We start from the raw sequence: 57,152 nt of genomic DNA on the forward strand, positions 1-57,152 counted from the left end.
GCACTCTTACGCCGTTGGAACATGGAACTGAACTCGCCATGGGACATGCCGAGCATGTTCACCGTGTAGAGATCGCCGTGCGTCCACGCATTCAGCACGTTAGGCCCCGCGCGCATCGCCGGCGGATCATCCGTATCACGCTCTACATCTTCCAGCCAGTTCGGGAAAGCCGAGGTCAGGAAAAGCAGTGGGATACGCATCGCTTCGGGATGGACATCGCCCGCCTTTGTAACGAGGCCGGGGAAGTAGCGCATGCTGCCATCCATTTCGGCCAGCGCCCTGATCCGTGGATCGCGGGCCGCCGCGAACAACGATGAAATGCCACCCCAGCTCCAGCTCGCCACGGCAACGTTCGCTGTATCGGCGTCCGGTAGTGTTGCCGCAAAGTTGATCAGGAACGAGATATCGCGAGCCTGCGCATCGATGCCTTCGTTGTCGTCGGTCATGTCGCGGGTGGCGGCACCCATCGATGGGCTTGCGATCACGACGTAGCCGTGGCTGGCAAGGTACTCGCACAAGTCCGCGTTCTCCCACGCGATCGACGAATCGCTGGGCGCGTAGATGACGACCGGGTAGCGGCCCTTCGCCATGGATGCATCGCGGCGGGCCCAGAGCGGAACACCCGCCGACGCCTTTAGCTGCGTCCGCCATTTGTTGTGTCCGGGGTCAGCACTGTCGAAGCGGGTTTCTGAATCCGCCAACGCGGCGTAGTCACCCACCGTCATGGCTGCCCTCGCACTGCCCGTCGACGGGTACCAGACCAGCGTCTGCAAGGGCCGGCCTGCCGCCTTCTTCCCCGGGGATGGAAACGTGCGGGAGGCGTCGTACTGGTTGACCACCTTCAGGCCCACCGCAGACGGGCCGGGTTCCAGCAGGAACTGGAACGTGGCTGTCTCTGCGAACAGCGGTCCGGCGGCGAACGCCAGGGCCAGCGTGATGCACCATCGACGTAGCGGCTTCATGCCATGCCCCAGGGTGAGCGATAAGGTCACGCTACTTTAGATGGCAGGGGGTTTCGGGCATGTGCTGGAAGTATGTGAGGGTGGCGGAAGCTCGGGTCGCGCCCAAGGTCGCTCCTACAACAGCGGCGGGGCGTGCTACTTTTCTTCGGCCTTACCAACCCTGGGGATCCCATGCTCGCACGTACCTGCCTCGCGCTCGCCCTTGCCGCCGCCGTGGCGCTGCCCGCCCTTGCCGAGGAGGCGAAGAAGTCGCCCACACCGAAGGAGCTTCTCGCGAAGTCGACGCCGGCCGACTGGCGCACGCCCGATCCGCAGAACCTCGTGTACATGGATCTGCCGCAAGGCCGCGTCATCATTGAGCTGGCGCAGGACTGGACCCCGGAACACGCCGCCAACATCCGTACGCTGATCCGTGAGCATTATTTCGATGGCACGCAGGTGATCCGCGTGCAGGACAATTTCGTCACCCAATGGGGCGATGCCGATGGAGATGACAAGGCCAAGGCCAGGAGCATCGGCACGGCCAAGGCCACGCTTACGCCTGAGTTCACCCGCAAGGGTGGCAAGCCCTATCCGTTCACCAAACTGGCCGACGGTGACGTGTACGCGCCGGAAGTCGGTTTCTCCGAGGGTTTCCCGGTGGCTCGCGACCCGAAGGCCGGCGAAGCCTGGATCGCCCATTGCTACGGCACCGTGGGCGTCGCCCGCGACACCGGCGCTGAAACCGGCAACGGCAGCTCGCTGTACGCGATCATCGGCCAGGCCCCGCGCAACCTCGATCGCAACCTCGCCGTTGCCGGCAAGGTCATCAAGGGCATGGAGATCCTCTCGGCCTACCCGCGTGGCGGCGAGCCGATGGGCTTCTACGACAAGCCCGAGCAGCGCGTGACGATCAAGAGCGTGCGCCTCGCGGCCGATATGCCGGAAGCCCAACGCACGCCGATCCAGGTGCTGCGTACCGACACCAAACTGTTCGCCGCCGTGGTCGATGCCAAGCGCAACCGCAAGGATGATTTCTACACCCGCCCGGCGGGGAAGATCGACCTGTGCAACATCAGCGTGCCGGTGCGCGACCCGTCGAAGAAATAAGACAGACCCGATGTAGGAGCGCGCTCGCGCGCGATAAACCAACGGAGCGGTAAAGCCGTACCTTCCGGCGGCCGTGACTCGCGCGCAAGCGCGCTCCTACACAATCATTGGGCTGCCGGGGCGTCTGTAACGACGGCCTCGCGCAGCGCGCGCAGCTTGGCCTTCAGCTTTGCCTCGTTATCCGCGCCGACACGAATCATGAATTTCTGGCCGGCCGATAGCTGCTCGTACGTCGGGTTGGCGTAGACATAACCTACCTTTTCCGGGAGCAGTTGGAGGCTACCCTTAGGCTCAGGCGCGTCTAGCAGGTGATCGATGACCTCGATCAGCCGATCGTTGAAGTAACCGTTCGTGCCGAGATCGCGATAGGCCTGCTGGAACAGCGGGTAATTCCGCTTGTACCAGGCGGCCGCGGCCTTCGGGTTCACGTGATCGGCCACGTACATATAGGTGTCGTAGCGTTCCAGGTTTTTCTTCGATTCGACGAACATGCCGTCGTCGGATTGCACCTGGAACCGGCCCGTGGGCGTGCGCATCGGCAGGATGTTCATGCCGATGGTCTGCTTGGGCAGTGCGTCAATCGTGGAGACCATGCGCGAAACGATGGCATCCGGGCGCAGCAGCGACTTCAGCGCGCCGTCACTGGTGAGCGCCAACAACCCCGCGAGGATAGCGTCGTCGCTCTGGTCCAGCGGCGGCAGCGCCGCACTGGATGCGCCAGCGGGGCCGATCGGGTGCTGTGGCAGGGCCGCATCGTGTACCGGCGTGGACGGCAGCACGGCCGACGCGGAGGCGACAGGCTGAGTGGGCTGTGCCGCATCCCTGGCCTGTTTCTCGCGGTAAAGGAACACCGCACCCAAGCCCACGATGGCGACGATCAACACGCCTGCCAACCACTTCGAACCCGACGACTGACTACTCAACGCAACGCACTCCGGTGAAACCAGCCCCCATGGGACTACGAATCACGGCGTTGGTTCAAGGCTACCGGGTCAGGTCCGCTTCATCGATGACGAAGTCGTGGAAGGCCGTACCGCTGGAAAAGCCCATGTTAAAGCCGTACTGCATGCGCACGCTGACGTTAGTGACGACCTGGCAATGGTAGAGGGCGATCAATCGCATCGTGATATCTCGCGCCACTTGCTTATCAGCGACACCGGCGCCTCTTAACTGGATTCGTGCCGACAGGCACTCTGGTTTCCCTGATGCGCCGGCCTTCAACGGCTTCCAGGAAAGCCATGCACCAACGACCTCTACCGGGCCGGTGTCGGGCGCCTTGTCCACGTGGCGGCTCACACCCGGGGCAAAGTGGAGCGACACGGGCAACCGAGCCAGGGCGACCGGGACCGACAAGGCAACCAGCGCGGCCGCGATGCCCAGATGGGGTTTCCACAGGGCGTACCCGGCAAGGCTCTGCCGTGTCGCCCTGCCCCGGATGACAAACGTGCCAGTGGCGAGGTCGTGTATCCCCTGCTTTGTTCGGCGATTGAACGCCAGCATGTAAAGCGTGGCAGTCATCCAGCCACCCACCAGGCCGTTGAACGCCAGTTCGCCGAATGCCCCGGGGGGAGGGACGATGAAGAAATCATTGAGAATGAGTGGCGCGCAGATCAGGGCGGCACGGGCAAACGAACGACCCATGCCAATGACGCGACCTGCGGCGTCCACCACGCGGATGCCAAGCACCTTCTTGCCAGGCGAGCCTGCCCCGCCCCTGCCGCTATCGAATATCCCGAAATAGACCAGGGCAACGGCGAAACCGAGGACACGCGCCCACGGACCGAGCCGGGAGAGCGGATCGAAGAAAAGCATGCCGACGATGTAACCGCCGAGGGAAAGGATGATCCAGTCGATCAGGAAGGCCAGCCATCGACGCCATGTGGCGGAAAGTTGCGCTGGTGTGGGCTGGGCCGGTGCGGCTTCCGTCTGCAAATTCGTTTCCATGCGATCCTCGCTTAATCCGTGAATCATGCACCCGGCGAAGCCCTTGCGGGAAGCCCCCTTGGTCACGGCATAGTCGGGCCGCCGGGGGTCCCCCACTGCCCCGGCACCAGGGCATTCCCACATCGAAACCGTAAGGAGGAAGTATGGCTTTCTCTACGAAGGTCGAGTCGTCCCCGATCGCCGGCATCAACGTCACCCCGCTCGTCGACGTCCTGCTGGTGCTGCTCATCATTTTCATGATCTCGGCGCCGGTCATCGCGCATAAGAACCGTATCGACCTGCCGATCGGTTCGGCGGAGCAACCCAAACCCGTTGAGCCCCTGCGGGTTACGGTCGACCCAGGTGGCATGGTGTTCCTTAACGGCACGCTGGTTAGCGATGCGGCGCTGGCCACTCAACTTGATGTCGCTGTCAGCAGGAGTGGCGACGATGCGTCCCTGCTTCCGAGCGTCGAGCTCCACGCGCGGGACGAAGCGGCTTACGATGACGTAGCGCGTGTCCTCGCGCTGGTTAAGGCGCATGGCCTGCAGCGGATCGATTTCGCCTCGGATTGAGGCATCACTGTGTCGTCGCAGCGAGCGCCTCGAGGATAGGGCGCTCGCTGCGCGTCCCTTCCGTGCACGGTGTTCAGGGCAAGGCAGCCAAGGCACTTGCCCGTTCATTGGTGACCAGGCAGGTCACCGGCTTCGCCATACGATCGACCCGGAAGAACCCGTCCTCACTAGGCGCGTGATAGTAGAGGACCCCACCCACGCAAGTGGCCCGGTTCGCGCGCTCGCCGGCTATCGCATGCCATAGGCGGAGCGCCATCAGCGCCGTGGTGGCGTGGCCGGGGTGCTCGCCATCGCTGTGCAGCCAGGCCGCACCAGGGTCGGCAAGGCGCTGCGAGACCCACGTCTGGCCGATTTCAATGTACCGGGCATGCATCACCTCCGCGATGCGCCGCTCGCCGGCGATGAGTGCTGGCTCGATCGCAGGGTTTGCCTGCCACGTACCGAGGTAATAGACCTTCGCCCCGGCCGAGCGGGCCGCGTCGGCCAGGGCCTTGCTCGCGCGCATCGTGTGCGTGAATTCGTCCGACAGGAAGCAGGCCTCATTCGGACATACCGCGTTGCCGCCACGCTCCTGGAATACCACGTCGGTGTAATGGCCGTTTGCGAGCAACCCGGCGAGGCGCGCATTGTGCTCATCATCGACCAGCGACGCGCCAGGCAGCGCGAATGCGTCGACTTCCACGCCCGGCGGCGCCAGCGACGCCACGGCGGACGGAAGGTTGTTGACGTAAGTGAGGCTGTTGCCGACGAAGAGGATGCGGCGGGTGTGGTCCGCCGCGTGACTGGCGCACGCTATCACCAGAAGACAGGTGGCAAGAACCACCTGTAGGAGCGCGCTTGCGCGCGATGCGGGCTTGCGTGGCATAGGGGTTCCTTGTGCGTTATCGCGGGGTCCATCGCGCGCAAGCGCGCTCCTACATGGCGTTGTCGGGCGGGGCGTAGGTGTATTCGGTTGCTCGGTGGAAGCTGATGCCCTCCCGCTGCTCCACGGCGAGCGGGTGGCCCGGGTCAACGACGAACACGGATGTCGCGTCTTCGGCCCGGTGAGCGGCAGGGTCACGGGCTAACCCGCAGATCTTGCAAACCGTTGCCATCTTTAAGCCCGCGGAAATTGGGAACCGTGTGATCCTGGCGTCACCCATAGGCAATTCGACATAGGCTCGCGGAAAATTCGCCGAAGCATTCGTAGCTTAGCGCGTCCTCGCCGATACCGCATGTTTCGTCACCACCGTGAACGGCGTACATGTATGAAAACCACGGAGGACTGAGCGCCATGCAAATCACAGTAAAGTGCGTAACCGGTGAATCGTATGAAATCGAGGCGGAAGCTCACAATCCGGCCTTGAACGTAAAGGCGGCAATCCAAGACATGACGGGGCTCACGCCCGAGATGCAGCGCTTGATCTATGCGGGAAAGCAGCTAGATGACAACACAGCCCTCTCTGACTATGGCGTAACCGAAGGAAGTGAGCTGACGTTGCTGACACGTTGAAACTAACGCTCGGCGTTTGCGGTAATGGGTCTATCAAACACCAAGAGCACTACCGCATCCACCGGCTGGAGGAGCGCCCCGGAAAAGAAAAAGGCCCGCTGGTGGGCGGGCCTTTCGGGTTACATGTTGCGGCGGTATTCGCCGCCTACGTCGTAGAGGGCGTGGCTGATCTGGCCGAGGCTGTTGTGCTTCACGGCGTCCATTAGCTGCTCGAATACGTTGCGGCGGTCGCGGGCGGTGTTCTGCAGGCTGCGCAGGCTATCCGGGGCCAGGCCGTTGCGGGCCTTGCCGTAGAGCTGCACGTTATCGATCTGCTGGCCCTTTTCTTCCGGCGTGGAGCGGATGAGCTCGATCTCGGTGGCGATCTCGCCGCCGTGGTCCTTGGGCAGGAAGGTGTTGACGCCAATGAGCGGAAGCGAGCCGTCGTGCTTCTTGTGCTCGTAGTACATCGATTCTTCCTGGATCTTGCCACGCTGGTACATGGTATCCATGGCGCCGAGCACGCCACCGCGCTCGCTGATCGCCTCGAACTCCTTGTACACCGCTTCTTCGACCAGATCGGTCAGCTCATCGACAATAAAGCTGCCCTGCCACGGGTTTTCGTTAAAGTTCAGGCCCAGCTCGCGGTTGATGATGAGCTGGATCGCCACGGCGCGGCGCACGCTTTCTTCGGTCGGCGTGGTAATCGCTTCGTCGTACGCGTTGGTGTGCAAGCTGTTGCAATTATCGAACAGCGCGTACAGCGCCTGCAGCGTGGTGCGGATGTCGTTGAACTGGATTTCCTGCGCGTGCAGCGAACGGCCAGAGGTCTGGATGTGGTACTTCAGCATCTGGCTGCGCGCGCTGGCGCCGTAGCGCTCGCGCATGGCGCGGGCCCAGATACGGCGGGCCACGCGGCCGATCACGGTGTATTCCGGGTCCATGCCGTTGGAGAAGAAGAACGACAGGTTGGGCGCGAAATCGTCGATCTGCATGCCGCGGGCGAGGTAGTACTCGACGATGGTGAAGCCGTTCGACAGCGTGAAGGCGAGCTGGCTGATCGGGTTGGCACCGGCTTCGGCGATGTGATAGCCGGAGATCGATACCGAGTAGAAGTTGCGGACCTTGTGGTCCACGAAGTACTGCTGGATATCGCCCATCATGCGCAGAGCGAACTCCGTACTGAAGATGCAGGTGTTCTGGGCCTGGTCTTCCTTCAGGATATCGGCCTGCACGGTACCGCGCACGGTAGCGAGCGTGTACGCCTTGATGCGCGCGTAGGTCGCGTCATCCACCACTTCCTCGCCGGAAACGCCCAGGAGACCGAGGCCCAGGCCGTTATTGCCGGCCGGCAGGTCGCCAGTGTAGCGCGGGCGGTTGCCATCGGGGTACAGCTCGGCGATGCGAGCGTTCACTGCCTCCCAGCGGGCGGGCTCCTCGTTAAGGTGCTTCTCGATGTTCTGGTCGATCGCCGTATTCATGAACATGGCGAGGATGATCGGCGCGGGGCCGTTGATCGTCATTGACACCGAGGTGCTGGGTGCGGACAGGTCGAAGCCGGAGTACAGCTTTTTCATGTCATCCAGCGTGGCGATCGACACGCCGGAATTACCGATCTTGCCGTAGATATCCGGGCGCGGGGCCGGGTCTTCTCCGTACAGCGTGACCGAATCGAACGCCGTGGACAGGCGCGCGGCGGCACCGCCCAGCGACAGGTAATGGAAGCGACGGTTGGTGCGCTCCGGGGTGCCCTCGCCCGCAAACATGCGGGTGGGATCCTCGCCGGCGCGACGGTAAGGGAACACACCGCCGGTGTACGGGTAGTGGCCTGGCAGATTTTCGCGCATGAGGAACCAGAGCTGCTCGCCCCAGTCCTTCGTCTTCGGCGGCGATACCTTCGGGATCTTTTGATGGCTCAGCGATTCGCGATAGTTCTCCACGCGGATCACCTTGTCGCGCACCGTGTACTCGTTGTACTCGGCGGTGACCGATGCAAAGCGTACCGGCCACTCGCGCAGCAGGTTGATCGCCTCGCTGCTGAGCTCACGCACGGCCGTGTTATAGCGCTGGCGCAGCGTGGCGAGCGAGCGGTCACCGTCCACGGTGAGCTGGGCATGGTCGTAAAGATCGAACGCGCGCGGCAGCGCGTCGTCGCCGATGTCTTTCAGCGACTCAAAATAGTGCTGGGCCTTCGCGGCGGCTTCGGCCTGCTTCGCGATGGACGCGTTCACGCCACGCCCCTGCTCGGCGATCTCGGCCAGGTAACGAACGCGGCTGCCCGGGATGAGCACCGTGGCGCGCGGCTCACGCAGGCTGGTGTCGAGGTCGGGCGTCCAGCCCGTGGCCGGCAGCGAGAGCTTCTCGCGCAACAGGCGGCACAGGTTGTCGAACATCCAGGTCACGCCCGGATCGTTGAACTGGCTGGCGATGGTGGGGTACACCGGCACCTTGTCGTCGGCCAGGTTGAACGCCGTGCGGTTGCGCTTCCACTGCTTGCGCACATCACGCAGCGCATCTTCGGCGCCACGCTTGTCGAACTTGTTCAGCACCACGAGCTCGGCGAAGTCGAGCATGTCGATCTTTTCGAGCTGGCTGGCGGCGCCGTACTCGCTGGTCATCACGTAGACCGGGAAATCGACCAGATCAACGATTTCCGAATCACTCTGGCCGATACCGGCCGTTTCCACGATGACCAGATCGTAAGCCTGGGCCTTCAGGAAATCGATGCAATCGTGCAGCACCACCGAGGTGGCGGCGTGCTGGCGGCGCGTCGCCATGGAGCGCATGTAGACGCGGTGGCTGCGCAACGAGTTCATACGGATACGATCGCCCAGCAGCGCGCCACCGCTACGGCGGCGGGTCGGATCGACCGCGAGCACGGCAATGCGCATCTCGGGGAACGCATGCAGGAAGCGCAGCAGCAGCTCATCCACGACCGATGACTTACCCGCGCCGCCGGTGCCCGTGAGACCCAGCACCGGCGTCTTCCCACCCGCCAACTTCCATTCCTTGCGCAGGCGCTCGAGCTCGGCCGCCGGCAAGCCATCCTCCTCGATCGCCGAGAGCATGGCACCAATGGAGATTTCGTCTTCGATCGATGCGGCAGCGGGCACGGCCTCGGCACGCGCCTTCTGTGCGTTGCGGGTACGCGTCATCACATCTTCGATCATTTCGACGAGGCCGAGCTTCATGCCATCGTTCGGGTGATAGATGCGCTCGACGCCGTACGCCTGCAGCTCGCGGATTTCTTCCGGCGTGATGGTGCCACCGCCGCCGCCGAACACGCGGACGTGGCCGGCGCCGCGCTCGCGCAGCATGTCCACCATGTACTTGAAGTACTCAACATGACCGCCCTGGTAAGACGACAGCGCGATAGCGTCCGCGTCTTCCTGCAGTGCCGCGCGCACCACGTCTTCCACCGAGCGGTTGTGCCCCAGGTGGATCACCTCGGCACCCTGGCTCTGGATGATGCGACGCATGATGTTGATCGCCGCGTCGTGGCCATCGAACAGGCTCGCCGCCGTGACGAAACGCAGCGGCTTCGCCTCCGCGTCGGTGCTGCTGGCGGGGATATGCTTGGGCTGCGAGCTCATGGAAACTCCGGGTAGAACCATCGTCGGGGTGGGGAACCCCTTAATTCTACCGCCGGGGCCCGCGAGGCCTCTGACGCAGTGCAGCGAGACGCGTGCGTACGTTACGCAGCCGCTTCGTCACCACCGCCAAAATCCACGCCGGAAAGGAAGGCCAGCGCGGCCGCCTGGACGCACTCGTCATCCACGATGCGGCGATGGCCCAGACGACGCGTCTTCAGCAGGATCGAGCCCGGCCAAAGGCTGGCGTAGAGCTCGCCCTCTTCCACCGGCACGTCGCGATCGAAGAAATCGTGGACGATCAGCGCCGGTTGCTTCCGGTTCGGCACATGGTTGCGGATATGCAGATCGCCGATCTGCACGCCGGTGCGCTCGGCCAACGTATCGTGCAACGAGGGTCGCAGGTGCTGCGCCAGGCGTACGAAGCGGGCAAATCGCGATGTGGCGGCCTCGGGATCAGCCGCCGGCGCGATCAACACCACGCGTTTGGCGGTCCAGCCATCGTCCAGCGACAGCGCCACCGCGGCACCGCCCAGGGAGTGCGCGATCACGCCTTCCGCGTCACCGTAATGCCGGCCTATCGCCGTCACCGTGCGGACGAAATCGGGCAAGGTGCACAACTCGCCACCACTGTGGCCATGCGCCGGTTGATCGAACGCCACGGCGGCCCACCCCTTGGCCAGCAGCTGTTCCGCCCAGGTTTCCCAGCGGAGCCCGAGACTGGACCAGCCATGCGCCAGCAGGATGTATGGCTGGGTGGCGGGATCCCCCCAGACATACGTGGCGATCTGCTCGCCATCCACGTCGACCACCTCGCGCCGTGCCGTCATGGTGGACAGCGCATGCGCGGCACGCTCGCGGCTGCTCGGCAGGGGCGTCTGGAACACGCGGGCGGCATGCGCCACCGTGCGCCCCGGCGCCAGGCGGCTTCCAAAGCGGTAGGCGAAGCGAATGCCAAGCAGCGTCGCGACAGTACGGGCGCCGAAACGGCGGGGCGGCTTCATGGGGCGGGAGCGGGTCTGTAGGGTTCGCATCAGGGTTTGGTGCAGGCTCAGGCTGCCAAGGTTCCCTTAGCAACACCTTTCGCCGTAGCTTTCACGAAGCTGAACATCTCACACCGACGGGGTCAACCCGATGACACGGGCTACGTTTTTTCTCACGAGTTCGCATCCCCGCGAACGCCGAAGGAGAGACCGCATGCGCAACCTTACCCGCACCTTTGCTGCCGTGGCCGCCCTGGGCCTGGCCGTTGGCGCCGCCAGCTACACCCCGCCGGCCGCCGCGCGGGAAGTCGTCGTGATTCGCAATGCCCCGCCGCCGCCGCGCTTTGAGCGCGTGCCCCCGCCGCGCGTGGGCTACGTGTGGGCGCCGGGTTACTGGAACTGGTACGGCGGCCGCTACGTGTGGGTCGGCGGCCGTTGGGCGGCAGCGCGCCCGGGCTATGTCTACCGCGGCCCCGGCTGGCGTCCGTACCGGGGCGGTTACCACTATGAACGCGAGACCTGGGTACGCGATCCGCACTGGCACCGCTAAATTCTTAACATTTGCGTGCTGCGGCGCATCTACCAACTCGCGAATAACGGTTTAAACTACGCAGCTGACACGCCAATCTCGCCCCCGCCTCAACGGCCGGGGCGATTTTTTTGGATGGTCATTTCCCCACCGGTGGCCTCGGCCGCCGGTTCGCCCCAAAGGGGGGCGGGCTGCTAACAATGAAAACTGGAGTTTGCGTTCGATGATTTTCGAAACCATCGCCAACACGGGCCACGAAGAAGTCGTCTTCTGCCATAACAAGGACGCGGGCCTGAAGGCCATCATCGCGATCCATAACACCGTGCTTGGCCCGTCGCTGGGCGGCCTGCGCATGTGGCCCTACAAGTCCGAGCAGGACGCAGTGAACGATGTGCTGCGCCTTTCGCGCGGCATGACGTACAAGAACGCGGTGGCCGGCCTGAACCTCGGCGGCGGCAAGGCCGTCATCATCGGCGATCCCTCCAAGGACAAGTCCGAAGCGCTATTCCGCGCCTTCGGCCGCTTCGTCAACTCGCTCAACGGCCGTTACATCACCGCCGAAGACGTGGGTATCGACGTGAACGACATGGAATATGTCTACCGCGAAACCGAATACGTGACCGGCGTGCACCAGGTGCACGGCGGTTCGGGCGATCCCTCGCCGTTCACCGCGTTCGGCACGCTGCAGGGCCTGATGGCCGCGCTGCAGGCCAAGCACGGCAACGAAGACGTGGGCAAGTACAGCTACGCCGTGCAGGGTTGCGGCCACGTGGGCAGCGAGTTCATCAAGCTGCTGCGCGAGCAGGGCGCCAAGGTGTTCGTCACCGATATCAACAAGGATGCGGTGCAGCGCTGCGTCGATGAGCTCGGCTGCGAAGCCGTGGGCCTGGACGAGATCTACGACGTCGATGCCGACGTGTACAGCCCGTGCGCCCTGGGCGGCACCGTGAACGAGCAGACGATCGACCGCATCAAGGCGAAGATCATCTGCGGTGCGGCCAACAACCAGCTGGCCACCGATGCGATCGGTGACGAGCTTGCGCGCCGCGGCGTGCTGTACGCGCCGGATTACGCCGTGAACGCCGGTGGCGTCATGAACGTGTCGCTGGAAATCGACGGTTACAACCGCGAGCGCGCCATGCGCATGATGCGTACGATCTACTACAACGTCGGCCGCATCTTCGAAATCTCCGGCCGTGACAACATCCCGACCTACAAGGCCGCGGACCGCATGGCGGAAGAGCGCATCAACGCCATCGGCAAGATCCGCCTGCCGCACATGGGCAACGGTGCGCCGCGCTTCCAGGGCCGCATGCGCGGTCAGTAAGCGGCACGCTGGCAACACCTGGAAGGCCGCCGGGGCAACCCGGCGGCCTTTTTGTCGCCCCGCGCAAACCGCGCTCCAGAGCCGTTTGGCTCAAATGTGAAGACGCGTGGCGCGTGGCCCGGGCACGGCACCCGCAGGAATCTGCCGATCGCGGTTGTCCCGCGCCGTGATCTGCTACACTTTGCCGCGCCCCGGCCTCTTGTAAGGCTTTGCCTTTACGAAGCTTTTGGGTGCAGGGGGAACCTCCGCCATCCGGGCGGAATCACCAAATCCAAGATCACGACCTTCGTCGCTCCGGCGGCGCCGCCTTTCCCTTGTCCCGTGTGGACAGCAAGGCACGCCAGGCGGAGCTGAAATGGACTTACCGAGCATATGAGCGCGATCCCCGCTGAAACCTTCACCCAAGCCGATATTCTGGCTCGCATTCGGTCCGTCCTGCACGAGACGTTCGAGATCGACCCGGCGAAGGTTACCCCCGAGGCTAACCTCTTCACTGACCTGGAACTGGACAGCATCGACGCGATCGATCTGGCTATCCAGGTACAGGACATGACCGGCACCCGGATCAAGCCCGAAGACTTCAAGAGCGTGCGCACCGTGGGCGATGTAGTCGCCACCGTGCAGCAGCTGGTCGCGCGCTGACGCGGCATGGTGGGCACCGCCGGACCGCGCGACGCCGCGGAACGTAGCTTCGCACCGTGCGCGGTCGTGCCCATCTACAACCACGGCCGCACCATCGCCGCCACGGCGGATGCGCTGGCAGCCCATGGGCTGCCCGTGCTGATCGTGGATGATGGCTCCAACGAGGAAACCCGCCGCATCCTGGACGACCTGGTCGCCGGGCGCGACGAGCTGCGCCTGATCCGCCAGCCCCGTAACGGCGGCAAGGGTGCCGCGCTTTCCGCAGGGTTCCAGGCCGCGCACGCGGCCGGCTACACCCACGTACTGCAGATCGATGCCGACGGCCAGCACGATACGGCCGATGTACCGCGATTCCTTGCCGAGGCGCAGGCCATGCCTGAGGCCATGGTGTGCGGCTGCCCCGTATACGACGAATCCATTCCGAAGGCGCGGCTGTACGGCCGTTACCTCACCCATGCCTGCGTGTGGCTGGAAACACTCTCCTTCGACATCAAGGACTCGATGCTGGGCTACCGCCTGTACCCGCTGGCCGCGACGTGCGAGGAGATGTCCCGTAAGCCCTTTCCGCCCCGCATGGATTTCGATACGGAGATCGCCGTGCGTCTCTATTGGCGCGGGGTGCCCGTGCGCAACGTGGCCACCCGGGTGATCTACCCGGAGAATGGCCTGTCCCATTTCCGCCTGTGGCGTGACAACGCCCGCATCACGGCCATGCATACCCGCCTGCTGCTGGGCATGCTGCCGCGCGCGCCGCGCCTGATCCATCGCAAGCTCACACGGAAACCCGATTCATGCGCCGTCTGATCGCCCTGCTCGCCCTTCTCTGTTGCACCACGCTGGCATATGCCCAGACGGCACCCGCCGCGGCACCTACGCTGGTCGATGATGTGTTGACCCATCTGGCGAAGCACCAGCGGGTGCGCGCCGAGTTCACCCAGCGTCGTGAAAACCCCGACCTGGCCGAACCGCAGGTCAGCACCGGCGACCTGCTCTTCGTCATCGGCAAGGGCATGATGTGGCATACACGCGCCCCTTACGAAGACACGCTGGTACTCACCGGTGGCGATACCCGCCGGTTGAACGCGCAGGGCAAGCTGGAGCGCGTGCGCGATGGCAACCGTGGCGTCAGCCAGGTTTCCGGCATGCTGCAGGGCCTGTTGGCCGGCAAGACCGATGAAGCGGCGCGCCAGTTCACGATCACGGCCGAAGGCAGCGTGGATAACTGGACCCTGCACTTCGTACCGAAGCAGGCGCGTGTCGCCCGTGTGCTCGCCGGGATCACGCTCAAGGGCGATGCCTTCCTCGAATCGATCGATGTGAACCTTGCCAGCGGTGAGCGCACCGCGATCTCGTTCGCGAATACGCGCGAGGCCGGCGCGCTCTCCGCGGTTGAAACCAGCGCGCTCGGCGCCGAATGAAGCCCGCGCCGACCACGCTCCGCGCGGCTGCGTTCGCCGCGGTGTCACTGCTGGTGTGCGCCCTGGGCGTGTGGCTGCTCTTTGGCCGTGGCGCGTCGCCGCTGCAGACCGATCTGCTCGCCATGCTCCCGGCCACCGAACGCAACGCACTGGCGGAAGATGCCGTGGAGCGCCTTGCCCGTGCCAGTGGCGATCGCATGATCCTGCTGGTGGCCAACAAGGATGATGACGCCGCAAAGGATGCCGCGCGGGAACTCGGCGAGGCCCTGGGCAAGGACAAGGTGTTTGCGCATGTGCTGGCGGAACTGCCGCCATTCGACATGGAGCAGCTGGTTAACCCGTTCCTGCCCTACCGCTTTCACCTGCTGACGAACGAAGACCGGGCCGCACTCGCAGCACGCGGATACGATCCCGTTGATACGTTGAAGCGCCGCCTCAACGAACCGTTCGGCGCCAACGTTGGCCCAAAGCTCGGTGACGACCCGTTCGGCTGGCTGCAGCACTGGCTGGATCGGCAACCGTGGAACCGCTCCACGCTGGTACCGGAAGACGACCTGCTGACCGCACACCGCGACGATGGCAGCTACGTGCTGGTCGTGGCCACGCTGGACGGCTCATCCTACGACGATGGCGTGCAGCGCCGCGCGTTGGGCGCCCTGGACCAGGCCGAACACGAGGTCATCGCGAAGCACCCTGGTACGCATGTGCTTCGCACCGGCGCCATTTTCTACGCCGCCGCGGCACGCGCCGGTGCCGAGCGTGATACCCACGTCGTCGGCATCGCCTCCACCGTCGGCATCGCCATCCTGTTGCTGTTCGTGTTCCGCTCCATGCGGCCGCTGCTCATCGCGTTCCTGTCGACCGCGCTGGGCGTGATCGGCGCCACGGTAGCGACCATCCTGGTGTTCGGCCAGCTGCACCTGTTGACGCTGGTATTCGGCGCCGCATTGCTCGGCGAAGCCGTCGATTACTCCATCCAGTACCTGTGCGCGCGCGCCAATGCGGGCCCCGCCTGGGAACCGATGCGTGGCGTGCGCCAGGTGCGCCCCGCCCTGCTTCTTGCGCTGGCTACATCGCTACTGGGCTACGCGCTGCTCGCGCTGGTGCCGTTCCCGGCCCTGCGCCAGATGGCAGTGTTCGCCATCGCCGGCATGGCCGTCGCCTGCGCCAGCGTGTTCTGGCTGCTCCCCGCCTTGCTGCGCAACCCGGGCAACGCGCCGCTGGCCGCACCGTTCGTACGCGTGGCGCTGGCATGGCAGCGTGTCGCCTCGGGTCGCCGCGCCTTCGTGGCCATCGGCGTGCTCGTGTTCATCGCGATTCCCGGCTGGATCAAGCTGGGCCACGACGATGACATCCACCTGCTGATTTCGCCGCCCGCGACGCTGGAAGCGCAGACGAACCAGATCCGCGACATCGCCGGCTTCGGAGGTGGGAGCCAGTTCTGGCTGGTGGAAGGGGATAGCCCCGAGGCCGTGCTTGAGCACGAGGAAGCATTGACCGATCGCCTGCAGAAGGAAGGCATTGCCTGGACGGGCATGACGGGGATGCTGCCGTCGCAGAAGCGGCAGGCCGAAAATGTCGCCGCTGTGACGTGGGCGTTCTGCCGGAACGCGGTCGGCGTCCTCGGCGTCAGCAACGACCTGGCGCGTATGCAAGTTCACGCGTTCATGGGAACGGCGGGTTTCAAGTGGGATGCGGCTCAGGCGTATGCCGCCGCCTTCCCCGGCAAGGCATTCACGCTCGATGACTGGAAGCGCATCCCGGCCTATATGCCGTTCCAGTACCTGTGGATGGACAAGGGCAGTATCGTAGTGCCGCAGGGCGATGTAGACGTGGAGCGCATGCGCGCTGCCGCCCGTGGCCTTCCCGGCGTGTCGGTCATCGACAAGCCGGCGAGCATTTCCACGCTGTTCGGCGAGTATCGCGGCTTCGCCAGTCTGTGGCTGGGTGCGGCGATGCTACTGGTGGCGGCCGCATTCGCATGGCGCTATGGCCTGCGCGGCGCGTGGCGCGTCTTGCTTCCGCCCTTGGCCGGCATCGTTTTCAGCGTGGCCGCCCTTGGTTACCTGAACCAGCCGCTCACGCTGTTCCACCTCATGGCCCTCATGCTCGTGCTGGGCGTGGGCGCGAACTACGCCGTATTCCTGCGCGAAGGCGAGCCGCATTCCGCGCACACCCCCGGCGCCGCTTACGCCGGTGTACTGCTCTCGGCAGTCACCGCCCTGCTTTCGTTCGGTTTGCTGGCCCTGAGCACCATGCCCGCCCTGCAACATTTTGGGCTCACCCTATTGCTGGGGATCGGCTTTACCGCCCTCCTCGCCCCGGTGAGCGCACCTGCACCTGTGAATTCAAACGCATGAACACCACCGCACACGCCAAGGGAGATCGCGCAATGAAACGCGTTGTCGTTACCGGCATCGGCGGCATTACGCCCCTGGGCCACGACTGGGCCACGATCGAGCCGCGCCTGCGCCAGTTCCACAATGCCGTGCGCCGCATGGGCGAATGGGACTATTTCGATGCGCTGAACGGGCGCCTCGGCGTGCCCGTCGACGATTTCAAGACGCCGCCGCACTGGTCGCGCAAACACACCCGTTCCATGGGCCGCGTGGCCTTGCTAGCCACCGCCGCGAGCGAGCTGGCCCTGGCGGATGCCGGGCTGCTCAACGATGAAAGCATCCGTGACGGTCGCATGGGCGTGGCCTACGGTTCGTCAGGCGGAAGTATCGAGCCGGCACGCACTGTTGGCCGCATGCTGGAAACCGGTTCCATGCAGGGCGTGACCGCCACGAGCTACATCCAGATGATGGCGCATACCACGGCGGTGAACGTGGGTGTGTTCTTTGGCCTCAAGGGCCGCGTCATCACCACCTCCAGCGCGTGCACGTCGGGCAGCCAGGCCATCGGCTACGGCTACGAGGCGATCCAGCAGGGCAAGCAGCAGTTGATGCTTTGCGGCGGCGCCGAGGAGCTCTCGGGCCCGGGTGCGGCCGTGTTCGATACGCTGTTCGCCACCAGCACGCGCAACGAAACGCCCGACCTCACCCCGCGCCCGTTCGACGGCAAGCGTGACGGCCTTGTGGTCGGCGAAGGCGGCGTGACCCTTGTGCTCGAGGAATACGAACATGCGCTGGCGCGTGGCGCCCGCATCTATGCGGAAGTCGTTGGTTACGGCACCAACTCCGATGGCGCGCACATCACGCAGCCGACGCGCGAGACCATGGCCGCAGCGATGCGCATGGCCCTCGCCGATGCGGGCCTGCGACCAGAGGCCATCGGTTATGTGAGCGCCCACGGCACGGCTACCGATCGCGGCGATGTGGCCGAGAGCCACGCGACGCACGACGTGCTCGGTGCCAACGTGCCGATCAGCTCGATGAAAAGCTACGTGGGCCACACGCTTGGCGCCTGCGGCGCGTTGGAAGCGTGGTGGGCGATCGAGATGATGCGTGGCGGCTGGTTCGCCCCCACGATCAACCTGGAAACGCCGGACGCGGAATGCGCCACGCTGGACTACGTGACGGGTGACGGCCGTCAGATCCGCACCGATTTCGTGATGAGCAATAACTTTGCGTTCGGCGGCATCAATACGTCGCTGATCTTCAAGGCGCACGCCTGATGCGTCGCGTGGTCGTCACTGGCATGGGCGCGGTCACCTGCCTGGGCCCGGGTCGCGCCGCGCTGTTCGACGGCTTGCGCGCTGGCCGTGAAGGCTTCCAGGACATGCCGGGCTATGCGGCCTTGGGCATGCGCTGCCGGACCGCCGCACCGGTGGACCTGGGCTCGCTGGAACCGCCGCCGCGCAAGCTGCGCCGGTACTTCCCGCAGGCGGCTGAATACGCATGGCACGCTACCCGCGAAGCGCTCGCGGAAGCCGGGATCGACGAGGCGCGCGTGCGCGAGCGCGACGTGGGCATCCTCATGGGTGGCTCTGCGGCCCTGTCCGAGTACGAAGCTGGCCTGGACGTCTTCCATGCGAAGGGCTACTCACGCCTTTCGCCGTTCATCGTCCCGCGCAGCATGGGCAGCGCCGTCGCGGCCACCCTGATCCACGCCTTCGGTTTTGGTGGCCGTGGTTTTGCGGTGGGTTCGGCCTGCACCAGTGCCACGCATGCGATCGGCCAGGCCATGGAGCTGATCCAGCTCGGCCGGCAGGAGATCGTGGTATGCGGCGGTGCCGAGGAACTGCACGACAAGGCCTCCATGTGCTTTGACGTGATGAATGCGCTAACCACCACGAGCGTGGCGGGTGAGCGCGTTTCCACGCCGTACGCCGCCGATCGCGACGGGATCGTGCTCGGCGGGGGCGCCGGTGTGCTGGTCCTGGAATCGCTTGACCACGCGCTGGCGCGCGGTGCGACCATCCTGGCCGAAATGGCCGGCTACGGCGCAGCGTCCGATCCGGAAGGCATGGTAAGCCCGCATAGCGAGGGCATGGCAGAAGCCATGCACCAGGCGATCGACCTGGCCGGCGTTATCCCCGATTACGTGAACACCCACGCCTGCGCCACGCTGGATGGCGACCTGGCCGAATGGGCGGCCCTGCGCCGGGTATTTGGCGACCGCGGGCAAGCGGTGCCGTGGATGTCTTCGATCAAGGGCCTGGTCGGCCATGCGCCCGCCGCCGCGGGTGCGCTGGATGCCATTGCCTGTGTCGGCATGATCGAACACGGCGTTCTGCTGGCCGGTGCGCCGCCGCGCCAGTTGGATGAGGCCTTTGCCGAGGCACCCTTGCTGGATGCGGAGCGTGCGGCACGGGTCGATGCGGTGCTATCCAACAGCTTCGGTTTCGGGGGCAGCTGCGCCGCCCTGGTCATCCGGCGCTACCATCAACCCGACCTTGCCCAGGCCTAGCCCCTTCCCATGGACCTTGTAGCCGACACGACGAAACGCCGCGCCGACGCCTGGCCCTGGCGCTTCGTATGCACTGTCCTGTCGTTCGCCCTGTTCGGCGTGGGCGGGCTCGTACTGCGGCTCCTTATCCTGCCCGTGGTCATGCACTGGCCTGCCCCCCTGGCGGTGCGCCGGCGGCGTGCGCGGCGCACGGTGGGCCGCGCGTTCTGGCTGCATTCGCAGTTCATGTTCCGGACCGGCGTCGTCGCTTACCGGTTCGAAGGCCTCGAACGGCTGGGCCGCCCCGGCCAGATGATCGTGGCGAACCACCCGTCGCTCATCGATGTGGTGTTCCTGATCGGCCACGTGCCCGATGCGAACTGCGTGGTGAAGCACAGCCTGTGGAAAAACCCCTTTATGCGCGGGCCGATCTCGGTGGCGCAGTACATCAGCAACGACGGCAGTGCCGATATGCTCGACCGCGCGGCCGATGTGTTGCGTGAGGGCCAGACCCTGATCGTCTTCCCCGAAGGCACGCGCACCACCCCCGGGCAAGCACCGGTGTTCCACCGCGGCGCCTCGGCTATTGCCGTTCGCGGCGCCACCATCATCACGCCGGTATTCATCACGGTGAAGCCCACCACTCTCACCAAGGCCGATCCCTGGTACCACGTTCCCCATCGCCGCGTGCAGATGCACTTCCGCGTGGGCGAAGACATCAACGTGGCATCGTTTTCCGAGGCGGCACCCGCCCCCATCGCGTCGCGCCGCATCAACGAGCACCTTCACCGCCTGTACGCGCGGGAGCTGCAGGCATGAACCCGCACAGCAACGAAAAGAACTCCCGCAAGCTCGCTAACCTCCTGTTGGTGGTCGTGGGCATCCTGTACCCGTTCATCGTCTACTTCGGCAGCGATCACGTATCGCCGCCCCTGTTCGGCCTGATCCTGGGGGCCCTCTGGCTGGTCCGGGCACCTGCGCTGGTGCATCAACCCGGTGGCAGATGGATGCTCGGCATTACCCTTGCCTACTGCGCCGTGCTGGCGTTTGGGGGCCACGAGCACCTGTTGCGCTGGTACCCCAGCTTGATCTGCGGCCTGCTCCTCGCGGCGTTCGCGCTCAGCCTGGTGTTTGGGCCACCGATCATCGAGCGAGTTGCGCGCATGATGGAGCCCGACCTGCCCCAGGCGGCGGTGCCCTACACCCGCAAGGTCACGTGGGTCTGGGCGGTGTTCTTCGCCATCAACGGCACCTGTTCCGCCTTGCTCGCCGCATGGGGCCCCCTCTCGTGGTGGACCTTCTACAACGGTGTAATCGCCTACGTGGCCATGGGCACGCTGTTCGCCGTGGAGTGGGTATGCAGGCAGCGCATGCGCCGCCGCCTGCGCAATACGCCCATGAACACCGCAGCGGGCCGTCTCGCATCGCACCCGTGGGTGGCTGCCGCGGCGGGCGGCAATGCAGGAAACCAGGTGCCGGGCATTGTCGTTGCCCTTACCCCATCGGGTCGCATGGCCCTGTCGCGGCACGGCCGTGCTGGCATCATCAGCGAGCTGGGCCAGCATGCCGCCGGCGACGACGCGCTGGCGACACCCATGGCGTGGCGGTTCGTCGATGCGCTGCCTGAAGCGGCGAGAATCGACCTGCTGTTGCAGGCACCGCTACCGCGTATCGCCCAGGTGCTCTCCGAACGCGTGGAAGCAGGCACGCACGTGCTTGACCTGGTGCTGCCACTGGACCTGGCCTGCTTCGCCGAGCATTTTCCCGAAGCGCCCGTGCTGCCGGGCGTGCTGCAGATCGCCTGGGCCATCGAGTTCGCCGCATCACGCTTTGGCACCACGCCGACGTGCCGCGGCATGGACCAGCTCAAGTTCCAGCGGCTTTTGCGCCCGGGCGACCGCGTGTCGCTGGCCCTTCGCCACGACAAGGAACGCGGCCGCCTGCACTTCGCCTACCGCGTTGGTGACGCCCTGTGTTCGTCAGCGCATCTTCGGGTCGACACCGCGCCGGGGGTGATCCATGCGCGGTAAAGGCGTACTGGCGGCCGAGATCGATGTGATCGTGCCGTTCTTCGATGTGGATTCACTCGAGATCGTGTGGCACGGCCACTACGTGAAATACCTTGAGGTCGCCCGTTGTGCGCTGCTTGACGATATCGGGCACAACTACGTGAAGATGAAAGACACCGGCTTCGCGTGGCCCATCATCGACCTGCAGTTGCGCTATGCGCGTGCGGCCCGATTCGGCCAGGCCCTGCGCGTTCGCGCCGAACTGGTGGAGTGGGAAAACCGGCTGAAGATCCATTACACGGTGAGCGATGCCGCCACCGGCGAGCGCCTGACGCGCGCCAGCACCATCCAGGTGGCCGTGCGCGTGGCCGATGGCGAGATGCAGCTGGTGTCGCCGGCCTGCTTCACCCGCGATGTGGAAGACCGACTCGCTCGCGAGGCCAATGCACCGTGACCCATTGGGCTATTGAACAATTGCTACCCCACGCTGGCCGCATGGTATGGCTTGATCGCGTCGTGGAATGGGATGCCGAACGCGTCGTCTGCGAGCGCACCGTGCGCCATGGCGATCTGGAAGTCACGGCCGAAGGCTTGCCGACCTGGGCCGGGGTGGAACTGATGGCCCAGGCGATCGCCGCGTGGAACGGTTGTCAGGTGCTATCGGCCGGCGGACAGGTGCGCCCCGGCTTCCTGCTCGGCACGCGAGCCTACCGCGCCGATGGCGACTTCTTCCCGCCAGGCGCTCGCCTGCTTGTGGAAGCCACGCGCACATTCCACGACGAAGACGGCATGGCCTCGTTCGCCTGCCGGATCACCGCGGCAGGCACACAGGCCGAAGCACGATTGACCGTATTCAGCCCGCCCGACCCCACACCATTTCTCGATCCGCGCCACCACAGCCTGGACCCCACCGGAAACGCTCCATGACCGACACCATCCTCGTCACGGGATCCAGCCGCGGCATCGGCCGCGCGATCGCGCTGAACCTTGCCGATGCCGGCTACGATATCGTGGTGCACTGCCGCTCCCGCCGCGACGAAGCGGAAGCGGTGCAGGCCGAAATCATCGCTATGGGCCGCCATGCCCGCGTGCTGCAGTTCGACGTGGCCGAACGCGCAACGACCGCCGCCGCCCTTGAGGCCGATGTGGCCGCCCATGGCGCGTACTACGGCGTGGTGTGCAATGCCGGCCTTACCCGCGATGGTGCCTTTCCGGGTCTTACCGCCGAGGATTGGGACCAGGTGCTGCGGACCAACCTTGATGGGTTCTACAACGTGTTGCACCCGCTGGTCATGCCCATGATCCGCCGGCGCGCATCCGGTCGCATCGTATGCATCACCTCGGTGTCCGGCCTGATCGGCAACCGTGGCCAGGTGAACTACAGCGCCTCCAAGGCAGGCGTGATCGGCGCGGCGAAAGCCCTTGCCGTGGAGCTGGCCAAGCGCAAGATCACCGTGAACTGCGTTGCCCCCGGTCTTATCGATACCGACATGCTCGACCCCGATGTGCCTGTAGAGCAGATCCTGAAGGTCATCCCGATGGAACGTAGCGGCACACCGGAAGAAGTCGCCTCGGCCGTCCGTTTCCTGGTGAGCCCGGAAGCCAGCTACATCACACGCCAGGTGCTCGCGGTGAACGGCGGCCTCTGCTAAACACAGGGCATGCCCACCCTTCGCCACCTCGCTGAATCCGACCGCTTCGCGGATGTCATCCGCGTACTGCTGGCGCTGGGCGGGGTGGCGGCCTGGTGCACCCTGCATGGCCCTGCGGACGCCATTGTCCCGGCGCTGCTCGGCGCCATCGCCTGCGCGCTGGCCGAAACGGACGATGCATGGCGCGGGCGCCTCCGCGGGCTCCTGGTCACACTGATCTGTTTCGCCCTCGCTGCCAGTGCCGTAAAGGCGGCGATTGGCACACCCATCGTGTTTGCACTGCTCCTGCCGGTGGGCACGTTCCTGCTGGTCATGCTCGGCGCTGCCAGCGGCCGGTACGCCACCATCGCCACGGCGACACTCATCCTCGCCGTGTACACGATGATCGCCTCGGATGCCGCGAATGGCCACGGCGCCGAGGAGACATTCGCCCTCGTCGCCGGCGCGGCCTGGTACGGCATCCTTTCGCTGTCGTGGAGCGCACTGGCGCCCCAGCGCGCGGTACGCCATGCGCTGGCACGGCTGTTCGAATCACTGGCCGTGCTGATCGAGGCCAAGGCGGCGCAGTTCGAACCCGTGCGCGGGCTCGACCATGAGGCGCTCGCGGTCGAATTCTCGCGCCGCAACCAGCGCACCGTGCAAGCACTGACCGAAGTCCGCGTGGCGCTTATCGATCGCATCGGACGGCGCCAGCCACGTGGCCGCGCCGCATCGCGCCTGGCCATGTTCTTCGTGGCCCAGGATATCCACGAGCGAATTACCTCCTCGCACTACCCCTACGACGAGCTGGCCGACGCGCTGTACCACAGCGACCTCATGTTCCGATTCGGCCGGCTGCTACGGCTGCAGGCGGGCGCCTGCCGTGAACGCGCCGCCGCCATACGCACGGGCGCTCCCCTACGCTCCATCGCACTTCCGCGCGCTGCGCTGGATGACTTGCGCGATGCATTGGCGTTCCACCAACAGATGACCGTCGCTGGCGGCGCGCTCGACGACGCGCTGGTTGCACTGTTCCGGAACATGGAAGGGCTGCAGGCCCTTATTGCCGATGAAGGCAGCCTGCGCGAAGACACGGATATCGCGCTACAAGGCAACGAGCCGACGTCGCTGGGCGATGCGCTACGTCGTGTACGCCTGCGCCTGAATCGCCGCTCGATGCATTTCCGCCATGCCGTACGCCTGGCCATGGGCATGCTGGGTGGCTACCTCGTGATGCTTGCCCTGCACCCCTTGCACGGGTACTGGATCCTGCTGACCACGCTGTTCGTGTGCCAGCCAGGCTATGGCGCGACACGACGGCGCTTCGTCCAGCGCATCGTCGGCACTACCGCGGGCCTCGTCCTCGGCTGGGCCCTGCTGCGGGCGCTACCGGGGGGCGACTGGCGCCTGCCGGTACTGGTCGCCACGGGTGCGGCGTTCTTTGCCTTCCGCCTGCGCCGCTATGCGTTCGCCACGGGCGCCATCACGCTGTTTGTCCTGCTCTGCTTCGATCGCGTCGGTGCAGGCTACGACGCGATCGGCCCACGCCTGCTCGATACGCTCCTCGGCGCGCTGGTCGCCGCCGTAGCCATTCGTTACGTGTTGCCCGATTGGCGGGTGCGCCGGCTGGACGACCTGGTGGCCGACGCACTCCTCGCCTACGGCCGGTACCTCGAACGCATTGCCGAACAGTACGCCTCCGGCCGCGACGACGACCTGCCCTACCGCATCGCCCGGCGCGATGCCCACGCAGCGCAGGCCGTGGTCGCCGGAAACGTGGCCGAGCTGTTGGGCGAGCCAGGCCATGCCCCCGGCCAGGGCGAGCGGGCGCTGCGCTTGCTGGCGGCGTTGCAGGCAGCGCTCTCCCACCTCTCCACCCTGGGCACCCATCGCGAGGCGATTGGCGCAGAGGAAGCCCGCGTCGCTTGCGATACCGCACGCCATGTCGCCTTTGGCCTCGATACCCTGGCCGAACACATGCGCTCAGGCACGCCCGCCCCGCCCATGGGTACTCCCCAAGTTGGCGAAGAAACCTCGCTGCGCACTCGCTCGGCGGGTGAAACGCTACGGTTGTTTGATCGCCAGTGCCAGTTGCTGGCTCGCGTACACGACCGTATCGCGGCCATCGCACAAGGCTGATTGTTGCGACGCGCCGTGGCTCGGCGGCGCCAAAACGCTAGCATGGCGGGGATTTCCCCCGCCTTTTCCCCGGAGTTGCCCCCATGCGTCCGTTTTCCCTTGGCGAAGATCTCGACCTCCTGCGCGAAACCGTCCGCGCGTTCGCCGAAAAGGAGATCGCCCCCCGTGCCGACCGTATCGACCGCGAAAACCACTTCCCGGAAGACCTGTGGGCCAAGCTCGGCGACATGGGGCTGCTCGGCATCACCATCCCCGGTGAGCTCGGCGGCTCCGACCTGGGCTTCCTGGCGCACATGGTGGCCATGGAGGAGATCTCCCGCGCCTCGGCATCGGTAGGCCTTTCCTACGGCGCCCACTCCAACCTGTGCGTGCAGAACATCTACCACAACGGTACCGAGGAACAGCGCCGCAAGTACCTGCCCAAGCTGGCCTCCGGTGAATGGATCGGTGCGCTGGCCATGAGCGAGCCCGGTGCGGGCTCCGACGTGGTCGGATCGATGAGCTGCAAGGCCGAGCTCGTGGGTGATACCTGGGTGGCCAATGGCTCGAAGATGTGGATCACCAACGGGCCCGACGCGGATGTGCTGCTGGTTTACATGCGCACCGCACCACGTGCCGCGGGTAGCCGCTGCATGACCGCGTTCATTGTCGAAAAAGGCATGAAGGGCTTCTCCACCGCGCAGAAGCTGGACAAGCTGGGCATGCGCGGCTCGAACACCTGTGAACTCGTGTTCGAGAACTGTGAGATTCCTGCCGAGAACATCGTCGGCGAAGTCAACGAAGGCGTGCGCGTGCTCATGAGTGGCCTGGATACCGAACGCCTTGTGCTTTCCGGTGGCCCGATCGGCATCATGCAGGCCGCCGTGGACCTGGTGCTGCCCTACGTGCGCGAGCGAAAGCAGTTCAACGCGCCGATCGGTACCTTCGGCCTCATGCAGGGCAAGGTGGCAGACATGTACACGGCATTGCAGTCATCGCGTGGCTTTGCCTACATGGTGGCTCAGCAGTTCGACAACGGCGTGAAGTCGCGTATCGACCCGGCGGCGTGCCTGCTCAACGCATCGACGAACGCCGTGATGGTCGCGCTGGAAGCGATCCAGGCGCTCGGCGGCAACGGCTATATCAACGAGTTCCCGGCGGGCCGCCTGTTGCGCGATGCGAAACTGTACGAGATCGGCGCAGGCACCAACGAAATCCGCCGCATGCTGATCGGCCGCGAGCTGTTCCACGGCAAGTCCTGATCCGACGGTATCGCGCGCAAGCACGCTCCCCGCAGGAGCGCGCTTGCGCACGATGGCTTACCAGTTGACGCGAAGGCTAGCCGTCGCCGAGCGCGAATGGTCGCGACTGGCAAAACGCTGGTCGACACCGAACGCCAGTTGCGTACGCGAGCCGATATCCATGCCGGCGTTCAGACCAAACGTCGCTGCCTGCCTCGACAGGCCAATGCCTTCTACCGGCGCCCACTGCGACAGCCCGGTGTAGCGCGCGGAGAACACCTCACCGCGCGTGGCGAAGGCGTTCTGCCAGCCCAGCTTCATGTCCATGCGCAGCTTGCCGTACGAGGTGAGCCACGAACTGCCTGCACGCAGGCCGAAGCCCGCTTGCCAGCGGGACGTGGTGTGCCCTTCGGCAGCCAGGCCGAAGCCATCGCCACCCAGTTCCTGGAAGCTATCCCGCTGGATGCTGGCGTATTGGACATTCGCATACGGGGTGAAATCGAACGCGCCCGCATGCGTGCGATAGCCAAGTTCGCCGTAGGCCGAGCTGTAACGACCGTTGTTTTCGCCGCCAGTGAACGCGCCCCCCATGTCGCCAAAACGAAGCAGGCGCTGGGTCTCGCCGTGGTAGTTACCGAACCCGACACGACCCACGCCGTACCAGTTCGCACCTTGCGTTCCCGCATAAAGTGAGCCTTCCGTCGTCCGATTGCGCTGGCGATCGTAGTTACCCGATAGCTGGCCACTGCTACGCATCTGCGACACAGCAATACCGGCGAAGCCGCTGGTACCCAGGCGGATGTCATTGCCCACCATGCTGCCGTCGATGTTGAAACCGACATTGCCAAACCCGCTACGGTTCAGCCCCCCCTGGGAACTGAGCGACTGGACCCACGCTCCGCCCTTGCCCATCGCATCCAGGTGCTGCATCAAAGCGTCATTGCCCGCATCGATACCTGCCAGGGTTACCGCCGTGCTCGCGGCGTAGAGCTGGCCTGACAGCGATTCGAGCGACGCCTGCGCGCTTTGTGTGGTCGCCGACTGCTGGATGCCGCCTGCGGCAATCAGCATCGACGTGTCGATAGCCCCTGCACCGCTCGCGCCAGCTGCGAGGTTGTTGCTTATCTGCGTCATGGCGCCATCGACGCGCTGGGCCGACGACGTGGCGGCAAGCGATTGCGACATGGTGGCGTTGGCTACGGCGGGGATGCCGAGCGACGTGGTATCCAGCCAGACTTCGGTGGGCGTGTACTGGAACGTGGATGTGACGAAGGCTCCGCCAACCAGGGTCGTGGCGAACTGCCCCTGGATGCTGCCAGCCGTAATGACCTGCTGGTGCGACGTTCGCGTGTAGTTCGCGACGGTACTCCGCATATCGATGGCGCCAGCGAGGCTCGCATTGCCGCCGATCGTGAGCGGCGCGCCAAGCACGAGGGAAAGGACGCCGCCACTCGTCTGCACGAAATTGCCATCGATATGCGCGCCGCTGGCGCCTATCTTGACCATGCCATCGGTCGTGAAGCTCCCATGCAGCGTCGCGTTGATCGAAGCATAGCCGGCGTGTCCCACGGTCAATGGGCTCGCCAGCTCGTTCATGACCACCAGCGTCGCCCCCTGGTCCACCGTAGTCGCACCGGTGTAGGTGTTGTTGCCCGTCAGCGTTAGCGTGCCGAAGCCGGTAACGTTCAGGCCACCCGCACCGGCGATCGCGTTGCTGAACGTCATTTGCATGGCATTGACGCTCGCGTCGAAGGTACCCCAGTCGAATCGGCCTGGGCCAAGCACTGCACGACCGACGTTCAGGCGGCCATAGCCATAGACCGCATCCGGGCCTGGGTCGCCAAGGTCGTCGGCGGTGCCGAGGATGATCTGCCTTACCGCGTTGTAGTCCAGGCTCGGAAACGCGCTGTGCACGACGGCAGCCGCACCAGACACCTGGGGAGCGGCCAGCGAGGTCCCTTCCCAAATCTGGTAGGTGGCGTTTCCGCTATTGGTGGTGCCTGCCGCAGCGACCACGACATCCCCCGGCGCCGCCAGGCAGTAGTTCTTCGCGATGCCGCAACGGTTGGAATACGACGCAATCTGCGTCGGGTTATTGCTATCCAGGGCGACGACCGTGAGCCACCCCTGCTCGACATCGGGCGCCCGTGACGGCAACGCGGCGACATCGGAAGGATCGGCACGGCCGTCGTTACCCGCAGCGAACACGAACAGATGCGCGCCGTTCGCCGTGAGGGGTGCGTAGGCATCGTGGAAGCTCTTGGTGGCGGCCGTATCCGTCGCGCCCCAATACACACCGCCCCAGGAATTATTCATGATACGGGCGCCCCGCGAGGCGACATCCGCATTCACCGTGCCGAGCGGATCCGCGCTGGTCGCCTGGTTACCCTGGCCGGAGCCGTCATCCGTCGGCGCCTTGTCATTGATGATGCGTGCCGACACGATGGTCGCCTGGGGTGCGACACCACCAGCGAAACTGCCGAAGGGAACACCCGCCACAATTTCCGCCACGGCCGTGCCATGGCCAACGACATCGTCGACGCCCGTGTTATTCGTCGAGGGATCGACGTAAATCAGTTCTGCGCTCACCCGACCGGAAAGGGCCGGATTCAGGTGCGCCACGCCCGTGTCAATGACGCCAATGGTTTCACCCTGTCCGTTGAAGCCAAGGTTGTGCGCCGTGGTGACGTTCGTGAGGCCAATCTGGGCATCCAGCGGAGGCTGCACCGGCGTGGTCGGCTGCGTGGGTGTGGTCGGCTGGGTCGGCGGTGTCACCACGCCACCCCCTCCGCCGCCACCGGTGCCGATCGTGGTGGGCTTGCTGCCGCCGCCCCCGCCGCACGCCGCCAGCCCCAGGCTCACGCATACGGCCAGCGCGAGTTCGCGCTGGCGCAGGATTGTCCTTGCCATCTTCGGTTGTCCCCAGGTTCGACATCAATGTCGCGCCACCGCCCCTTGCGGCGGCGCCCGGCGGAATCTTGGCACAAAATACTGCGGATCGTCCGTGAACGATGCGGCAGTGCGCATTGCCCGCCCCCGGCCCGCACTGCGATACTCCGCCGGTTTCCGTCCCCCCGGGGGCGGCCATCTGAAGTACCACGGAGTCCCCATGTCCGACATCGTCATCGCGGGTGCCAAGCGCACCGCCATCGGTTCCTTCCTTGGCCAGTTCACCGGCGTCCCCACGCCGGAGCTCGGCTCCATCGCCATCAAGGCGGCCCTTGAGCAGGCCGGCGTGGGTGTGGCGGACGTGAGCGAAGTGATCATGGGTTGCGTGCTGCCCGCCAACCTCGGCCAGGCGCCTGCGCGCCAGGCGTCGCTCAAGGCCGGCCTGCCCGTGTCCACCGGTGCCACCACCATCAACAAGGTATGCGGATCCGGCATGAAGGCGATCATGCTAGCCCACGACCTGATCAAGGCCGGTTCGGCCTCGGTTGTCGTCGCCGGTGGCATGGAATCGATGACGAACGCGCCGCACATGGTGAACGCCCGTACCGGCATCCGCTATGGCGATGGCCAGCTCGTAGACCATATGGCATGGGATGGTCTCACCAACCCGTACGACGGGAAGTCCATGGGCGTGTTCGGCGAGCAGTGCGCCGATAAGTACCACTTCACGCGCGAAGAGCAGGATGCTTACGCCATCGCCTCGGTGGACCGCGCCAAGGCCGCCCAGGCCGCTAACGCGTTCGCCAACGAAATCGTTCCGGTCACGGTGCAGGGCCGCAAGGGGCCCCAGGATTTCGTGGAAGATGAGCAGCCTGGCCGCTCCGATACCGCGAAAATCCCGACCCTGCGCGCCGCATTCCGCAAGGAAAACGGAACCATTACCGCGGCCAGCTCTTCCAGCATCTCCGATGGCGCTGCGGCACTCGTGCTGATGTCCGCCGACGACGCCAAGGCGAAAGGCACCAAAGCGCTGGCGCGCGTCGTGGCGCACGCGACCCACTCGCAGGAGCCCGAATGGTTCACCACCGCACCCGTGGGCGCGATCCAGAAAGTGCTCGCCAAGGCTGGGTGGAAGGTGGAGGACGTCGACCTGTTTGAGATCAACGAAGCGTTCGCCGTGGTCCCCATGGCGGTGATGCGCGAGCTTGGCGTGGCGCACGACAAGATCAATGTGAACGGCGGCGCATGCGCCCTGGGCCACCCGATCGGCGCCAGCGGCGCCCGCATTGTCGTGACTCTTCTCAATGCGTTGACGGCCCGTGGGGCAAAAAGGGGCGTCGCCTCGCTGTGTATCGGTGGCGGCGAAGCAACGGCTATCGCCATCGAACTGGTGTGAAGCCTACGTCGAAAGAACGGGTGTTATTAGCGTCAGCATCACGCGATTTACATGGGCTTTAATGCGCCCTGAAGCAAATCCCGCCGATGCTGGCGATGCCCAGATAACTGAGCTATTAATGTGCCCGCCTAACGGCATTCCACGGCTAAGGAGAACCACAATGAATTTTACGCGTACCCTTCTCGCCTCCGGGCTCGTCGCGCTTCTGGCAGCTTGCAGCAACGGCGCGCAGGATTCCGCGCAGGATGCCCAGAAGTCGGCCGCCGACGCCCAGCAGCAGGCTGACAAGGCGCAGCAGGCGGCTGATCAGTCGCAGAATGCCGCGACCTCGCAGGCCGCCGACCAGGCCCAGCAGTCGGCTGACCAGGCCAAGGACGCCGCCGCTCAGGCCCAGAACGCCGCTTCGGCATCGACCGCCGGTGGCACGCCGGAAGCCGCCAAGGACGCCGCATCCAACGCAGCTGACCAGGCTGACAAGTCGGCAGACCAGGCTAAGGACGCCGCGTCCAACGCCAAGGATGCCAAGGACGATTCCACCAAGAAGTAATCCGCCAGCGGATTGTTTCGGGAAAGCGGCCACCTCCGGGTGGCCGTTTTTTTGCCCGTAGCCTGCCGCAGCGCAGCGTTTTCCCGTGGCATTGCGCCGCTATGATGGTGGTTTGATCCGCTCGAAGACGGCCCATGCCTATCCTCACGTCGCAGCTCGATACTCGCTCTCCCGAATTCCAGGCCGCCAGCCTGCGCTTGCGCACGCTCACCGATGACCTGCGCGAGACCTTGAAACGTACCGCCGAGGGCGGCGGGGCCAAGGCACGCGAGAAGCACGTGGCACGCGGCAAGCTGCTGCCGCGCGAGCGCATACGCGCCCTGCTCGACCCAGGCTCGCCTTTCCTCGAAATTGCCCCGCTCGCCGCACACGGTATGTACGATGACGCCGCGCCCGCTGCGGGCGTCATCGCCGGCATTGGCCGGGTGATGGGCCAGGAGGTCGTCGTTCTGGCGAACGATGCTACCGTCAAGGGCGGCACCTACTTTCCCATGACGGTGAAGAAGCACCTGCGTGCGCAGGAAGTTGCCATGGAAAACCGGCTGCCCTGCATTTACCTGGTGGATTCCGGCGGCGCGTTCCTGCCACTTCAGGATGAAGTATTCCCCGATCGTGAACATTTCGGCCGCATCTTCTACAACCAGGCGCGCATGAGCGCGCAGGGTATCCCGCAGATTGCCGTGGTCATGGGCTCGTGCACTGCTGGTGGTGCGTACGTTCCAGCCATGAGCGACGAGACCATCATCGTGCGCGAGCAGGGTACGATTTTTCTTGGTGGCCCACCGCTGGTAAAGGCGGCTACGGGCGAAGTCGTCGATGCCGAAGCGCTGGGCGGAGCCGACGTACACACGTCGGTGTCCGGCGTAGCGGATCACTTTGCTGAAAATGACGCGCACGCGCTTTCCATCGCGCGCGATATCGTCGGCTCGCTAAACCACATGAAGAAAATGCCGCTCGCCGTGCGGCCTCCGCTGGAACCCCGCTTCGCCGCGGAAGAGCTCTACGGTGTGATTCCGGAGGACACCCGGCGCCCGTTTGATATCCGGGAAGTCATCGCGCGGGTGGTGGATGACTCGGAGTTTCACGAGTTCAAGGCTCGCTACGGCAAGACCCTGGTCACGGGCTTCGCGCACATCCATGGGTACCCGGTAGGCATCATTGCCAATAACGGCATCCTTTTCGGCGAGAGTGCGCAGAAGGGCGCGCACTTCATCGAACTGTGCAACCAGCGCAATGTGCCGCTGGTGTTCCTGCAGAACATCACCGGCTTCATGGTGGGCAAGAAATACGAAAACGCCGGCATCGCCAAAGATGGCGCGAAGATGGTGACTGCGGTGGCGTGCTCACACGTACCCAAGTTCACCGTGGTGATCGGCGGCTCGTTCGGTGCCGGCAACTACGCCATGTGCGGCCGCGCGTACGGTGCCCGTTTCCTGTGGATGTGGCCGAACGCGCGCATTAGCGTGATGGGTGGCGAACAGGCAGCCTCGGTGCTGGCGACGGTACGCCGTGACGGCATCGAGGCCGGCGGTGGCACATGGAGCGCGGATGAGGAAGAGGCGTTCAAGGCTCCCGTGCGCGAGCAGTACGAGCGCCAGGGCCACCCGTACTACGCCAGCGCACGCCTCTGGGACGACGGCATCATCGACCCGGCTGACACCCGCCGTGTACTTGGCCTGGCGATCTCAGCATCGCTCAACGCGCCCATCGAACAAGGCCGTTTCGGCGTTTTCCGCATGTAACGCATGGCGCAGGAGCGCGCTTGCGAATGATGGCGTTCACGACAAGTACCCATCGCGCGCAAGCGCGCTCCTACAAGTTCAGGTTTCAGTTACAAAGTAGCTGTAAGTCCCTGCCCCATCGACATTCCGTACCAGCGTGATAACCTCGCCGGTCCATGTCCGACACGACCGCACGCACGGCTCCCGAGATCTTCACGCCCTCCGGCTTGAACCGGTTGGTGCGCGATCTGCTGGAAGACGCCCTGCCCGTCGGCGTGTGGATCGAGGGCGAGCTTTCCAACGTCGCCCGCCCTGCCTCGGGGCATATCTACTTCACGCTGAAAGATGCCAACGCGCAGGTGCGCTGCGCCATGTTCCGCATGGCCGCGTCCCGGCTACGCTTTCGCCCGGCGGATGGCATGCACGTGCTCATTCGGGCCAAGGTGGGCCTGTACGAGGCGCGGGGCGAGTTCCAACTCGTTGCCGACCACATGGAGCCCGCTGGCGAAGGCGTGCTCCAGCGCGAATTTGAGCAGCTGAAGGCACGGCTCGGCGCGGAAGGCCTGTTCGACCCCGAGCGGAAGCGCGCCCTGCCCGCGTTTCCCCGCCGGATCGGCGTGGTCACCTCGCCCTCAGGCGCGGCCATACGCGATGTCCTCAGCGTGCTCGGCCGCCGCCTGGGGCTCGCCGAGGTCGACGTGCTACCGGTGCCCGTGCAGGGCCGGGAAGCGCCGCCGGCCATCGCCGCGATGCTCCGGCGAGCCTCTGCCAGTGGCCGCTACGATGTGATCCTGGTGACCCGTGGGGGCGGCTCCCTGGAGGACCTGTGGGCCTTCAACGATGAACAGGTCGCCCGCGCCATCCACGCGAGCGCCGTGCCCGTGGTTTCAGCGGTCGGGCACGAGGTCGATTTCACGATCGCGGATTTCGTGGCTGACCTACGCGCCGCCACTCCCTCGGCCGCCGCCGAACTGCTGGTACCTGATGGCGCCGATCTGGCCCGCCAACTGCAGCGTCTGCGCCAGCGCATGGCCACCCTGGTCGAGCGCCGCCTGCAGGCCGCCGCCCAACGTACGGACCACCTGCACGCGCGGCTCAACTCGCAGCGGCCACAGGCGTGGCTTGCCCGCGATGCACAGCGCCTGGAGGCCTTGCGTCGGCGCATGCACCACGCGATCAGCCAGGCCAACACCTTGCGCCACGCCAGAGTCGACCGGCTGCAGGCGCGCCTCGGCGCGCAGCACCCGCGGCTTCGCCTGGTACCGGTCGGGCTCCGCATTGCCGAGCTACGCCAGCGGCTCGCCACCGGCATGGCCCGCCGTATCGAACGCGACCGCCTGCGTGTTCAGCAACAGGGGCGCACGCTGCATGCCGTCAGCCCGCTGGCCACGCTGGAACGCGGCTACGCCATCGTGTTCGATGAACGCGATGCTGTCGTACGCCGGTCAGGCGATATCGCCATTGGAGAGCGGGTGCGCGTGATGCTGGCCGAAGGCCAGATGCACCTGGTGCGCGACGAGTAGCCGCCGCCCACGGCCGTTCCCCGGGCGGGCACGCGGCAAACCGCCTCACGACAAGTGAACGTCGCCGGTTGGATCATGGCGGGCATTGCCGCTAACGAGGCCCCCCGCCCATGCTCGAGAAGAGCTATCCCTATTACCTCGCCAACAAGGCCGTAAAAGCCAGGGCGAAGCTCGATGTGATCGACAAGTACACCGGTAAGGTCGCCACCCGCGTGGCGCTGCCGGATGCCGACGCACTGGAAAAGGCGATTGCAGCGGCTACAGCCGCCGCAGGTGCCATGAAGGCGTTCCGCCCCTGGCAGCGCCAGGCGGTGCTCGAGCACTGCGTGGCCCGCTTCCGCGAGCGCAAGGATGAACTTGCCTATGCACTCTGCGTCGAGGCCGGCAAGCCCATCAACGACGCGCATGGTGAGGTGACCCGGCTGATCGAGACGTTCAAGATCGCAGCCGAAGAAGCCGTGCGGATCAATGGCGAGACGATTAACCTGGAGATATCCGAACGTGCCAACGGCTACCAGGGGTTCACGCGCAAGGTGCCGCTTGGTCCGGTAGCGTTTATCACGCCATTCAATTTCCCGCTGAACCTGGTAGCGCACAAGGTGGCGCCGGCCATCGCCGCAGGCTGCCCGTTTGTGTTGAAACCGTCGGAGCGCACACCTTTGGGCGCCCTGATCATTGGTGAGATCCTTGCGGAAACCGACCTGCCCAAAGGCGCGTTCTCGGTGCTCCCACTGGACGGAAAGGCGGCGGCACCGCTGGTCACCGATCCGCGCCTCAAGCTGCTTTCCTTCACCGGCGGCCTTATCGGCTGGGACCTCAAGGCGCAGGCCGGGCACAAGAAGGTCACCCTGGAACTCGGCGGAAACGCCGCGTGCATCATCGATGCCGATCAGGGCGACCGGCTGGACGCCGTGGTGGACCGACTGGTGTTCGGCGCATTTTATCAATCGGGGCAAAGCTGCATCAGCGTACAGCGCATCGTCGCCCATGATGATGTGTACGACGCGCTCAAACGCAAGCTCGTCGCGAAAGTGGCGGCATTGAAGGCTGGCGACCCAAAGAAAAAGAGCACCTTCCTCGGGCCGATGATCGATGAGGCCGCGGCGCAACGGCTGGAATCATGGATCGCCGAAGCAAAGAAAGGCGGCGCCCGCCTGCTGTGCGGCGGCGGACGCAAGGGTTCGATGCTGGAAGCCACGTTGATGGACAAGGTTCCACGCGATGCGAAACTGCAACGCATGGAAGCGTTCGGCCCGGTCGCCATCCTCGAGCGTTTCATGACGTTCGATGAGGCCGTGCGAATCGTCAACGATTCGGATTTCGGTTTGCAGGCGGGCGTGTTCACTAACGACCTGCGCCACGCCATGCTTGCCTGGGATGCGCTCGAACAAGGCGGCGTGATCGTCAACGACGTGCCCAGTTTCCGCGTGGACAACATGCCCTACGGCGGCGCCAAGTCCTCGGGCATAGGCCGCGAAGGCGTCCGCTATGCGATCGAAGACATGAGCGAGTTGCGGCTGCTGGTGATGCGCGACGTGTAATACCGTCACGCTGGAGGCGCAAGGCTACCGATCAGCGTGGGAATGAGCTCCGATACCGTCGGATGAATCGGCACGGCCCACTGGTACGTGTCGATCGTGGCGCCCGCGTTCATCATGTCGAGCACGCCATGGATGACCTCGTCGCCGCCCGTGCCCAGCACGGCAGCGCCGAGGATCTTCCGTGTCTCCGCATCGGCCACCATGGACATGAAACCCCAGGTCTCGCCCTTCTCCACCGCGCGGCCCACGCGCGTCATCAGTCGTTTGGCGACGAGTAGCGGCCGGCCCGTCTTGCGCGCCTGGGCTTCGGTAAGGCCAACGCGGCCCAGGGGCGGGTCCACATAGAGGGCATAGCCCAGGATGCGATCACTCACCTTGCGATCGGCGCCATCCATGAGGTTGGCCGCGACGATTTCATAGTCGTTCCAGGCGGTATGGGTGAATGCGCCTTTGCCGTTGCAGTCGCCCATCGCCCAGACACCGTCGGCGCTGGTTTTCAGGTGCTCATCAACGTTGATGTAACCGCGTTCGTCGACCTCTACGCCCGCCTTATCCAGCCCCAGGTCATCCGTATTCGGGCGCCGCCCCACGGCGAGCAGCACATGCGACCCCTCGACTTCCGGTGCGCCCTCGGTGCAATCCACGCCTACGGTTACGCGGTCTCCACGCTTGCCAAGGGTTATGCAGCAAGCACTGGTGCGCACTTCGATGCCTTCAGCCTCTAGAAACGCACGGATCTCGGCAGAGACGTCTTCATCTTCCTTACCGACCAGGCGCGGGCCCATCTCAACAACGGTGACCTTTGCACCGAAGCGTCGATACATCTGGGCGAACTCCAATCCTATGTAGCTGCCGCCGACCACGATCAGGTGCTCGGGCAACGTTTCCAACGGGATGATGGTGCTATTCGTCAGGTACTCGACCTGATCCAACCCGGGGAAATCGGGAACGTTGGCGCGGCCACCAACATTGAGAAAAACCTGCGGGGCTTCGATGATTTCTCCGTTGACTTCCAGTTGCCGCGGCCCCGTAAACCGGGCGTGCCCGCGGATGAGTGTTAACCCCGGCATGGAAGCCAGCCAATCCTCGTTGCCCTTGCGTGAATCCAGGATCACCTTGCGCGCTCTGGCCGCAGCGATCGGCAGGTTGAAACGCACCGCGCCGGGATCGGTAGCGTATGCCACGCCGTACTCGGCTCCCCGTCGGGCGATGTGCGCCGCGTACGCGCTGGCCACGAGTGTCTTCGTCGGCTTGCAGCCGGTGTTCACGCAAGTGCCGCCAACCAGGTGGCGCTCGATGATCGCCACGGTCTTCCCGGCCCCGGTCAATCTGGCGGCAAGCGCCGGCCCCGCCTGACCTGCCCCAACGATGATGGCGTCGAACAAACGAGGCATGGCGCGCTCCTGCGGGTGGCGTAACGGTGGATCGGATCAGGATTGAATACACCCGGCGATAGCGAATGGCTTGCATGCGCATACCTCAGGGTGAATCGCTACCCCTAAGCCTACAACGTGTAGGGGATCAGCCATCAGAGAACGCGGCGACGGCTGATAGAAACACGTCGCGACGGAGCCATATAGTCAACACATCAGTGCCGGCGCGTCGGGCCCCCGCAAGCGTTCAAACTGTTAGCCATCGTTGTTTGTCAGACTTCGAATGAGTAGATCTCAATGAGCCAACGAACCATCACCCGTGACAAGCGCTTGCGCAACCGCCGCGCACGCACTTCCGGTGGCCGCTACAGTGGCCCGCATGACCAAAACATGGAAGCCCGCGTCCAGAGTCTCGAGACAAACGTTGGCGAGATCCGGCAACGTCTCACCCGTATCGAGACGACCCTCGGCCATGTCGCAACGGTCGAATCCATGGCGCAACTCTCGTCAGAGCTCAGGCAGGCCATCGAAGCGCAGGGCACGCGGGCCGAAGGTATCCGTTCGGATCTGATCACCCGGATCGAGGGGTCGCGCTCGGACCTTACCAAGCACATTGAGGGTGTCCGCTCGGACCTTACGAAGCACATTGAGGGCGTTCGCTCGGAACTGACGAAGCACATTGAGGGCGTTCGCTCGGAACTTACCATCAACATGCAGGGCGTCCGCGCCGATCTGACCAAGTGGTTCGTAACGATTGCCGTTACCCTGACGGCGGTGGCCTTTACCGCGGCGAAATACACGCACTAAGGGCTTGAATGGTGACCCCGGCCCGATTCGAACGGGCGACCTTCCCCTTAGGAGGGGGACGCTCTATCCAGCTGAGCTACGGGGCCAACGGGCGCCAAGGATAGCGTCTACGGGCCAATACGGCCAGAACGCAGACCTAAACCTTGTAGTACGAACGGTACCAGTCGACGAAATTGGCGACGCCTTCGGTCACGGGCACCTTGGGCCGGTAGCCCAGCTCTTCACGAAGGTCAGTCACGTCGGCCTCCGTATCCGGCACATCGCCCGCCTGTAGCGGCAGCAGGTTCATCACCGCCTCGCGCCCCAGGCACGCCTCAAGCGTTTTGATGTATGTGAGCAGCTCCACCGGGTGCTCATTACCGATGTTGAAGATGCGATACGGGGCCACCCCGCTGGTGGCCGGATCCGGGGCCATTGCATTCCATGCGTCGTCACGGGTCGCGGGGCTGTCCAGCGCCAGCACGACGCCTTCCACGATATCGTCGATGTACGTAAAGCTGCGCTTGTGGTGGCCGTGGTTGAACACATCGATGGGCTTGCCCTCGATGATGTTCTTCGTAAACAGGAACAACGCCATGTCGGGGCGGCCCCACGGGCCGTACACCGTGAAAAAACGCAGGCCGGTGCAAGGCACGCCGTAGAGGTGCGCGTAGCTATGCGCCATCTGTTCATTGGCTTTCTTCGTGGCGGCGTACAGCGTTAGCGGATGTTCCGTGGAACGGTGCTCTGAAAAGGGCATATCGCGGTTTGCGCCATATACCGAACTGGTCGAGGCAAACACGAGGTGTTTCACCCCGTGGTGGCGACACCCTTCGAGGATGTGCAGGAAACCGGTCACGTTGCTCGATACATAAACGTGCGGATTCTGTGCGGCGTAGCGCACCCCCGCCTGTGCGGCCAGGTGGACCACACGCTCCGGCTTGTGCTCAGCGAACACGCGTTCAACAGCGGTGCGGTCGGCCAGGTCACCCTGCACATGGGTGTACTTCGGGTGATCGATGAACCGCGCCAGGCGCGCCTGCTTCAGCGTCACGTCGTAGTAATCATTCATGCTGTCGAAGCCGATGACATCGTCACCGCGCTCAAGCAGCTTCATGGCGACATGGGAGCCGATGAAACCAGCCGTTCCCGTTACCAGTACTTTCATGGGTTAACGCCTTTGAATCAGGTGCGAACGGCCGTCCCGTCGCGCGCAACGTACCTTAGCATTACAGCCGTCCGTCGACGGATTCCTTAGGTAATATGCCTTTGATGTCATAGACGACCGCGCGGCCATTGGCGAGGGCCCGGATACCGGGGCCGCCCATCTGGCGGAATTCATCGTGCGCAACCGCCACCACGATCGCATCGTATTCACCCGCGCCAGGTGCCTGGGCAAGCACCGGCAAGCCATATTCGGCCATGCACTCCTCGGCATTGGCCCATGGGTCGTACACATCCACCCTGGCGCTGTAGCCCTCGAATTCCCGTACCAGGTCCACAACGCGCGTATTGCGCAGGTCCGGGCAGTTTTCCTTGAACGTAAGGCCCAGGACCAGGATCCGGCTATCGCGAATGGCGTGGCCCTTCCCGATCATGAGCTTGATCACTTCGCTGGCCACGTGGCTGCCCATGGCATCGTTGATACGACGGCAGGCCAGCAGAATGTCGGGGAAATAGCCGACAGCCTGTGCTTTCTGGATGAGGTAGTACGGATCCACCCCGATACAGTGCCCCCCGACAAGGCCTGGCTTGAACGGCAGGAAGTTCCACTTGGTGCCGGCGGCAGCGAGTACATCGGTCGTATCGATGCCCAGCCGGTGGAAGATCAACGCGAATTCGTTGATGAGCGCGATATTGGCATCGCGCTGGGTGTTCTCGATGACCTTGGCCGCCTCGGCCACCTTCAGCGAGGGCGCCTTATGCGTACCGGCGCGGATGATCAGCCGGTACAGCTCATCGACAAAATCTGCGGTTTCCGGCGTCGACCCGGAGGTGATCTTGGGAATCGTGGTAAGGCGACGCTCCCGATCGCCCGGGTTGATGCGCTCCGGGCTATAGCCGGCGTGGAAATCCGTATTGAAGCGCAGCCCGGAAGTGCGCTCCAGGGCGGGGACACAGATTTCCTCGGTGGCCCCGGGATACACCGTGGATTCGTAGATCACGATATCGCCATGGCGCAACACCGTGCCGATCGCCTCGCTGGCGCGGATCAATGGGCCGAAATCCGGCCGTTTATGCTCGTCGACCGGAGTGGGCACCGTCACGATGTACACATTGGCATCGGCGATGTCGCCCAGATCGGACGTTACCCGCAAGTGGGTCGCGGCGTGGATTTCGTCCGCCGAGGTCTCTTGGGTATGGTCGCGGCCCTCGCGCAGGGCGGCGATACGACGCGCGTCGATGTCGTAACCCTGGGTGGGCAGGATCTTGCCGAATTCCACCGCCAGCGGCAGGCCCACATAGCCCAGCCCCACGACGGCGATCCTTACGTTGTTCATTGGCACCCGGCCCCGTGGCGTGGGTCAAAGGGCGCCAGAGTACCTTCTCGCCCGGCGCTTTACGACACCGCGCCACGCCGCCGGAGGACGGTGGCTCAGCGTGCGGGGTAGCCAGACCCATCAGCGCGCTGAGGAAAACCGCCGTGCCGGCATGGCGGGCACCCTGCTGGGGCGTTTGGCATCGCTCCCAAACGGCCGCCATACACCGTCCGCACCTTCGATCCCGATGCTGGCGTTGCCCCCCTCGGCCGCCGCCCGGTTCACGGCAGTGAGCAAGGCGTCGTAACGGGAGTCGCAGCGGGCCACGATTCGCCCATCCACGCGGACCGGCCAACCCAGGTCGTCCTCGGGAAAATAGGGCACCTCATACAGGTGGGTCATCGCAAAACTCCAGCGTTATCAACAAATACAGCCAAAGCATGCACTTGCGTACGTCACCGGAGGGTCGCCGCAGGAACGTGCGGCATCTACGCCGCCATGACGTCCGTCCCGCGGCGCACAACAGGAGGTGAAGGGGGCGTTTGCTAGAATCCCCGTTTTCACATGAGGCGGACAACCTGTCCGCGCCTCGTCACAGGAGTCATCATGTCCGCCAAGATCCTCCAAGCGCTCGGTCTGAATGCCACCGAGTCCGGCACCTACCTCGGCCGCGGCGAATGGGCCGCCACGACCGATGCCGGCACGCTGTCGCCGACGAACCCGGCAACGGGCGAAGTGATCGCCACGGTGAACGCCTCGAGCGCGGCGGATTACGAGACCATCGTCCAGCGTGCCCAGGAAGCGTTCGCGGTGTGGCGCAACACGCCGGCCCCGCGCCGCGGCGAAGCGGTGCGGCTGTGTGGCGAAGCGCTGCGCAAGCACAAGGATGCGCTGGGTTCGCTGGTCGCGCTGGAAATGGGCAAGATCAAGCCGGAAGGCGATGGCGAAGTACAGGAGATGATCGATATCGCCGACTTCGCCGTGGGCCAGAGCCGCATGCTGTATGGCTACACCATGCACTCTGAGCGTCCTGGCCACCGCATGTACGAACAGTGGCACCCGGTGGGTCTGGTCGGCATCGTCAGCGCCTTCAACTTCCCGGTGGCCGTGTGGGCGTGGAACGCCTTCCTGGCGGCAATCTGCGGCGATATCTGCCTGTGGAAGCCGTCGCCGAAGACCCCGCTCTCGGCCATCGCCACCATGAAGATCTGCAACGAAGCCCTGAAGGAAGCCGGCTTCCCCGATATCTTCTTCCTGTTCAACGACGCCGGCACCACGCTGGCCGAGAAGTTCGTGGATGACAAGCGCATCCCGCTGATCAGCTTCACCGGTTCGACCAAGGTGGGCCGCATGGTGGGTGAGCGCGTCTCGCGCCGCATGGGCCGCAGCCTGCTGGAGCTGGGCGGCAACAATGCCATCGTCCTGGACAAGTCGGCCGACCTGAAGCTGGCCATCCCGGCCATCGTGTTCGGCGCCGTCGGCACGGCGGGCCAGCGCTGCACCAGCACGCGCCGCCTCATCGTGCACTCGTCCATCCATGATGCCGTGGTCGATACCCTGGTGAAGGCCTATGGCCAGGTGGAGCAGAAGATCGGCGACCCGACGCTGGCGACCACCCTGATGGGCCCGCTGAACAGCCCCGAGGCTGTCCAGGCGTTCGCGGCAGCCGTGGAGAAGGCAAAAGCAGCTGGCGGCAACGTCCGCACGGGCGGCAAGGCGTTGGCCGATCGCAAGGGCAACTTCGTGCTGCCGACGATTGTCACCGGCCTGGACAACGCCGATGAGGTGGTCCAGACCGAAACCTTCGCCCCGATCCTGTACGTGATGCCGTTCGATACCCTGGACGAAGCGATCGCCATGCAAAACGCCGTGCCGCAGGGTCTGTCCTCCGCTATCTTCACGCAGGACCTGAAGGCCGCCGAGCAGTATCTGTCTGCCGCCGGCTCGGATTGCGGTATCGCCAACGTCAATATCGGCACCTCCGGCGCGGAAATCGGCGGCGCCTTCGGCGGCGAGAAAGAAACCGGCGGTGGCCGCGAATCTGGCTCGGATGCCTGGAAGGTGTACATGCGCCGCCAGACCAACACCATCAACTACTCCGACGCGCTGCCGCTGGCCCAGGGCATCAAGTTCGAGTTCTAAGCACCCGAGGTACCGCCATGGCCGACCTGCGCTCCACGGAACGTTTCTCCGACCGCGTCGAGGACTATGTCCGCTACCGGCCGGATTACCCGCGGGCGCTGGTCGACTGGCTGCACGGCCTGGGCGTGAAACACGACTGGGCCGTGGCCGACGTGGGCGCGGGCACCGGCATCTCGAGCAAACTGTTCCTGGATGCCGGGCACCGCGTGACCGCGGTCGAGCCCAACGCCGCGATGCGTGCCGCCGCCACGCAATGGTTGGGTGGCGAGGGCCGCTTCCACGCAGTAGATGGCACCGCCGAAGCGACCGGGCTGGCGGATGCGTCCACGGATGTGGTGATCGCCGCGCAGGCCTTCCATTGGTTCGACCAGGCGAAGGTACGCGCCGAATTCGCCCGCATCCTCTCGCCGCGCGGCCTGGTCGCTATCTTCTGGAACACGCGCCGCCTGGTCGGCACGCCTTTCCTCGAGGGCTACGAGCGCCTGCTGCATGAATACGGCGTGGACTACGTGAGCGTGGCCGAGCGCTACGCCGATGATGACGCCATGGCCCGCTGGTTCGGCCACGGTTACCGTGGCATGGCATCGTTTCCGCACGGCCAGAAGCTGGATTACGACGCGTTGCAGGGCCGGCTCATGTCATCCTCGTACGCGCCCAAGCCGGGCCACCCCAACCACGAGCCGATGCTGGCTGCCCTGCGCTCGCTGTTTGACGCGACACAGGACGGCGGCACGGTCGATTTCGATTACGACACCCGCGTGTTCGCGGGCCGCCCGGACGCCTGATGTACGACCTGATCCGCCCCTTGTTGTTCAAGCTAGATGCCGAGACTGCCCACGGCCTCACGCTGTACGCCTCTGATGTTGCCGAACGCAGCGGCTTCTCGCACTTGGTGAACAAGCCACCCGCCGATCTGCCGGTCACCGTTTTTGGCATCACGTTTCCCAACCCGGTGGGCCTGGCCGCGGGCCTGGACAAGAACGGCGACCACCTCGACGGCCTGGCCGCGCTGGGCTTCGGCTTTGTCGAGATCGGTACGGTCACCCCCCGCCCGCAGGCGGGCAACGACAAGCCACGCATGTTCCGCCTGCCCGAGCACGAGGCAGTGATCAACCGACTCGGCTTCAATAACGGCGGTATCGATGCGCTGGTGCGCAATGTCGAAAAAGCCAGCTTCCGCGGCGTGCTGGGCATCAACATTGGCAAGAACAAGGACACCCCGAACGAGCGTGCCACCGACGACTACCTGGCGTGCCTGGAGCGGGCCTACCCGCTGGCCAGCTACATCACGGTGAATATTTCTTCGCCTAACACGCAGGGCCTGCGAGATCTGCAGGAAGAGGAAACACTGCGCCGCTTCATCGGCACGTTGCGCGATGCGCAGGAACGGCTCGCGAGCCGGCATGGCAAGCGCAAGCCCATGTTGCTGAAGATCGCGCCGGACCTGACCGAGTCCGAACTCGATGCCATTGCTGAAGTCCTGCTGGCATCAGGCATCGATGGCGTGATCTGCACCAACACCACGATCGATCGTGACCGCGTGGCGGGCCACCGCTTCGCCCACGAAACGGGTGGTCTATCCGGCAAACCTGTGTTCGAAAAATCCACCGCCGTACTGCGTGGCATGTCGAGGCGCCTGGGCGGCCGGCTCCCGATCATTGGCGTCGGCGGCATCCTCGACGGCGACGACGCCGCCACCAAGATGGAGGCTGGAGCCTCTCTGGTCCAGGTGTATTCCGGACTCGTCTATCGTGGCCCCAAACTGATCAACGAAGCGGTCGCGGAAATCCGCCGCCGTGGAATCCTCGCATGACCCTGAATAACGCACCCGTCGATATGGGGGGCTTCACCCTTACTTCGAATGCCCCGCTGGGCGGCCGCAACACGCTGCGCGTGGATGCCCGCGCAACCCTGCTGGCCGAAGTGCGCGACCCCATGAAGATTCCGGAGATCCTCGCCTTCCCTGCAGTGAAAGGCGGCAAGGTGCTGGTGCTCGGCGAAGGCAGCAACATGCTGATCAAGGGCGACTTTGACGGCACGGTGCTGGCCATGGCCAATGCCGGCGTCGAGACGTTCCAGCGCGATGACCGCGTGCTTATCCGCGTGGCCGCGGGCGAGCGCTGGGATGACTTCGTCCGCTGGTCGCTTGGCCAGGGCTATGCCGGGCTGGAAAACCTGATCCTGATCCCCGGTACCGTCGGTGCCGCTCCCATCCAGAATATCGGTGCCTACGGGGTGGAAGTGGCGGAATTCATCGATACGGTGGAGGCCTACGACACGCACGCCGGTGAATTCGTGGTGCTGGACAAAGCCGCGTGTGCTTTCTCGTACCGCGATTCCAGCTTCAAGCAACAGGCGGGCCGCTGGATCGTCGTGGCCGTGACTTTCGCCCTGCCACGCGAACGCCCGTTGTCGCTGGATTACGCCGGTATCCGCGAGGAAGTGGAGAAGATGGGGATCACCCGCCCCACCCCGTATCACGTCGCCGAAGCAGTGGTACGCCTGCGCTCACGCAAGCTGCCCGACCCGGCCGTGATCGGTAACGCCGGCAGCTTCTTCAAGAACCCCGTGATCGGCCAGGCCCAGGCCGATGCCCTGGCGCTGGCCCATCCTGGCCTGCCGGTATGGCCGCACGCAGGCGGTACGGCCAAGATCTCGGCCGGGTGGCTGATTGAAGCGGCCGGATTCAAGGGCGAGCGCGAGGGTGACGCCGGCATGTCCAACCGCCATGCGCTGGTGCTGGTGAACCACGGCAAGGCCACCGGGCCCCAGTTGTGGGCCTTCGCCCAGAAGGTCATCGCGGGCGTCCAGGCGCGGTTTGGCATCACGCTTGAGCCCGAGCCCCTCATCATCTGAAGCGCTCCCTGCAGGAGCGTGGCCCACGCGATCGCGCGCAAGCGCGCTCCTACTGCTCGGGCCCGGCGGGTGTCATGACTATGTCAAGGCACGGTCATAACCTCCCCGGGCGGCGTACCATCGGGTAGGTCGTGAACCGCGACGAGGACTGACGCTTGGATACGATGACAAATGCCACTGAACCGACCGCACCCGCCAAGGCGCCTTCCGCCAAGGCCCCGCCGCCGGTAGTGGATACCCCAGCCATCGATCTGAACGACCCGTCGCTGTATATCCATCGCGAGCTCGCGCAGCTGCAGTTCAATATCCGCGTACTGGACCAGGCGCTGGATGAATCCAAGCCGCTGATCGAGCGCCTGAAGTTCTTGCTCATTTTCTCATCCAACATGGATGAGTTCTTCGAGATTCGCGTCGCGGGCCTGAAACAGCAGATCGCTTTCGATCACGAGGTGATCGGCGCAGACGGCATTCCGCCGCGGCGCGTGCTTACCGAAATTTCTGAGATCGCCCATCGCCAGATCGAACGGCAGTACGCGATTCTCAACGAGAAAATCCTTCCTGCGCTGGCGGACCAGGGCATCCGCATCGTGCGCCGCAACCAGTGGTCGCACAAACAGAAGTTGTGGGTGCGCCGGTACTTCCGCAATGAGGTGGCCCCGCTGATCACACCGATCGGCCTGGACCCGACCCACCCGTTCCCGCGGCTGGTGAACAAGAGCCTGAACTTCATCGTGCAGCTGGAGGGCACCGATGCGTTCGGTCGCGATTCCGGCCTGGCTATCGTGCCTGCCCCGCGTATCCTGCCGCGCATCATTCGCCTCCCGGCCGAGGTGTGCGAGGACGGCGACAACTACGTGCTTCTTTCGTCGATCATCCACGCCCACGCGGATGATCTGTTCCCGGGCATGCGCGTGCTCGGTTCGTACCAGTTCCGCCTGACCCGCAACGCCGATCTCTCGATCGACCCGGAAGACGTGGAAGACCTGGCGCGTACGCTGCGCGGCGAACTCTTTTCGCGCCGCTATGGCGATGCGGTTCGCCTGGAAGTGGCAGATAACTGCCCGAAGCCGCTGGTGGATTACCTGCTGAAGCAATACGCGCTGGATGCCGACTCGCTTTACGAGGTGAACGGCCCGGTGAATCTGGCGCGCCTGTTCGAGATGACCCTGAAGCCCGAGTACGCACGCCTGCAGTATCCGGCGTTCGTGCCGGCGCTACCCAAGGCCCTCGCCGACGCGGAGGACATGTTCTCGGTGATCGGCAAGCAGGACATCCTGCTTTACCATCCGTTTGAATCGTTCTCGCCGGTGGTGGATTTCCTGCGCCAGGCCGCGAAAGATCCGCAGGTGCTCACCATCAAGCAGACCCTGTACCGCAGTGGCGCCAACTCCGAAATCGTCGATGCGCTGGTGGAAGCCGCGCGAGCCGGTAAGGAAGTCACCGCCGTGGTGGAGCTGCGCGCCCGCTTCGATGAAGAATCCAACCTTAGCCTGGCCTCGCGCCTGCAGCAGGCCGGTGCCGTGGTGACTTACGGCGTGGTGGGCGTGAAGACGCACGCCAAGCTGGCTTACGTGCAGCGCCGTGAGAATGGCAAGCTGGTGAGCTACGCGCACCTGGGTACCGGCAACTACCATTCAGGCAACGCGCGCCTCTACACGGACTACAGCCTGCTGACCTCCGATGAGGCGCTGTGCGATGACGTGCACAAGCTGTTCCGGTTGCTTACCGGCATGGGCAAGGCGCTGAAGATGAAGCGCATGCTGTATGCGCCGTTCACGCTGAAGAAGACCCTGCTCGAACTGATTGCCCGCGAGGCGACCAACGCTGCCGCTGGCAAGAAGGCGGAGATCATCTGCAAGCTCAACGCCATCACCGATCCGAAGATGATCCGGGCGCTTTACCGCGCCAGCCAGGCCGGCGTGAAGATCGAGCTGATCGTCCGCGGCATGTGCTGCCTGCGCGGCGGCATCCCCGGCGTCTCCGACAACATCCGGGTCCGTTCGGTGGTCGGCCGGTTCCTGGAGCACAGCCGCGTCTACTGGTTTCACAACGATGGCGAGCCGGATCTGTACCTGGCCAGCGCCGACATGATGGAGCGCAACCTGGACCGCCGCGTGGAGACCTGCTTTCCCATCGAAGGCAAGAAGCTCCGCCAGCGGGTACGCAAGGAGCTCGACCTGTACCTGGCCGATAACCATTCGGCATGGATGCAGCAGCCTGATGGTTCGTATGTACTGGCCCAGCCTGCCTCGGGGGCGCCGGTACGGGATGCCCAGGCCCAGCTGCTGGAGCGCTATGCGGGGCTGGCCGCCCCCCAGCCCTGAGCTCCATGGCCTGAGCCCACGGCCCAGGCCATAGGGCCTTCACCTAGCCCGAACGGCAGACAAGACACAGTTTCGGCAGCAGTGCACAATAAAACGGCTGTTGAGGGGGAGACGGGGCTTTCATGCATCGGATCCAGGCCGCGTGCCACGGGCGCGCCGCAGTGTCTTCACAGGATTCGGGCATGGGCAGGCAGGGGCAGCACGCATGGTTCGTTCGCCTTCTTCAGGCGGCAGCTTGCTGCCTGCTGTTCGCGGCCGCCGGGCTGTCCCACGCTGGCGAAGCGCTTAGCGGGAACTGGCGCGAGGTGCGCCCAGGCGATGACCCGGCCAAGGTTCTGGCCGAGGCGTGGACGGCCCCCCTTCCCGCCTTCGATCCAGCCCGTATGCAGGTGTTCCGTGCGGGCGACGCGGGCCTATGGGTAATCCTCCGCCCACTTCCGCCCTGGACCGGGGGCGAGCGGGTGCTGAGCATCCAGAACCCCGGTGCCGGCAAGGTCAGCCTCTATGCCGGGACCGAGGACAAGTGGACGACATCCCTGGACGATTTCGGGCCGCCGCTGCATGGGCACGGCCGCTTGATCTTCGCGATCCCGGCCAACGTGCCGGCCTCACGGCCGCTGCTATTGAAGTTCGAGCCGACAGACCAGGTGCCCGGGGCGGTCACGATGAGCCTGGATTCGTGGTCGGATTACCTCCGCGATGATGCGAGCTGGCTGGTGTTCTCCACCGCCTGCTTCGCCATCATGCTCACGATGGCGCTCATGGCGCTGTGCTTCACCCTGATTCTGCGCGACATGACCTTCGGCTGGTATGCGGCCTATCTGGTCTGCTACGCGCTGATCCAGGGGCTGAGGTCGGGCTACGTGTTCCACCCCCTGGAATTGCAGGCGCTCGTGGGGTTGAGCGATTCACTGGGTACGGCATCGACGGCGCTCTCCGTGTCGTTCGCCGCCCTGTTCATGCTGCGCTTCTGCAAAGTGGATGACTACGTACCGCTGCTGCGGACGCCGGTGCTGGCCTTTGCTATCGGGATGCCGGTGATCGCCGTATGCCAGATGACAGGCATAACGTTGCTGGTCAGCACCGCCCACCTCCTGCTGCAACCCCTGCTGTTAATTGGCGCGCTGCTATTACTCGTAGCGGGCGCTATCGCGGCCGCGCGTGGCTCGCGGCACGCCTGGTTCTTCCTGGTGGGCTGGACGCCGTTGCTCCTGCTGACGGCCGCCTGCGGCGCCCAGCTGCAGGGCATGTTTGCCGGCGCGCCGTGGCTCCCCGATGCGGCCATTGCCATCGGCGCCTTCGAGGCTATCGTGTTGTCGATCGGCCTCTCCGACCGCGCGCTTACCATTCGCCATGACCGCGACCAGGCGCGCCAGCTGGCCGATGCGGATTCGCTTACCGGCGTGCTTAACCGGCGCGCGTGGACCGAGGCCTCGCTTTCGGTGCTCGAGGAGGGCATGGGGCGCCCCGTCGCGCTGCTCTTCCTGGACCTTGATCATTTCAAATCATTGAACGATCGCCATGGCCATGCCGCAGGCGATCGCGCGCTCGTGGCCGTGGCCGGCGCCTTGCGCCACGAATTGCGCCCCACCGACCTGCTTGGCCGCTACGGTGGTGAAGAATTCGTGGCCTTGCTCCAGGGCGCGGAGCGGGAACACGCCGTGCAGATCGCGACGCGCCTGTGCCGCCGCGTGAGCCGGCTGGATGTGCACGTGGGCGACAACGAGCCGCTGACGGTCTCTATTGGCGTCGCGATTCGCACGCCGGCCGATACGGTGCAATCGCTCATCGAACGCGCGGACCAGGCCATGTACGCCGCCAAGCTCGGCGGTCGCAACCGGGTGATCTGCTCGGGCCCCGCGGGCCCGACCCTGGTCCGCACCAAGGCCGCCCCGAAAATGTAGGAGCGCGTTCCTACACCAGCGTTGCCGCGGCCGCGACGATATCGTCATCGCCGGGCAACACGAGGAACGCCGCGCCGGCCAGTGGGGTGAACGTATCGGCGCCGACCACGCGGTGCAGCGGCACGCTTCCCAGCCCGGACTCCACGATCGCGGTGATCACGCCCTCGCCCACGCCAGCGCTCTTGCGCCCCTCGTCAACCACGATGATTCGCTTTGCGCCCTTCGCCTGCGCAGCGATAAAAGCATCGTTGAGCGGCACCAGCCAACGTAGATCCACCACCCGTACCTTCCAGCCACGCTCAGCCTCGATACGGCGCGCAGCGCGAAGGCTCATGGGCACACCGTTGCCGAAGGTGAAGATCACCAGGTCATCCGCCGCATCGTTATAAACGCGGCCTTCGCCCAGCGGCATGGCTTCGCCCGGCGTCGGGTAGCTGAACTGCCATTGGCCATCGCCTGCTTCGTACAGGTCCTTGGTCATGTACAGGGCGATGGGCTCGAGGAACGCGGTAACGCGCCCATCCACCTTTGCCAGCGCCGCCAGGGTGCGCAGCATGGTCGCCGCATCATCGCCGCGACTGGGGCAGCCCACCACCAGGCCGGGAATATCGCGCAACGCCGTGATCGAATTATCGTTGTGGAAGTGCCCGCCGAAGCCGCGCTGATAGCCCAGCGAGGCGACACGCATCAGCATGGGGTTGCGGTACTGGTCGTTGGAGAAGAACTGCAGCGACGCGGCCTCACCGCGAATCTGATCGCAGGCGTTGTGGAAGTACGCCAGGTACTGGATCTCGGGCAACGGCAGCATGCCCATGTTCGCGTAGCCCTGGGCAAGGCCCAGGATCATGGTCTCATCGAGCAGGGTGTTGAACACGCGCGTATTACGGAAGGCTTTGTGCAAGCCCTTCGTCACCGTGTACACGCCGCCCTTCTGCGCCACGTCTTCGCCGAACAGCAGGCTCTCGGGATACTTCGCCATCAGGTCATGCAAGGCCTGCCCGATCTGGACAGCCATGTGCTTCGGCGCCTGCTTCTCGGGCAATTTCTCCGTGCCGCCGAACACGCGCTCGCGCTCTGCGCTGTCGCCCGCGCGCTGGGCCTCGGCACGCACGGCATCAGGCGTATAGGGCGCCAGCGGCCTTACGACTTCTTCCAGGGTGGTGATCTTGGGGCGGCGATCGGCCTCGTTCGCCGCTTCGAAGCAGCGTTTGCGAACGCTGTCGTACAAGCCGAGCAGGCTCTCGCGGTCGTACAGCCCCGACGCCAGCGCAATGGTGGCGCTGCGCAAGAGCGGATCCGTCGCTTCCAGGGCCACCAGCTCTTCCACGGAGCGCCATTCGATCTCGAAATCCGTACCCGCATGGCCCATCACGCGCGTGGTGTTCAGGTGCAGGAACGTGGGGCGGCGCGTGTTGCGGCAATGCTCCACGGCACGCTGGACACCGGCGTAACCACCCGCAAGGTCAAGACCATCGGCGTAGAAGTAATCGAGGTTCGAACGGCGCTCGAAGTTGCTCGCTACCCAGCCGCTCGGCGTTTTTACCGAGATGCCGATCCCGTTGTCTTCGCAGACGAAGAGCACGGGCGCCGGCAGCTTCTGGTAGGCCGTCCATGCGGCAGCATTGAATGCGGTCTGCGCCGTGGCGTGGTTGGACGACGCATCGCCAAACGAGCACAGCGTGATCGAGTCGTTGGGAATGGGCAGTGCGTGGCCAATGCGCTTGCCCTGCTCGATCGCGATGGCCGTACCCAGCGCCTTGGGCAGGTGCGAGGCGATGGTGGACGTCTGCGGTAGCACCCACAACGGTTTGCTGCCCCAGACCTTATGCCGGCCACCCGAGGCCGGATCTTCGCTGCTAGCGGCGAACGACAGCGCGGAATCCATGATCGGATCCATGCCCGGCAGCTTGCGGAAACGCTCTGCCATGAAGCCGCCACTACGGTAATGCAGGAAGGCCGGATCGGTATGCCGCGTCGCGCGCGCCACCATCGCATTGCCCTCGTGGCCCGACGAACCGATGGTGTAGAACACCTTGTTCTGCACACGCAGCACGCGCGCCATCAGGTCGAGATGGCGGCTGATCAGCTGCGATTCGAGCAGTTCGCGAAAGCCCTTCGCATCCAGCGCGCTTCCCGGCAGCACCGGCTCATCGTCGCGTGGCGCACGGGCGACATCGCCCTGCCAGAACTGCACGAACTCGACGAAGTTCTGGTCGACGATTTCGGCGCGGTTGAAGCCCTTGTGGCGGGCGGCGATGGTATGCGGGACGGACATGGCGTGCTCGGGAAAAAGGTTCAGGGGCAAACGATAAATTCAGCGGCGGCCCGCGAGCCATTGCCCGCGTGTCTGCCCCCACAGGTCGACGACATCGCCTTCGAACGGCGCGGGTAGCGTACCGGGGCCAAGCAAGGTGGAGCCCAGCTTTTTCGCCACGCTGATCGACGCGAGATTGTCGGGATTGATGGAGTGGATCACTTCCTTCCATCCAAGGTTTTCGAACGCCCAGTCCATCGAGGCGGCCGCCCCCTCGGTGGCGTAGCCCTTGCCCCAGGTCTCACGCAGCAGGCCCCAGCCAATCTCGTGGCCGGGCCAGCCTTCAGGCTCCCAGGGGCCAAGCCGGCCTACCCAGCGGCCACTGGCGCGCTCGATGACCGAAAACATGCCAAACCCCAGGATGCTCCACGAGCCGGCCATGGTCATGAAGTTGCGCCAGGCGATGGCGCGCGGTTGCGGGCCGCCCAGGAAACGGTTCACTTCCGGATCGGCCATGCATTCGGCCCACGCGTCGAAATCTTCCGCCGCGGTGGGCCGCAGGATCAGCCGATCGGTCTCAATGCGCGGCCCGTGCATGGCGCCGCGATCAGAACGCGTTGATGCCAGTGAGTTCACGGCCCACCACCAACTGGTGCACCGTCTCGGTACCTTCGTAGGTGATGACCGATTCCAGGTTCAGTGCATGGCGGATGGCCGAGTGCTCGGTGGTGATGCCGGCACCGCCCAGGATGTCGCGACATTCGCGGGCGATATCCAGGGCCATGCGCACATTGTTCCACTTGGCCAGCGAGACCTGCGTGGGCTGCATGCGGCCCGCATCCTTCAGGCGGCCCAGCTGCAGCGACAGCAACTGCGCCGTGGTGATGCGGCGGGCCATGTCGGCCATCTTCAGCTGCACCGCCTGGTTGGCGGCGAGCGGGCGGCCGAACAGGATGCGCTGCGAGGCGTAATCCAGTACTTCCTTAAGGCAGGCCTGCGCGGCGCCGATCGGCCCCCAGGTAATGCCGTAGCGAGCCTGGGTGAGGCAGCCCAGCGGGCCCTTCAGGCCCTTCACGTTGGGCAAGCGGGCGCTATCGGGCACGCGCACGTCATCAAAGAACAGCGCCGACGTGACCGAGGCACGCAGGCTCATCTTCTTGTGCACTTCCTGAGCGGCGAAGCCCTTGGTATCCGTCGGCACGACAAAACCCTGGATGCCATCATCGGTCTGTGCCCACACGATGGCGATGTGCGCGAGGTTGCCGTTGGTGATCCACATTTTGGCGCCGTTGATGACCCAGTCGCCGCCATCGCGGCGCGCCACGGTCTTCATGTTGGCCGGATCCGAACCGCCGTGCGGCTCGGTGAGGCCGAAGCAGCCGATGACCTCGCCCGCCGCCATGCGCGGCAGGTATTCGCGCTTCTGCTCTTCCGAGCCGTAGGCGAAGATCGGGTACATGCACAGCGAGCTCTGCACCGAGGCGAAGCTACGCAGGCCCGAATCGCCGCGCTCCAGCTCCTGGCAGATCAGGCCGTAGCTCACGCCGTTCATACCGGCGCAACCGTATTCCTCGGGCAGGGTGGCGCCCAGCAGGCCGAGCGAGGCGATCTCGGGCACCAGTTCAGCCGGGAAACGGGCCTGGTCGAAGGCATCGCCGATGATCGGCAACACCTTTTCATCGACAAAGCGGCCAACGGCATCCTGCACCATGCGCTCTTCTTCGGTGAGAAGCGAGCGGACGTCGTAGAGATCGAGCGGGTCGAGACGGTGGGCCATGCGGGTACTCGTAAGCGGCAGCCGGAAAGCCCTCGATTGTAGACCCGTGTGAAGGGGCGGTCATGCCGGGCCGCAGCAAACCGCGGGGCGCCCGGCTTTTTCACCGGGCTGCCCAGCCACCATGCGCCCGCGAAGGGTGTGCCGGGGCGTAATCGATTACATAATGGCCCTGCTCACCGCCACCTGGCCTTCCCCATGTTCAAGGGTGTGATCCTCGGTTTCGCCTGCTACGCGGCCTACGCGTGGAGCGATGCGTTCGTAAAGTCACTTGAGGGCACCCTGCCCGCTTATGAGGCGGTATTCTTCGGCGCCGTGCTGGCCCTCGCAGCCCTGCCCTTCCTGAAGAAGCCGGGCGACCGCTGGAGCGAGATCGTGGTGTCGAAGATGCCCGGCCTGTGGCTGCTCCGCGCCATGGCCGGTGCCATCGGCAACGTGACGGCGGTGATGGCCTTCACCGCCCTGCCCATGGCCGAGGCGTTCTGCCTTATCTTCCTGCTGCCGATCTTCGTCACGATCCTCTCGGTAATCTTCCTGCGCGAACACGTCGGCTGGCGGCGCTGGTCGGCCGTGGTCGTGGGCTTCCTGGGCGTGCTGGTAGTGCTCCGGCCCGGGTTCCGCCACCTGGGTACCGGGCATGTCGCCGCGATCATCTGCGGCATCACCGGCGCGCTGTCGATCATCGCCCTGCGCATGGCGGGTGCCAATGAAAAGCGCATCACGCTTTACGGCGCGGGTGTCGTGGGACCGATGATCGCCGGCTTCATCATGATGCTGCCGCACTTCGTATGGCCGGACCTGCACCAGTGGCTGCTGATCCTGGGTTACGGTGGCTTCGCCGCCATCGGTGCCGTGCTGCTGATGCTCGCCACGCAGCATGCGCCTGCCGCACGCGTCGCGCCCACGCAGTACAGCCAGATGCTATGGGCCATCCTGTTTGGCTATCTCATCTTCCACGATCACCTCGACTGGCCGATGCTGATCGGCATCGTGCTGATCCTCGGCGCCGGCCTGTTCACCTTCGTGCGCGAAGAGAAGAAGACCGACTGGTGGCGGTGGACGAATATCGTCTGACGTAAGCGTCAGACAGCCGCGTCAAGAATTACTTACGCCATGAGGCACATGCCCGGTGGCCACCACGCGACGGGCGGATTCCACGTTGGCCGGGCTGTCGTCGAAGAAGATGTCGGCACCGAAAGCATCGAGGAACGGGCCTTTATCGCGGCCGCCGAGGAATAGCGCTTCATCGATACGTACGCCCCAGCGGCGCAGCGTGAGGATGACGCGCTTGTGTGCGGGGGCCGAGCGTGCGGTGACCAGGGCGGTGCGAATCGGCGAGGTTTCGGCCGGGAACGCGGCCTGCAGGCGGTGCAGCGCCGAGAGGAAGCCACGGAACGGGCCACCGGAGAGGGGCTCGGCCCACATCTCGGTCTCGTTGCGGTGGAAGGCGTCCAGGCCCTGTTCGCGCGATACGCGCTCGCCTTCGTCGCCGAAGATTACCGCGTCGCCATCGAAGGCGATGCGCAGCTGCTCGGTGGAGCGCGGCGGTGCCGTCGAAGGAAGGATGGTGGCGGCGGCGACGCCGGCGCGCAGCGCCCTGCCCACGTCTTCTGCGTTGGCGGAAAGGAACAGATCGGCCTTGAACGGCGCGATGTAATCCGAGGTGGGCGCGCCACTGGTGAACGCCGCGCGGGAAATCTCCAGGCCGTAATGCTGGATGGCGTTGAAGATGCGCAGGCCGGTGTCGCCCGAATTGCGCGAAAGCAGGATGACTTCAACGGCCGGCACGTCACCCGACAGCTTGTTGAGGTCGAGCAGCTTCTGCACCAGGGGGAACGCCACGCCGGGCTTCAGCAGCTCGTCTTCGTGTTCGATCTGGAAGGAGCGATAGGCATCCAGGCCTTCGCGTTCGAACAGCTCGTGGCTGCTGCCCATGTCGAACAGCGCCCGCGAGGAGATGGCCACCACCAGGCGGTTATCGCGCACGGACGATTCGGCGTGGGCGTTGGTGGCGGTGAGGTCCTCAGGGGCGTTCATGGGTTAGGCCGGTGGGTGGGGTATGGGGCGATCGTATCGCCTACAGGGCGAACTGTTCGTCGAGGATGCGTTGCTGCAGGTTGTGCTCGGGGTCGAACAGCAGGCGCACGCCATGGCGGCGCGACTGGCGGATCTCCACCGTGCGGACGTCGCGCACCTCGTGGAAATCGGCAGTGGCGCTGATCGGGCGCTTGTTTGGGTCCTTCGTATCGAAGCCGACCTTGGCCGCGTGCGGCAGGATGGCGCCGCGCCAGCGCCGGGGACGGAACGGACTGATCGGCGTGAGCGCCAGCACGTTGGCATCCAGCGGCAGGATGGGGCCATGGGCGGAGAGGTTATAGGCCGTGGAACCCGCCGGCGTGGCCACGAGGATGCCATCGCATACCAGTTCCTCGAGCTTCACTTCACCGTTCAGGCGCACTTGAAGGTGTGCCGCCTGATTGCTCTGGCGCAGCAGTGCCACTTCATTGAAGGACAGCGCACGGTGCTCGACGCCGTCACAGCAGGTGCTGTGCATCTCCAGCGGATGCAACACCGCGGGATGCGCGCGCTCGATGCGTTCTACCAGGCCATCCAGCTCATGCTTGTTCATGAGGAAGCCGAGGCGGCCGAGTTTCATCCCGTAAAACGGTATACCAAGCGTACGGTGGGCGTGCAGGGTACGCAGCATGAAGCCATCGCCCCCAAGGGACACGATGATTTCGGCATCACCCGGTTCCACGCCGCCGTAGCGCTTGGAAAGCGCAGTGCGGGCGCGCTGGGCGACTTCGGTTTCGCTGGCGACGAAGGCTAGGCGCATGGGGGCGGCTTGAAGGACCAGCCCGGAGCTTAGCCCACGGCCCCCATAGTGGGAACCATGCTTGCGGATGAGCCCAACGCTTGCGGCCGCCCCTGTAGGAGCGCGCTTGCGCGCGATGGGGTCTATGGCAAGCACCCATCGCGTGCAAGCACGCTGCTACACGAGCCGTTGGACGTTGGTCAGACCGGGATCTGCGCCAGCTGGGCCAGGCGGCGGACGGCGACCGAGGCGATCGGGTAATCCGCGTTCTGGGTCAGGATCTCGGCGAGCATGCTGCGGGTGTACTTCAGCGTGGCATCGTCGCGGTCCAGCCAGGCCTTCACCGGGCTCACATCGGTGCGATCGCCGGCGATGGTGAGCACCTGCAGGGCCAGCGCACGATGCTGGGCATTGAGTTCGTCCAGCAGCGAGCCACGGGCCTGCGCGTGCCATGCGCCTTCCACCGGCAGGGCCTCGATCTGGCCA

Annotated in this window: 49 protein-coding genes and 1 tRNA gene (2 of these 50 only partly in view); 31 read left to right on the forward strand and 19 right to left on the reverse strand. The window is 65.0% G+C overall.

Annotated features, from left to right (window positions below; genetic code table 11):
- A protein-coding gene (locus tag ABIE56_RS08085) for a hypothetical protein (RefSeq protein WP_429243299.1) crosses the window boundary here: on the reverse strand, positions 1–962 show its 5' portion. The gene continues 220 nt to the left of window position 1, outside the view; the window shows 962 of its 1,182 coding nt (coding positions 1–962); its start codon is at positions 960–962; its stop codon lies off the left edge, out of view.
- 171 nt (positions 963–1,133) lie between these two features.
- Between ABIE56_RS08085 and ABIE56_RS08090 the strand changes: the two genes are divergently transcribed.
- Positions 1,134–2,051, forward strand: a complete 918-nt coding sequence (locus tag ABIE56_RS08090) for a peptidylprolyl isomerase (RefSeq protein WP_429243300.1) — start codon at positions 1,134–1,136, stop codon at positions 2,049–2,051.
- A 104-nt stretch (positions 2,052–2,155) separates the two neighbouring features.
- Here the strand turns inward: ABIE56_RS08090 and ABIE56_RS08095 are convergent, their stop codons facing one another.
- Complete coding sequence (locus tag ABIE56_RS08095) at positions 2,156–2,974, reverse strand: DUF3014 domain-containing protein (protein ID WP_429243301.1); 819 nt, start codon at positions 2,972–2,974, stop codon at positions 2,156–2,158.
- Positions 2,975–3,035: 61 nt separating this feature from the next.
- Entirely contained in the window at positions 3,036–3,995 is a 960-nt protein-coding gene (locus ABIE56_RS08100) for an RDD family protein (RefSeq protein WP_429243302.1), read from the reverse strand.
- 143 nt (positions 3,996–4,138) lie between these two features.
- On the opposite strand from ABIE56_RS08100, the gene ABIE56_RS08105 reads away from it, so the two are divergent.
- Positions 4,139–4,549 carry an ExbD/TolR family protein gene (locus tag ABIE56_RS08105; protein WP_429243303.1) on the forward strand — a complete coding sequence of 137 codons (411 nt, stop codon included), beginning with the start codon at positions 4,139–4,141 and terminating at the stop codon, positions 4,547–4,549.
- Between the two features lie 73 nt (positions 4,550–4,622).
- Here the strand turns inward: ABIE56_RS08105 and ABIE56_RS08110 are convergent, their stop codons facing one another.
- Together ABIE56_RS08110 and ABIE56_RS08115 are read right to left on the reverse strand one after the other, a co-directional pair.
- Positions 4,623–5,414 (reverse strand): hypothetical protein, encoded by a 792-nt coding sequence (locus tag ABIE56_RS08110; protein ID WP_429243304.1) that lies wholly within the window; start codon positions 5,412–5,414, stop codon positions 4,623–4,625.
- Positions 5,415–5,463: 49 nt separating this feature from the next.
- Positions 5,464–5,643, reverse strand: a complete 180-nt coding sequence (locus tag ABIE56_RS08115; RefSeq protein ID WP_429243305.1) for a hypothetical protein — start codon at positions 5,641–5,643, stop codon at positions 5,464–5,466.
- Positions 5,644–5,822: 179 nt separating this feature from the next.
- Here ABIE56_RS08115 and ABIE56_RS08120 point away from each other — a divergent pair, with 179 nt between their 5' ends.
- On the forward strand, positions 5,823–6,041 hold the full coding sequence (locus ABIE56_RS08120) for a ubiquitin-like domain-containing protein (protein ID WP_429243306.1): 219 nt from the start codon (positions 5,823–5,825) through the stop codon (positions 6,039–6,041).
- 119 nt (positions 6,042–6,160) lie between these two features.
- Here the strand turns inward: ABIE56_RS08120 and ABIE56_RS08125 are convergent, their stop codons facing one another.
- Together ABIE56_RS08125 and ABIE56_RS08130 are read right to left on the reverse strand one after the other, a co-directional pair.
- The gene (locus ABIE56_RS08125; RefSeq protein ID WP_429243307.1) at positions 6,161–9,613 is read right to left on the reverse strand and encodes a methylmalonyl-CoA mutase family protein; all 3,453 of its coding nucleotides are present in this window, start codon (positions 9,611–9,613) and stop codon (positions 6,161–6,163) included.
- 101 nt (positions 9,614–9,714) lie between these two features.
- Complete coding sequence (locus tag ABIE56_RS08130) at positions 9,715–10,614, reverse strand: alpha/beta hydrolase (protein ID WP_429243308.1); 900 nt, start codon at positions 10,612–10,614, stop codon at positions 9,715–9,717.
- A gap of 193 nt (positions 10,615–10,807) precedes the next feature.
- On the opposite strand from ABIE56_RS08130, the gene ABIE56_RS08135 reads away from it, so the two are divergent.
- The 15 genes from ABIE56_RS08135 (at position 10,808) to ABIE56_RS08205 (ending at position 26,362) form a co-directional block, all read left to right on the forward strand.
- On the forward strand, positions 10,808–11,143 hold the full coding sequence (locus ABIE56_RS08135) for a YXWGXW repeat-containing protein (protein WP_429243309.1): 336 nt from the start codon (positions 10,808–10,810) through the stop codon (positions 11,141–11,143).
- A gap of 202 nt (positions 11,144–11,345) precedes the next feature.
- On the forward strand, positions 11,346–12,449 hold the full coding sequence (locus ABIE56_RS08140; RefSeq protein ID WP_247428449.1) for a Glu/Leu/Phe/Val dehydrogenase dimerization domain-containing protein: 1,104 nt from the start codon (positions 11,346–11,348) through the stop codon (positions 12,447–12,449).
- A 372-nt stretch (positions 12,450–12,821) separates the two neighbouring features.
- The gene (locus tag ABIE56_RS08145) at positions 12,822–13,091 is read left to right on the forward strand and encodes an acyl carrier protein (RefSeq protein ID WP_429243310.1); all 270 of its coding nucleotides are present in this window, start codon (positions 12,822–12,824) and stop codon (positions 13,089–13,091) included.
- A 6-nt stretch (positions 13,092–13,097) separates the two neighbouring features.
- Positions 13,098–13,895 (forward strand): glycosyltransferase family 2 protein, encoded by a 798-nt coding sequence (locus ABIE56_RS08150; RefSeq protein WP_429243311.1) that lies wholly within the window; start codon positions 13,098–13,100, stop codon positions 13,893–13,895.
- Positions 13,883–14,509, forward strand: a complete 627-nt coding sequence (locus ABIE56_RS08155) for a LolA family protein (RefSeq protein ID WP_429243312.1) — start codon at positions 13,883–13,885, stop codon at positions 14,507–14,509. The genes ABIE56_RS08150 and ABIE56_RS08155 overlap by 13 nt, the downstream gene beginning before the upstream one ends.
- On the forward strand, positions 14,506–16,869 hold the full coding sequence (locus tag ABIE56_RS08160; RefSeq protein WP_429243313.1) for an MMPL family transporter: 2,364 nt from the start codon (positions 14,506–14,508) through the stop codon (positions 16,867–16,869). The genes ABIE56_RS08155 and ABIE56_RS08160 overlap by 4 nt, the downstream gene beginning before the upstream one ends.
- Before the next feature lie 32 nt (positions 16,870–16,901).
- Positions 16,902–18,128 (forward strand): beta-ketoacyl-ACP synthase, encoded by a 1,227-nt coding sequence (locus ABIE56_RS08165; protein ID WP_429243314.1) that lies wholly within the window; start codon positions 16,902–16,904, stop codon positions 18,126–18,128.
- Entirely contained in the window at positions 18,128–19,363 is a 1,236-nt protein-coding gene (locus ABIE56_RS08170) for a beta-ketoacyl-[acyl-carrier-protein] synthase family protein (protein WP_429243315.1), read from the forward strand. Before ABIE56_RS08165 ends, ABIE56_RS08170 begins: the two co-directional genes overlap by 1 nt.
- Positions 19,364–19,372: 9 nt before the next feature.
- Positions 19,373–20,161, forward strand: coding sequence for a lysophospholipid acyltransferase family protein (locus ABIE56_RS08175; protein WP_429243316.1), 789 nt, complete (start codon positions 19,373–19,375; stop codon positions 20,159–20,161).
- Positions 20,158–21,372, forward strand: coding sequence for a hypothetical protein (locus ABIE56_RS08180; protein WP_429243317.1), 1,215 nt, complete (start codon positions 20,158–20,160; stop codon positions 21,370–21,372). Before ABIE56_RS08175 ends, ABIE56_RS08180 begins: the two co-directional genes overlap by 4 nt.
- Entirely contained in the window at positions 21,362–21,805 is a 444-nt protein-coding gene (locus ABIE56_RS08185; RefSeq protein ID WP_429243318.1) for an acyl-CoA thioesterase, read from the forward strand. The genes ABIE56_RS08180 and ABIE56_RS08185 overlap by 11 nt, the downstream gene beginning before the upstream one ends.
- Complete coding sequence (locus ABIE56_RS08190) at positions 21,802–22,278, forward strand: 3-hydroxylacyl-ACP dehydratase (RefSeq protein ID WP_429243319.1); 477 nt, start codon at positions 21,802–21,804, stop codon at positions 22,276–22,278. The genes ABIE56_RS08185 and ABIE56_RS08190 overlap by 4 nt, the downstream gene beginning before the upstream one ends.
- Complete coding sequence (gene fabG, locus ABIE56_RS08195; protein ID WP_429243320.1) at positions 22,275–23,003, forward strand: 3-oxoacyl-ACP reductase FabG; 729 nt, start codon at positions 22,275–22,277, stop codon at positions 23,001–23,003. Before ABIE56_RS08190 ends, fabG begins: the two co-directional genes overlap by 4 nt.
- A 9-nt stretch (positions 23,004–23,012) precedes the next feature.
- Positions 23,013–25,121: a YccS family putative transporter gene (yccS, locus tag ABIE56_RS08200; RefSeq protein ID WP_429243321.1), complete on the forward strand. Its 2,109-nt coding sequence runs from the start codon at positions 23,013–23,015 to the stop codon at positions 25,119–25,121.
- An 83-nt stretch (positions 25,122–25,204) separates the two neighbouring features.
- A complete protein-coding gene (locus ABIE56_RS08205) occupies positions 25,205–26,362 on the forward strand; it encodes an isovaleryl-CoA dehydrogenase (RefSeq protein ID WP_429243322.1) in 1,158 nt (385 codons plus the stop codon).
- 57 nt (positions 26,363–26,419) lie between these two features.
- Here ABIE56_RS08205 and ABIE56_RS08210 read toward each other — a convergent pair whose 3' ends face one another.
- On the reverse strand, positions 26,420–29,251 hold the full coding sequence (locus tag ABIE56_RS08210) for a S8 family serine peptidase (protein WP_429243323.1): 2,832 nt from the start codon (positions 29,249–29,251) through the stop codon (positions 26,420–26,422).
- A 199-nt stretch (positions 29,252–29,450) separates the two neighbouring features.
- On the opposite strand from ABIE56_RS08210, the gene ABIE56_RS08215 reads away from it, so the two are divergent.
- The 5 genes from ABIE56_RS08215 (at position 29,451) to ABIE56_RS08235 (ending at position 35,958) form a co-directional block, all read left to right on the forward strand.
- Positions 29,451–30,626, forward strand: a complete 1,176-nt coding sequence (locus ABIE56_RS08215) for a thiolase family protein (RefSeq protein ID WP_429243324.1) — start codon at positions 29,451–29,453, stop codon at positions 30,624–30,626.
- Between the two features lie 160 nt (positions 30,627–30,786).
- Positions 30,787–31,173 carry a hypothetical protein gene (locus tag ABIE56_RS08220; protein WP_429243325.1) on the forward strand — a complete coding sequence of 129 codons (387 nt, stop codon included), beginning with the start codon at positions 30,787–30,789 and terminating at the stop codon, positions 31,171–31,173.
- A 134-nt stretch (positions 31,174–31,307) separates the two neighbouring features.
- Entirely contained in the window at positions 31,308–32,915 is a 1,608-nt protein-coding gene (locus ABIE56_RS08225; protein WP_429243326.1) for a carboxyl transferase domain-containing protein, read from the forward strand.
- A 155-nt stretch (positions 32,916–33,070) separates the two neighbouring features.
- Positions 33,071–34,417, forward strand: a complete 1,347-nt coding sequence (gene xseA / locus ABIE56_RS08230; protein WP_429243327.1) for an exodeoxyribonuclease VII large subunit — start codon at positions 33,071–33,073, stop codon at positions 34,415–34,417.
- Positions 34,418–34,527: 110 nt separating this feature from the next.
- Positions 34,528–35,958, forward strand: a complete 1,431-nt coding sequence (locus ABIE56_RS08235) for an aldehyde dehydrogenase family protein (protein WP_429243328.1) — start codon at positions 34,528–34,530, stop codon at positions 35,956–35,958.
- Between the two features lie 5 nt (positions 35,959–35,963).
- Here ABIE56_RS08235 and ABIE56_RS08240 read toward each other — a convergent pair whose 3' ends face one another.
- Positions 35,964–37,352, reverse strand: coding sequence for an FAD-containing oxidoreductase (locus ABIE56_RS08240; protein WP_429243329.1), 1,389 nt, complete (start codon positions 37,350–37,352; stop codon positions 35,964–35,966).
- 276 nt (positions 37,353–37,628) lie between these two features.
- Between ABIE56_RS08240 and ABIE56_RS08245 the strand changes: the two genes are divergently transcribed.
- Positions 37,629–38,138 (forward strand): hypothetical protein, encoded by a 510-nt coding sequence (locus tag ABIE56_RS08245; RefSeq protein ID WP_429243330.1) that lies wholly within the window; start codon positions 37,629–37,631, stop codon positions 38,136–38,138.
- 9 nt (positions 38,139–38,147) lie between these two features.
- Here ABIE56_RS08245 and ABIE56_RS08250 read toward each other — a convergent pair.
- The 4 genes from ABIE56_RS08250 to ABIE56_RS08265 form a co-directional block, all read right to left on the reverse strand.
- Positions 38,148–38,224 (reverse strand) — tRNA-Arg (locus ABIE56_RS08250).
- A 50-nt stretch (positions 38,225–38,274) separates the two neighbouring features.
- On the reverse strand, positions 38,275–39,285 hold the full coding sequence (locus ABIE56_RS08255) for an NAD-dependent epimerase (RefSeq protein WP_429243331.1): 1,011 nt from the start codon (positions 39,283–39,285) through the stop codon (positions 38,275–38,277).
- A 61-nt stretch (positions 39,286–39,346) separates the two neighbouring features.
- The gene (locus tag ABIE56_RS08260; RefSeq protein ID WP_429243332.1) at positions 39,347–40,618 is read right to left on the reverse strand and encodes a nucleotide sugar dehydrogenase; all 1,272 of its coding nucleotides are present in this window, start codon (positions 40,616–40,618) and stop codon (positions 39,347–39,349) included.
- 120 nt (positions 40,619–40,738) lie between these two features.
- Positions 40,739–40,999, reverse strand: coding sequence for a hypothetical protein (locus ABIE56_RS08265; protein WP_429243333.1), 261 nt, complete (start codon positions 40,997–40,999; stop codon positions 40,739–40,741).
- 204 nt (positions 41,000–41,203) lie between these two features.
- Between ABIE56_RS08265 and amaB the strand changes: the two genes are divergently transcribed.
- From amaB to ABIE56_RS08295, 6 genes are all read left to right on the forward strand, one after another.
- On the forward strand, positions 41,204–42,739 hold the full coding sequence (amaB, locus tag ABIE56_RS08270) for an L-piperidine-6-carboxylate dehydrogenase (RefSeq protein WP_429243334.1): 1,536 nt from the start codon (positions 41,204–41,206) through the stop codon (positions 42,737–42,739).
- 17 nt (positions 42,740–42,756) lie between these two features.
- On the forward strand, positions 42,757–43,524 hold the full coding sequence (locus tag ABIE56_RS08275) for a class I SAM-dependent methyltransferase (RefSeq protein ID WP_429243335.1): 768 nt from the start codon (positions 42,757–42,759) through the stop codon (positions 43,522–43,524).
- The gene (locus ABIE56_RS08280) at positions 43,524–44,552 is read left to right on the forward strand and encodes a quinone-dependent dihydroorotate dehydrogenase (RefSeq protein WP_429243336.1); all 1,029 of its coding nucleotides are present in this window, start codon (positions 43,524–43,526) and stop codon (positions 44,550–44,552) included. The genes ABIE56_RS08275 and ABIE56_RS08280 overlap by 1 nt, the downstream gene beginning before the upstream one ends.
- Before the next feature lie 23 nt (positions 44,553–44,575).
- Positions 44,576–45,595, forward strand: coding sequence for a UDP-N-acetylmuramate dehydrogenase (murB, locus tag ABIE56_RS08285; RefSeq protein WP_429243375.1), 1,020 nt, complete (start codon positions 44,576–44,578; stop codon positions 45,593–45,595).
- Between the two features lie 164 nt (positions 45,596–45,759).
- Entirely contained in the window at positions 45,760–47,919 is a 2,160-nt protein-coding gene (gene ppk1, locus ABIE56_RS08290) for a polyphosphate kinase 1 (protein ID WP_429243376.1), read from the forward strand.
- A 182-nt stretch (positions 47,920–48,101) separates the two neighbouring features.
- Positions 48,102–49,823, forward strand: coding sequence for a diguanylate cyclase (locus ABIE56_RS08295; RefSeq protein ID WP_429243337.1), 1,722 nt, complete (start codon positions 48,102–48,104; stop codon positions 49,821–49,823).
- 10 nt (positions 49,824–49,833) lie between these two features.
- On the opposite strand, the gene ABIE56_RS08300 is transcribed toward ABIE56_RS08295, so the two are convergent.
- Genes ABIE56_RS08300 through ABIE56_RS08310 form a run of 3 tightly spaced genes read right to left on the reverse strand, consistent with a single transcriptional unit; the run spans position 49,834 to position 53,854 of the window.
- Positions 49,834–52,098 carry a thiamine pyrophosphate-dependent enzyme gene (locus ABIE56_RS08300; RefSeq protein WP_429243338.1) on the reverse strand — a complete coding sequence of 755 codons (2,265 nt, stop codon included), beginning with the start codon at positions 52,096–52,098 and terminating at the stop codon, positions 49,834–49,836.
- Positions 52,099–52,137: 39 nt separating this feature from the next.
- Positions 52,138–52,674: a GNAT family N-acetyltransferase gene (locus ABIE56_RS08305; protein WP_429243377.1), complete on the reverse strand. Its 537-nt coding sequence runs from the start codon at positions 52,672–52,674 to the stop codon at positions 52,138–52,140.
- Between the two features lie 10 nt (positions 52,675–52,684).
- Positions 52,685–53,854 (reverse strand): acyl-CoA dehydrogenase family protein, encoded by a 1,170-nt coding sequence (locus ABIE56_RS08310; RefSeq protein ID WP_429243339.1) that lies wholly within the window; start codon positions 53,852–53,854, stop codon positions 52,685–52,687.
- 195 nt (positions 53,855–54,049) lie between these two features.
- Here ABIE56_RS08310 and ABIE56_RS08315 point away from each other — a divergent pair, with 195 nt between their 5' ends.
- Positions 54,050–54,925 (forward strand): DMT family transporter, encoded by an 876-nt coding sequence (locus ABIE56_RS08315; protein WP_429243340.1) that lies wholly within the window; start codon positions 54,050–54,052, stop codon positions 54,923–54,925.
- A 21-nt stretch (positions 54,926–54,946) separates the two neighbouring features.
- Here the strand turns inward: ABIE56_RS08315 and ABIE56_RS08320 are convergent, their stop codons facing one another.
- The 3 genes from ABIE56_RS08320 to ABIE56_RS08330 form a co-directional block, all read right to left on the reverse strand.
- Positions 54,947–55,888, reverse strand: a complete 942-nt coding sequence (locus ABIE56_RS08320) for a 5'-nucleotidase (RefSeq protein WP_429243341.1) — start codon at positions 55,886–55,888, stop codon at positions 54,947–54,949.
- Positions 55,889–55,928: 40 nt separating this feature from the next.
- On the reverse strand, positions 55,929–56,687 hold the full coding sequence (locus ABIE56_RS08325; RefSeq protein ID WP_429243342.1) for an NAD kinase: 759 nt from the start codon (positions 56,685–56,687) through the stop codon (positions 55,929–55,931).
- 179 nt (positions 56,688–56,866) lie between these two features.
- Positions 56,867–57,152, reverse strand: partial view of an NAD-glutamate dehydrogenase gene (locus tag ABIE56_RS08330; RefSeq protein WP_429243343.1) — the 3' end only. 4,634 nt of this gene lie beyond the right edge of the window; only the last 286 of its 4,920 coding nucleotides appear in the window; its start codon lies off the right edge, out of view — the gene reads right to left on this strand; the stop codon is at positions 56,867–56,869.

This window comes from Luteibacter sp. 621, from assembly GCF_050435445.1.
In the GTDB taxonomy this organism is placed as follows: Bacteria; Pseudomonadota; Gammaproteobacteria; order Xanthomonadales; family Rhodanobacteraceae; genus Luteibacter.

Excerpts from the sequence above, each read along its gene's own strand:
- ABIE56_RS08090 (WP_429243300.1), top strand. The coding sequence starts at position 1,134 with ATGCTCGCACGTACCTGCCTCGCGCTCGCCCTTGCCGCCGCCGTGGCG.
- ABIE56_RS08100 (WP_429243302.1), bottom strand. The coding sequence starts at position 3,995 with ATGGAAACGAATTTGCAGACGGAAGCCGCACCGGCCCAGCCCACACCA.
- ABIE56_RS08105 (WP_429243303.1), top strand. The coding sequence starts at position 4,139 with ATGGCTTTCTCTACGAAGGTCGAGTCGTCCCCGATCGCCGGCATCAAC.
- ABIE56_RS08110 (WP_429243304.1), bottom strand. The coding sequence starts at position 5,414 with ATGCCACGCAAGCCCGCATCGCGCGCAAGCGCGCTCCTACAGGTGGTT.
- ABIE56_RS08115 (WP_429243305.1), bottom strand. The coding sequence starts at position 5,643 with ATGGCAACGGTTTGCAAGATCTGCGGGTTAGCCCGTGACCCTGCCGCT.
- ABIE56_RS08120 (WP_429243306.1), top strand. The coding sequence starts at position 5,823 with ATGCAAATCACAGTAAAGTGCGTAACCGGTGAATCGTATGAAATCGAG.
- ABIE56_RS08125 (WP_429243307.1), bottom strand. The coding sequence starts at position 9,613 with ATGAGCTCGCAGCCCAAGCATATCCCCGCCAGCAGCACCGACGCGGAG.
- ABIE56_RS08130 (WP_429243308.1), bottom strand. The coding sequence starts at position 10,614 with ATGAAGCCGCCCCGCCGTTTCGGCGCCCGTACTGTCGCGACGCTGCTT.
- ABIE56_RS08135 (WP_429243309.1), top strand. The coding sequence starts at position 10,808 with ATGCGCAACCTTACCCGCACCTTTGCTGCCGTGGCCGCCCTGGGCCTG.
- ABIE56_RS08140 (WP_247428449.1), top strand. The coding sequence starts at position 11,346 with ATGATTTTCGAAACCATCGCCAACACGGGCCACGAAGAAGTCGTCTTC.
- ABIE56_RS08145 (WP_429243310.1), top strand. The coding sequence starts at position 12,822 with ATGAGCGCGATCCCCGCTGAAACCTTCACCCAAGCCGATATTCTGGCT.
- ABIE56_RS08150 (WP_429243311.1), top strand. The coding sequence starts at position 13,098 with ATGGTGGGCACCGCCGGACCGCGCGACGCCGCGGAACGTAGCTTCGCA.
- ABIE56_RS08155 (WP_429243312.1), top strand. The coding sequence starts at position 13,883 with ATGCGCCGTCTGATCGCCCTGCTCGCCCTTCTCTGTTGCACCACGCTG.
- ABIE56_RS08160 (WP_429243313.1), top strand. The coding sequence starts at position 14,506 with ATGAAGCCCGCGCCGACCACGCTCCGCGCGGCTGCGTTCGCCGCGGTG.
- ABIE56_RS08165 (WP_429243314.1), top strand. The coding sequence starts at position 16,902 with ATGAAACGCGTTGTCGTTACCGGCATCGGCGGCATTACGCCCCTGGGC.
- ABIE56_RS08170 (WP_429243315.1), top strand. The coding sequence starts at position 18,128 with ATGCGTCGCGTGGTCGTCACTGGCATGGGCGCGGTCACCTGCCTGGGC.
- ABIE56_RS08175 (WP_429243316.1), top strand. The coding sequence starts at position 19,373 with ATGGACCTTGTAGCCGACACGACGAAACGCCGCGCCGACGCCTGGCCC.
- ABIE56_RS08180 (WP_429243317.1), top strand. The coding sequence starts at position 20,158 with ATGAACCCGCACAGCAACGAAAAGAACTCCCGCAAGCTCGCTAACCTC.
- ABIE56_RS08185 (WP_429243318.1), top strand. The coding sequence starts at position 21,362 with ATGCGCGGTAAAGGCGTACTGGCGGCCGAGATCGATGTGATCGTGCCG.
- fabG (WP_429243320.1), top strand. The coding sequence starts at position 22,275 with ATGACCGACACCATCCTCGTCACGGGATCCAGCCGCGGCATCGGCCGC.
- yccS (WP_429243321.1), top strand. The coding sequence starts at position 23,013 with ATGCCCACCCTTCGCCACCTCGCTGAATCCGACCGCTTCGCGGATGTC.
- ABIE56_RS08205 (WP_429243322.1), top strand. The coding sequence starts at position 25,205 with ATGCGTCCGTTTTCCCTTGGCGAAGATCTCGACCTCCTGCGCGAAACC.
- ABIE56_RS08210 (WP_429243323.1), bottom strand. The coding sequence starts at position 29,251 with ATGGCAAGGACAATCCTGCGCCAGCGCGAACTCGCGCTGGCCGTATGC.
- ABIE56_RS08215 (WP_429243324.1), top strand. The coding sequence starts at position 29,451 with ATGTCCGACATCGTCATCGCGGGTGCCAAGCGCACCGCCATCGGTTCC.
- ABIE56_RS08220 (WP_429243325.1), top strand. The coding sequence starts at position 30,787 with ATGAATTTTACGCGTACCCTTCTCGCCTCCGGGCTCGTCGCGCTTCTG.
- ABIE56_RS08225 (WP_429243326.1), top strand. The coding sequence starts at position 31,308 with ATGCCTATCCTCACGTCGCAGCTCGATACTCGCTCTCCCGAATTCCAG.
- xseA (WP_429243327.1), top strand. The coding sequence starts at position 33,071 with ATGTCCGACACGACCGCACGCACGGCTCCCGAGATCTTCACGCCCTCC.
- ABIE56_RS08235 (WP_429243328.1), top strand. The coding sequence starts at position 34,528 with ATGCTCGAGAAGAGCTATCCCTATTACCTCGCCAACAAGGCCGTAAAA.
- ABIE56_RS08240 (WP_429243329.1), bottom strand. The coding sequence starts at position 37,352 with ATGCCTCGTTTGTTCGACGCCATCATCGTTGGGGCAGGTCAGGCGGGG.
- ABIE56_RS08245 (WP_429243330.1), top strand. The coding sequence starts at position 37,629 with ATGAGCCAACGAACCATCACCCGTGACAAGCGCTTGCGCAACCGCCGC.
- ABIE56_RS08255 (WP_429243331.1), bottom strand. The coding sequence starts at position 39,285 with ATGAAAGTACTGGTAACGGGAACGGCTGGTTTCATCGGCTCCCATGTC.
- ABIE56_RS08260 (WP_429243332.1), bottom strand. The coding sequence starts at position 40,618 with ATGAACAACGTAAGGATCGCCGTCGTGGGGCTGGGCTATGTGGGCCTG.
- ABIE56_RS08265 (WP_429243333.1), bottom strand. The coding sequence starts at position 40,999 with ATGACCCACCTGTATGAGGTGCCCTATTTTCCCGAGGACGACCTGGGT.
- amaB (WP_429243334.1), top strand. The coding sequence starts at position 41,204 with ATGTCCGCCAAGATCCTCCAAGCGCTCGGTCTGAATGCCACCGAGTCC.
- ABIE56_RS08275 (WP_429243335.1), top strand. The coding sequence starts at position 42,757 with ATGGCCGACCTGCGCTCCACGGAACGTTTCTCCGACCGCGTCGAGGAC.
- ABIE56_RS08280 (WP_429243336.1), top strand. The coding sequence starts at position 43,524 with ATGTACGACCTGATCCGCCCCTTGTTGTTCAAGCTAGATGCCGAGACT.
- murB (WP_429243375.1), top strand. The coding sequence starts at position 44,576 with ATGGGGGGCTTCACCCTTACTTCGAATGCCCCGCTGGGCGGCCGCAAC.
- ppk1 (WP_429243376.1), top strand. The coding sequence starts at position 45,760 with ATGACAAATGCCACTGAACCGACCGCACCCGCCAAGGCGCCTTCCGCC.
- ABIE56_RS08295 (WP_429243337.1), top strand. The coding sequence starts at position 48,102 with ATGGGCAGGCAGGGGCAGCACGCATGGTTCGTTCGCCTTCTTCAGGCG.
- ABIE56_RS08300 (WP_429243338.1), bottom strand. The coding sequence starts at position 52,098 with ATGTCCGTCCCGCATACCATCGCCGCCCGCCACAAGGGCTTCAACCGC.
- ABIE56_RS08305 (WP_429243377.1), bottom strand. The coding sequence starts at position 52,674 with ATGCACGGGCCGCGCATTGAGACCGATCGGCTGATCCTGCGGCCCACC.
- ABIE56_RS08310 (WP_429243339.1), bottom strand. The coding sequence starts at position 53,854 with ATGGCCCACCGTCTCGACCCGCTCGATCTCTACGACGTCCGCTCGCTT.
- ABIE56_RS08315 (WP_429243340.1), top strand. The coding sequence starts at position 54,050 with ATGTTCAAGGGTGTGATCCTCGGTTTCGCCTGCTACGCGGCCTACGCG.
- ABIE56_RS08320 (WP_429243341.1), bottom strand. The coding sequence starts at position 55,888 with ATGAACGCCCCTGAGGACCTCACCGCCACCAACGCCCACGCCGAATCG.
- ABIE56_RS08325 (WP_429243342.1), bottom strand. The coding sequence starts at position 56,687 with ATGCGCCTAGCCTTCGTCGCCAGCGAAACCGAAGTCGCCCAGCGCGCC.